42 protein-coding genes (1 of these 42 running past the window's edge) are annotated in these 57,671 nt (G+C 38.9%); 27 read left to right on the forward strand and 15 right to left on the reverse strand.

The features are described from left to right. The first annotated feature begins 373 nt into the window (after window positions 1-373). The 3 genes from B0169_RS19295 to B0169_RS17585 all read left to right on the forward strand — a co-directional run bounded on the left by B0169_RS19295 (window position 374) and on the right by B0169_RS17585 (window position 1,206). Window positions 374-529: a hypothetical protein gene (locus B0169_RS19295; protein ID WP_158077118.1), complete on the forward strand. Its 156-nt coding sequence runs from the start codon at window positions 374-376 to the stop codon at window positions 527-529. Between the two features lie 73 nt (window positions 530-602). Further along, a complete protein-coding gene (locus tag B0169_RS19300) occupies window positions 603-779 on the forward strand; it encodes a hypothetical protein (protein WP_158077119.1) in 177 nt (58 codons plus the stop codon). Next, complete coding sequence (locus tag B0169_RS17585; RefSeq protein ID WP_077288219.1) at window positions 748-1,206, forward strand: N-6 DNA methylase; 459 nt, start codon at window positions 748-750, stop codon at window positions 1,204-1,206. Before B0169_RS19300 ends, B0169_RS17585 begins: the two co-directional genes overlap by 32 nt. A 109-nt stretch (window positions 1,207-1,315) precedes the next feature. On the opposite strand, the gene B0169_RS17590 is transcribed toward B0169_RS17585, so the two are convergent. Further along, entirely contained in the window at window positions 1,316-2,632 is a 1,317-nt protein-coding gene (locus B0169_RS17590; protein ID WP_077288220.1) for a hypothetical protein, read from the reverse strand. 115 nt (window positions 2,633-2,747) lie between these two features. Between B0169_RS17590 and B0169_RS19305 the strand changes: the two genes are divergently transcribed. The 4 genes from B0169_RS19305 (at window position 2,748) to msrA (ending at window position 5,441) form a co-directional block, all read left to right on the forward strand. Further along, the gene (locus tag B0169_RS19305) at window positions 2,748-2,912 is read left to right on the forward strand and encodes a Rieske (2Fe-2S) protein (protein WP_158077120.1); all 165 of its coding nucleotides are present in this window, start codon (window positions 2,748-2,750) and stop codon (window positions 2,910-2,912) included. 85 nt (window positions 2,913-2,997) lie between these two features. Then, a complete protein-coding gene (locus B0169_RS17595) occupies window positions 2,998-3,345 on the forward strand; it encodes a hypothetical protein (RefSeq protein WP_077288221.1) in 348 nt (115 codons plus the stop codon). A 1,151-nt stretch (window positions 3,346-4,496) separates the two neighbouring features. Beyond that, window positions 4,497-4,940 (forward strand): peptide-methionine (R)-S-oxide reductase MsrB, encoded by a 444-nt coding sequence (gene msrB, locus B0169_RS17600; RefSeq protein ID WP_077288222.1) that lies wholly within the window; start codon window positions 4,497-4,499, stop codon window positions 4,938-4,940. A gap of 3 nt (window positions 4,941-4,943) precedes the next feature. Next, complete coding sequence (gene msrA, locus B0169_RS17605; protein ID WP_077288223.1) at window positions 4,944-5,441, forward strand: peptide-methionine (S)-S-oxide reductase MsrA; 498 nt, start codon at window positions 4,944-4,946, stop codon at window positions 5,439-5,441. Between the two features lie 74 nt (window positions 5,442-5,515). On the opposite strand, the gene yihA is transcribed toward msrA, so the two are convergent. Further along, entirely contained in the window at window positions 5,516-6,172 is a 657-nt protein-coding gene (yihA, locus tag B0169_RS17610; protein WP_077288224.1) for a ribosome biogenesis GTP-binding protein YihA/YsxC, read from the reverse strand. A 195-nt stretch (window positions 6,173-6,367) separates the two neighbouring features. Here yihA and B0169_RS19165 point away from each other — a divergent pair, with 195 nt between their 5' ends. Both B0169_RS19165 and B0169_RS17625 read left to right on the forward strand, forming a co-directional pair. Next, window positions 6,368-7,594 carry a c-type cytochrome gene (locus B0169_RS19165; protein WP_143323593.1) on the forward strand — a complete coding sequence of 409 codons (1,227 nt, stop codon included), beginning with the start codon at window positions 6,368-6,370 and terminating at the stop codon, window positions 7,592-7,594. Window positions 7,595-7,830: 236 nt separating this feature from the next. After that, window positions 7,831-8,451, forward strand: coding sequence for a c-type cytochrome (locus B0169_RS17625; RefSeq protein ID WP_077288225.1), 621 nt, complete (start codon window positions 7,831-7,833; stop codon window positions 8,449-8,451). A gap of 107 nt (window positions 8,452-8,558) precedes the next feature. Here the strand turns inward: B0169_RS17625 and B0169_RS17630 are convergent, their stop codons facing one another. Then, on the reverse strand, window positions 8,559-9,065 hold the full coding sequence (locus B0169_RS17630; protein WP_077288226.1) for an outer membrane beta-barrel protein: 507 nt from the start codon (window positions 9,063-9,065) through the stop codon (window positions 8,559-8,561). A 204-nt stretch (window positions 9,066-9,269) separates the two neighbouring features. Between B0169_RS17630 and B0169_RS17635 the strand changes: the two genes are divergently transcribed. Both B0169_RS17635 and B0169_RS17640 read left to right on the forward strand, forming a co-directional pair. Further along, entirely contained in the window at window positions 9,270-9,848 is a 579-nt protein-coding gene (locus B0169_RS17635) for a HutD/Ves family protein (RefSeq protein ID WP_158077121.1), read from the forward strand. A gap of 365 nt (window positions 9,849-10,213) precedes the next feature. Beyond that, window positions 10,214-11,737, forward strand: coding sequence for a S10 family peptidase (locus tag B0169_RS17640; RefSeq protein ID WP_077288228.1), 1,524 nt, complete (start codon window positions 10,214-10,216; stop codon window positions 11,735-11,737). Between the two features lie 175 nt (window positions 11,738-11,912). On the opposite strand, the gene B0169_RS17645 is transcribed toward B0169_RS17640, so the two are convergent. Beyond that, a complete protein-coding gene (locus B0169_RS17645; RefSeq protein ID WP_235838625.1) occupies window positions 11,913-12,485 on the reverse strand; it encodes a TetR/AcrR family transcriptional regulator in 573 nt (190 codons plus the stop codon). A gap of 80 nt (window positions 12,486-12,565) precedes the next feature. Here B0169_RS17645 and B0169_RS17650 point away from each other — a divergent pair, with 80 nt between their 5' ends. Next, window positions 12,566-13,021: an HPP family protein gene (locus tag B0169_RS17650; protein WP_077288230.1), complete on the forward strand. Its 456-nt coding sequence runs from the start codon at window positions 12,566-12,568 to the stop codon at window positions 13,019-13,021. Window positions 13,022-13,229: 208 nt separating this feature from the next. Here the strand turns inward: B0169_RS17650 and B0169_RS17655 are convergent, their stop codons facing one another. From B0169_RS17655 to B0169_RS17695, 9 genes are all read right to left on the reverse strand, one after another. Continuing rightward, window positions 13,230-16,079, reverse strand: coding sequence for a M16 family metallopeptidase (locus B0169_RS17655; RefSeq protein WP_235838626.1), 2,850 nt, complete (start codon window positions 16,077-16,079; stop codon window positions 13,230-13,232). Between the two features lie 1,068 nt (window positions 16,080-17,147). Next, window positions 17,148-19,892, reverse strand: coding sequence for a DNA polymerase I (polA, locus tag B0169_RS17660; RefSeq protein ID WP_077288231.1), 2,745 nt, complete (start codon window positions 19,890-19,892; stop codon window positions 17,148-17,150). A 501-nt stretch (window positions 19,893-20,393) separates the two neighbouring features. Then, window positions 20,394-20,861: a hypothetical protein gene (locus B0169_RS17665; RefSeq protein ID WP_077288232.1), complete on the reverse strand. Its 468-nt coding sequence runs from the start codon at window positions 20,859-20,861 to the stop codon at window positions 20,394-20,396. Between the two features lie 264 nt (window positions 20,862-21,125). Continuing rightward, window positions 21,126-21,743 (reverse strand): TetR/AcrR family transcriptional regulator, encoded by a 618-nt coding sequence (locus tag B0169_RS17670; protein WP_077288233.1) that lies wholly within the window; start codon window positions 21,741-21,743, stop codon window positions 21,126-21,128. A gap of 67 nt (window positions 21,744-21,810) precedes the next feature. After that, window positions 21,811-23,241, reverse strand: coding sequence for an efflux transporter outer membrane subunit (locus tag B0169_RS17675; RefSeq protein WP_077288234.1), 1,431 nt, complete (start codon window positions 23,239-23,241; stop codon window positions 21,811-21,813). Continuing rightward, on the reverse strand, window positions 23,241-26,372 hold the full coding sequence (locus tag B0169_RS17680; protein ID WP_077288235.1) for an efflux RND transporter permease subunit: 3,132 nt from the start codon (window positions 26,370-26,372) through the stop codon (window positions 23,241-23,243). The genes B0169_RS17675 and B0169_RS17680 overlap by 1 nt, the downstream gene beginning before the upstream one ends. A gap of 12 nt (window positions 26,373-26,384) precedes the next feature. Beyond that, window positions 26,385-27,554: an efflux RND transporter periplasmic adaptor subunit gene (locus tag B0169_RS17685; RefSeq protein ID WP_077288236.1), complete on the reverse strand. Its 1,170-nt coding sequence runs from the start codon at window positions 27,552-27,554 to the stop codon at window positions 26,385-26,387. A 333-nt stretch (window positions 27,555-27,887) separates the two neighbouring features. After that, window positions 27,888-29,240: a glutathione-disulfide reductase gene (gene gorA / locus B0169_RS17690; RefSeq protein ID WP_077288237.1), complete on the reverse strand. Its 1,353-nt coding sequence runs from the start codon at window positions 29,238-29,240 to the stop codon at window positions 27,888-27,890. Window positions 29,241-29,337: 97 nt separating this feature from the next. Continuing rightward, window positions 29,338-33,861 (reverse strand): EAL domain-containing protein, encoded by a 4,524-nt coding sequence (locus B0169_RS17695; protein WP_158077122.1) that lies wholly within the window; start codon window positions 33,859-33,861, stop codon window positions 29,338-29,340. A 546-nt stretch (window positions 33,862-34,407) separates the two neighbouring features. On the opposite strand from B0169_RS17695, the gene prlC reads away from it, so the two are divergent. From prlC to ftnA, 12 genes are all read left to right on the forward strand, one after another. After that, entirely contained in the window at window positions 34,408-36,450 is a 2,043-nt protein-coding gene (gene prlC, locus B0169_RS17700) for an oligopeptidase A (RefSeq protein WP_077288257.1), read from the forward strand. Between the two features lie 4 nt (window positions 36,451-36,454). Continuing rightward, window positions 36,455-37,168, forward strand: a complete 714-nt coding sequence (locus B0169_RS17705; RefSeq protein WP_077288239.1) for a DNA-3-methyladenine glycosylase I — start codon at window positions 36,455-36,457, stop codon at window positions 37,166-37,168. Then, a complete protein-coding gene (locus B0169_RS17710) occupies window positions 37,158-37,949 on the forward strand; it encodes a class I SAM-dependent methyltransferase (RefSeq protein ID WP_077288240.1) in 792 nt (263 codons plus the stop codon). Before B0169_RS17705 ends, B0169_RS17710 begins: the two co-directional genes overlap by 11 nt. Window positions 37,950-38,264: 315 nt before the next feature. Next, window positions 38,265-38,951: a response regulator transcription factor gene (locus B0169_RS17715; protein WP_077288241.1), complete on the forward strand. Its 687-nt coding sequence runs from the start codon at window positions 38,265-38,267 to the stop codon at window positions 38,949-38,951. Next, window positions 38,948-40,285, forward strand: coding sequence for a sensor histidine kinase (locus B0169_RS17720; protein WP_077288242.1), 1,338 nt, complete (start codon window positions 38,948-38,950; stop codon window positions 40,283-40,285). Before B0169_RS17715 ends, B0169_RS17720 begins: the two co-directional genes overlap by 4 nt. Window positions 40,286-40,373: 88 nt before the next feature. Next, window positions 40,374-42,515: a TonB-dependent receptor gene (locus B0169_RS17725; protein ID WP_077288243.1), complete on the forward strand. Its 2,142-nt coding sequence runs from the start codon at window positions 40,374-40,376 to the stop codon at window positions 42,513-42,515. A 67-nt stretch (window positions 42,516-42,582) separates the two neighbouring features. Beyond that, window positions 42,583-42,876: a hypothetical protein gene (locus B0169_RS17730; protein ID WP_077288244.1), complete on the forward strand. Its 294-nt coding sequence runs from the start codon at window positions 42,583-42,585 to the stop codon at window positions 42,874-42,876. Continuing rightward, complete coding sequence (locus B0169_RS17735) at window positions 42,876-44,417, forward strand: PepSY-associated TM helix domain-containing protein (protein ID WP_235838627.1); 1,542 nt, start codon at window positions 42,876-42,878, stop codon at window positions 44,415-44,417. Before B0169_RS17730 ends, B0169_RS17735 begins: the two co-directional genes overlap by 1 nt. 89 nt (window positions 44,418-44,506) lie before the next feature. Beyond that, window positions 44,507-44,818: a DUF3325 domain-containing protein gene (locus B0169_RS17740; RefSeq protein ID WP_158077123.1), complete on the forward strand. Its 312-nt coding sequence runs from the start codon at window positions 44,507-44,509 to the stop codon at window positions 44,816-44,818. 380 nt (window positions 44,819-45,198) lie between these two features. Beyond that, window positions 45,199-47,133 carry a methyl-accepting chemotaxis protein gene (locus B0169_RS17745; RefSeq protein WP_158077124.1) on the forward strand — a complete coding sequence of 645 codons (1,935 nt, stop codon included), beginning with the start codon at window positions 45,199-45,201 and terminating at the stop codon, window positions 47,131-47,133. 88 nt (window positions 47,134-47,221) lie between these two features. After that, complete coding sequence (locus B0169_RS17750) at window positions 47,222-47,695, forward strand: peroxiredoxin (protein ID WP_077288248.1); 474 nt, start codon at window positions 47,222-47,224, stop codon at window positions 47,693-47,695. A 245-nt stretch (window positions 47,696-47,940) separates the two neighbouring features. Beyond that, window positions 47,941-48,471, forward strand: a complete 531-nt coding sequence (ftnA, locus tag B0169_RS17755; RefSeq protein WP_077288249.1) for a non-heme ferritin — start codon at window positions 47,941-47,943, stop codon at window positions 48,469-48,471. Between the two features lie 134 nt (window positions 48,472-48,605). Here the strand turns inward: ftnA and B0169_RS17760 are convergent, their stop codons facing one another. Further along, on the reverse strand, window positions 48,606-50,132 hold the full coding sequence (locus B0169_RS17760; RefSeq protein ID WP_077288250.1) for a DUF4397 domain-containing protein: 1,527 nt from the start codon (window positions 50,130-50,132) through the stop codon (window positions 48,606-48,608). Between the two features lie 455 nt (window positions 50,133-50,587). On the opposite strand from B0169_RS17760, the gene B0169_RS17765 reads away from it, so the two are divergent. The 3 genes from B0169_RS17765 to B0169_RS17775 all read left to right on the forward strand — a co-directional run bounded on the left by B0169_RS17765 (window position 50,588) and on the right by B0169_RS17775 (window position 56,477). Further along, complete coding sequence (locus B0169_RS17765; RefSeq protein WP_077288251.1) at window positions 50,588-51,772, forward strand: BaiN/RdsA family NAD(P)/FAD-dependent oxidoreductase; 1,185 nt, start codon at window positions 50,588-50,590, stop codon at window positions 51,770-51,772. Between the two features lie 510 nt (window positions 51,773-52,282). Next, entirely contained in the window at window positions 52,283-55,411 is a 3,129-nt protein-coding gene (locus B0169_RS17770) for an efflux RND transporter permease subunit (protein WP_077288252.1), read from the forward strand. A gap of 10 nt (window positions 55,412-55,421) precedes the next feature. Next, window positions 55,422-56,477, forward strand: coding sequence for an efflux RND transporter periplasmic adaptor subunit (locus B0169_RS17775; protein WP_077288253.1), 1,056 nt, complete (start codon window positions 55,422-55,424; stop codon window positions 56,475-56,477). A 118-nt stretch (window positions 56,478-56,595) separates the two neighbouring features. Here B0169_RS17775 and B0169_RS17780 read toward each other — a convergent pair whose 3' ends face one another. Then, window positions 56,596-57,671, reverse strand: partial view of an Ig-like domain-containing protein gene (locus tag B0169_RS17780; protein ID WP_235838628.1) — the final stretch only. It continues 7,435 nt past the right edge of the window; 1,076 of the gene's 8,511 nt are visible here — the last part of the coding sequence; its start codon lies off the right edge, out of view; the stop codon is at window positions 56,596-56,598.

Below are 57,671 nucleotides of genomic sequence, written 5' to 3' on the forward strand. Positions count from 1 at the left end.
ACGTCACTCGCATACAGGCGGTGTTTCACCTGCTAAGTTTGAGGAAGCGTATTTTTCTGAGTTAGAAACTGTCTAGTGAAAGCTGGGAAGTCCAGTAGCCCTAAACCGATAACTAGCGCCTTAAGTACGCCTAGCTTCATTAACCAATTAACTTTTATATGCATATTCTCCCCTATGAAATATTAGAGCTTCTAAGTTATAAACAGCACAAGATCAGAGCTACTATTTTTAGTATTAACCTTTGGTTTAACTGGAGAAAGCCGACTTTTACCGCTCATCATTTTTTCTAGCCGCTCATCACTTTACACAATTGAATGTCCAAGTCCCCCATTAATATCTGTGCTATCTAAAGGTTTTTCAAAAAAGGCATCTAATGAAAAATATAACAAAATTATTAATCGTTGGTTCATTATTCATCAGCACTTCAGTGTACGCAAAACAAACAGAAGAAAATAAATTAGTATCTCAGGCAAACTTCGGTGGCGTTTACACCAGCATGAATAATTACAGCGGGGGGGGGGGGCTATAAAGCAGCCGTACAAATTAACCTTCTGATAGATATTAATGCTATTACTCCATACAGATATGATATTTCTCTGTGCTTGCTGCAACCTAAAATCGTTACTGATGCAAAAACAGGGCAACTGGTTGAACAAGCGGAGAAGAAAGCAATTACCTACAAAGAGCATTTATACATTGGACATATGCTTGAAAAGCTAAACGACACAGGCAAAGCCTATGCGGTAATTGGCAAAGGTCCACTTTTTAGAAAAGTGTGATGTTGAAGCGATAAAGCGCTTGATTGAGAGTAATGTAGTCGATGCGGTTATTACATTACCAGCAAAAATTATTAATTTTTGCCCATTACCTATGGTGTTGTTAGTGCTAAAAAAAGCTAAATTAACGGATGATGTGCTGTTCATTAATGCCACTGAATTTCAGAAGGAAGAGTCTGGCCGAATAGTAATGGATGATTTAGAGCGATTAGCAGAAGAGTACCGAACAAGGCCAGCGCTAACGCCCTTTAGCTTTACCGTGCCAAATGATGATATTGCTGCAAGCAACCACTCATTGAATGGCCTGAACTACATGACTACTGAAGAGGCAGAACAATATAACTTGGCTGAATTGTCAGTAGGCAGAAAGCAGATCATGAATGCATTGGTGGAAAAACAGGATGAAATCAATAAGCTTTTGAACTCTTAGTTAGCTTAAAATAAGCGCCACAGTTGGATTTCCAACTTTTGAATAGCTCTACCACGGCTTGATTTACTTTATCGCGCAAGTGCATATATCCCTTTAATAATATGAGTAACTAAAAAACGGGTATACAAATATTATCGTCTTGCAAAGTATAACAAAGCTCAGAGTCTGATAATTTTGGAGACTCACCTGTATAGGGATTTTTATACTTCTCAATATTTAGAATTTCAGTCAATAAGTCTTTATTTTCTTGAGTTATTATATTTAAGAGGAGTAAACGAAGGTCTAACTTAAACTTTTCATCATAAAGGTTTAGGATCTTGGGTAAAGCAGTTACTTCTAGATAGGCACCGACAATATTTCGATAATTTTTTATGGTAAACCAAATCAAATTATCCATCTCTTTTCTGGTCTTTTCTGAATGTTTATCTGCTAAATCACTTGCAGCATTAATCCATGCAACCAAGCTTTCTTTCTTCGCATTATCGGGCATCAATTGCAGGCTATAGTAATCAAACATACTATTGAGCGTCATATTTTCTTTATACTTTAACTGGGCCTGAAAGCCATGCAGTGAATAACCTAGATCTTCAGCTCTATCTGCAATGTACTTAAATTGTAATGCCCTTGTTCCTTGTGCAAACATCATTAACCACATCCTATTCATTGATATATCATCATTTGTAAGAGGGCTAAGTGCTTTGTTAAAAATTTCCCAATTAGTGAAACCTTTTTGCTTTAGAGCGATTAATAATGGTTGATAATAAAACTCAAAATTAACAATAGGTATCGCATGAAACACGGCCTCTGAAGCTGTTCTGAGAAATTTTCTATCTAAAGATATTAGTTGTGACAATTGGTTTGCTGCTAACTCCAAGTTGTTGTCTAAGATATGAAAATAAACCTCTATTGCTGCTAATCTTTGAATAGGAACAAGAGAATCCCAGTTAGGCTCAGTTGCTATTGAGTTGAGTGGCATAAAATTAGTAAGCATTGATAAATTACGATATTGCTGAGTCACTGCCGCGAATTGTTCCGTTATTTTTTCAAGTTCTTTTCTATCTTTGGCTGTTTCAGCTAAGCAATTACCTTTATGAAATTCACAAAAAAATTCATCTTCATATACTTCAGGTAACCCTTCAATATCTGGGTATTTTAGTTGCTGAAAGTAATCAAGAGATCCCTTATTAATTTCACCTAATTTTGTTTCGTATATGTCTATAGCTTGTGAAGTAGATATATCGTTAGAAGACGATAAAGCAATTAATCCAATAAATGCATTTTCGTTTAGATCCGTTGGTAATGAATAATATTCTATCCATTTACTAGCCTCAGGGTTCAACTCATCATCACTGTACAAGTGATAAGTGCCAGCAATAATGGCAATTGCTATTAAAAACCCTATTTTAAATTTCTTTATAAAGTCCATTTTAATTAGTGAAAATGTAATAGTAAGTGATAATGACTATACGTTAAATTGCTTAGCAAGCATATATAAAGTAACCTACAACAAGTTGTTTACACTATAAAATTTCAATGGATTTATGAAAATTTTAGTTTTGCTTTTCTTAGTTTTAGGCTTTTCCAGTTACGCTGCCGATGATGATGATGAAATCAGCGTAAATATCGCCAACCTACCCGAAGGCAAACATGTTGTTTTTGAGTGGCAAGGAATGCCTACAATGGTTTTAAAACCAACAAAAGAATGAGCTGATTAATCAATACCCTGTAATCGTTCTACTGGCTGTAAGTCCTATTCGTGGTTGTGCTATAAGGGCAGTTTATGATGACAATGTGCTAGTAGATCCTTGTAGTGGAATTGGCTTTTCATTAGACGGAAAGCCTTTAGATAAAATGAGCGAGTTTTCTTCCCCATTATTTATTCCAAGCTTTGTAATTAAAGATGACTACTTAACCATTAGCACTCCGGAAATTAAGAATGTTATCGACTTTTCTCCAGATATATTGACCTCCAACCAACCTGACAAGCTTAAGCTATTTGATGCCATCTCATGGGACAAACTCGACATAGTAAAAACATTAGTTGAAAAAGATAAAATCCTGCTTTCTGTCAGAGCTAGTGTTGGTTGTAATGTTGTCCACCTAGCAGCGTCTAAATCAAAAGAGTTGTTGTCTTACTAACCTGCGGTAACCTGCGGGGTCAGGTTCGTTGAAATGTCAGCAATGTTTTTTACCTCATTAGCGTCTGATATTTTGAATTCACTTAAGTCTTATTTGTCGGTTCACTTATCGTTAGATAAGACTATGCTAATGTCCGCTAACGTATCTTTGCTGACCTTATTGGATCGTTGATGAGTTACAAATTTTTCTCAGGTGTAACTTAAATATTAAATTTTCTCATCGTGTGATGTATTTCTCATTATGTTTGACGATCCACACAAGCGCTGAGCACTTAACTGAGTTTAAAATTAACGAAACTGTTTACAGCGCAATAAACTGTAGTTAAACCCGGTAAGTCATACAGTTAACCAAAAGTCGATTCTTTGATATAAAAAAAATAATTTAGAGTAAAGGCTTTACTTTTATAGAGTGGTTGCTCTATAATTGCATTGTTCTCTTTAGAACACCTGTTGTATTAATTTTGAATTCTAGCTTCCCCAAGCTAATTATACCGATGACCATTTTTGTCATCGGTTTTTTTCTGCCTAAATTTTGTCTATTTATCTCATTTAATGCCGGAAAATATATTTATTACAATATAATACTCACCTAATAACCTCCATATAAAGCCATAATTTACAATCAGTTATATTGCTAATTTATTTTTTGTTATCGCTATAACTAACCTGAACTCTAAATAATGAGTGCTTGATATTCAGGTGAATCAAAAGCTTAGGTGGCAAGGTAAATGCTTTAGCAAGGTGAACATCACTAATAGACACCATCAATGCTTCATTTTATGCCATTATCTACGTTAAAAGGGAAGATTGAGCTAGTGCTGCTTATCCAGCGTTCAGGTTAACTATTAAGAAACACAAGTAAAATACATTGGTGTTTGCATATTTGGCTTAGTCTGCAAAACTTATCAACAGTAGCCCTTACAACATAAATATTCGCAGTGTCTTTACTCTTTTTTAGTTTTATGAGCTGACTATTTAAGTTGTAAAAATTTATAGTGCGCTTAAATTGACTTCACATCGATACTAATGCGAATTATTTTTTAACTTTCCGGTCTACTCTTAGGCGATGACTTAAAAGGATAGTGTTTGATTGCATGGTTGAATTAAATCATCAAGTTTTCACTACATAACACAAGTTACTAAGGAGATCTTATGTCAAAATATACAAAATCGAGCGACGCTATTGCTGCCTTAACTCCCGAGCAGTATCGTATAACGCAAGAAAATGGTACCGAGCGCCCTTGGACTGGTGAATTACTCGAAAATACCGCCCCTGGTATTTATGTTGATGTAGTTTCTGGAGAGCCTTTGTTTGCTTCAGCTGATAAATTTGATTCCGGTTGCGGTTGGCCAAGTTTTAGTAAACCTATTGAAGCGATCAATGTCAGTGAACTTACCGATGACACCCATGGCATGGTACGTACAGAAGTTCGTTCAGCACATGGTGATAGCCACCTAGGTCATGTATTTCCTGATGGACCTGTGACACAAGGAGGTTTACGTTATTGTATTAACTCTGCTTCACTGAGATTTATTCATCGCGATGATATGATTGCTCAAGGGTATGAAGCGTATTTAGCACAAGTAGAAGGATAAAATATGACCATTGAACGTGCAGTATTAGCTGGTGGTTGCTTTTGGGGTATGCAGGATTTAGTGCGTAGGCTACCCGGTGTAACTGAAACCTCTGCTGGGTATACCGGTGGAAATGTTGAAAATGCGACTTACCGTAATCATGGCGATCACGCAGAAGCGATTGAAATATACTTCGAAAATACTGTGATCGGGTATCGAAAAATTCTCGAATTCTTTTTTCAAATACATGATCCTACTACAGAAAATAGACAAGGTAATGACCAAGGCCGAGAATATCGCTCGGCCATTTATTACACAAGTGCTGAACAAAAAGCGATGGCTGAAAAAACCATTGCTGATGTTAATGCTTCTGGTTTATGGCCCAATGCTGTCGTAACAGAAGTAGATCCTGTTGGTGATTTTTGGCAAGCCGAAGTAGAACATCAAGATTATTTGCAGCGAGTGCCACACGGTTACACTTGTCACTTTCCAAGGCCAGATTGGATATTACCTGAACAGTAGTAGCATAAAAAACGCCTCGATATTTGAGGCGTTTTTTATGAATTTAATTAATCCACTCTAAGGTGATGTAACAACTATTCTTCTGTTAACGGTTCTTCGTCTAATTCATTAAGTGGTTGAATATTTTCATCTTGGAACCATTCGCAAATTACAGCATCAGCTTGAGCTGAACCGGTACGCTTTAATGATGAGAAAGCTTGCACTTTAATATCCGCATTGAGTAGTGCTAATTGTTTTTTAACTGCAAGTACCTGAGCACTAACTTTACCTTGTGACAGTTTATCGCTTTTTGTTAACAAAGCTAAAACCGGTAATTCACCTTCAGCAGCCCATTGAATAAGGTCCATATCAAGATCTTTCAATGGATGTCTAATATCCATTAAGATAACAAGCCCCTTCAAACACTCACGTTTTTCTAAGTATTCGCCTAATGCTTTTTGCCACTTTTTCTTCATTTCCATTGGCACTTTAGCAAAGCCATAACCTGGCAAGTCTACTAAACGCTTGTTTTCGGCTATCTCAAAAATATTAATTAATTGCGTTCGACCCGGTGTTTTACTGGTACGCGCAAGACTTCTTTGATTAGTTAAGGTGTTTAACGCACTTGATTTACCTGCGTTAGAGCGACCCGCAAATGCTACTTCAATACCACTATCTGCGGGTAAACGACGGATATCGGGTGCGCTAATGGTAAAAGTCGCTTTGCTCAGATGAATGGCTGTAGAAGACAAGATTTAGTTCCAACAATATAAATTAAAACCACATTATATCGTTTTTTCACACTAAAGATGCAATTGTATTAGACTTTAGGCAAATTTTTTCGTTAAAAGCCCCTATAAACGACGTTAATAGTGTATCATGTCGCCAATTTTTCGGCTTATTGATAACATTCAATAAAAACACTAAAGCATGTTGAGAGTTTTGTTATGAAACATATTCTAATTTCATTAATTTTAACACTATCAAGTATTAATATTGCTGTGGCTGCATCTGGCGATGCTGATGCAGGTAAAACTAAGGCAGCCACTTGTGCTGCATGTCATGGTTCAAACGGTATTGGTGCTAGTGATAGCTACCCAAATTTGGCTGGCCAACATGCTGACTACATCGTTAAGCAATTAAAAGCTTTTAAAGCTGGCGATCGTAAAGACCCTCTTATGAGTCCAATGGCTGCACCATTATCTGAACAAGATATGGCTGACGTTGCGGCTTATTTTTCTGCTTTACCGCGTGACGGTGGTAGCCAAGATACTGGCTCTGCAGATGCAGGTAGTGCAGTAAGCGCAGCGCCGGTTGCTTATGTGCCTAACCCAGCGGCGGGTAAAAGTTTATATGAATTAGGCGATGCTTCACGAAGCATTGGCGCATGTATTGGTTGTCACGGTAGTGAAGGTAACAGTGAGGTATTAATTTACCCTAACCTAGCTAACCAACACCCAGAATATATTGCTAAGCAATTAATGAACTTTAAAAAGAAAGATCGTGTTAACTACGCAATGAACCAATTTGCTGGTGCAATGACCGAGGATGATATTGCTGACATGCAAGCCTACTTTGCTGACCCAGCCGCTGTAGCCAATGTAGTTTCACGCAAGGTAATGCCGGCAGCACCTGTTACAGCTGAAGTTATTGCTGGTAAAGCTAAAGCTGCTACTTGTGCCGCATGTCATGGCGCTGACGGTAACAGCCCTGTAGCCATTTATCCGAAACTTGCGGGCCAAAGTGCTGACTACATTGTTAAACAATTACAAGAATTTAAAGCCGGTACACGTAAAGACCCAGTTATGGCGCCAATGGCTGCGGCGTTAAGCCAGCAAGACATGGTAGAAATTGCTAGTTACTTTGCTACACAAAAAATTGCTGTAGCTGACTTAGCGGGTTCTGCGGCAGGTAAAAAACTTTATTTTGGTGGTAACGTAAAACGTAAAATCACCGCTTGTGTTGCCTGTCATGGTGTTAACGGGAAAGGCATGAATAAAGCTGGTTTCCCAACTATTGCCGGTCAAAATGAAGCTTACTTAAAAGCCCAATTAATGAAGTTTAAATCAGGTGAGCGTAATAACGATTACAACACTATGATGCAAAGTGTTGCTTCTAAACTTTCAGCAAGCGACATTGATGAGTTAGCTAAATACATGGCATCAATAAAATAAGCTTTGCTAGAAAGCTTAACAAATATGAAGCAGCGTTTATCGCTGCTTTTTTATTGCCTCAAATAAGCTCGATGTTGATCTATTTTACGCTTTAGCAACATTTCGTTGATTTTTTTAACCGCATTATTTCACTCTTATTAAATTCGTGTAGAATGCCAAAGTTATATAGTTAACTATTTTAATAGTAAAAGACTTAACCTATATTCTTATATTAATGACCAGCAGAGACTAAGCTAATGAAAAAAATTATCATGACTGTTTTACTAGGATTAAGTGCAGTAGTTACTGCCAATGCCGCACAAGGTGATGCCGAAGCAGGCAAAGGCAAAACAGCTATGTGTGCTGCTTGTCATGGCCCTGACGGCAATAGTTTAGTTCCTATGTACCCTAAATTAGCGGGACAAAGCGCTAGCTACTTAGTTAAACAGCTTACTGAATTTAAGCTGGGCATGACATCTGCAGGTAAATCAGGCCGTGTCGACCCTGTAATGGGTGGAATGGCAATGGCGCTCAGCGAACAAGATATAGCTGACGTTTCTGCCTTTTATGCTAGCCAAAAAAGCACAGCTGGCAATGGTGTTGCGAATGCTGAAGGTAAAAAACTGTATTTAGGCGGAAATGCCGAAATGGAAGTTACCGCATGTGTAGCTTGTCATGGTATCAACGGTAAAGGCATGCCAAGCGCCGGTTTCCCTGCCCTTGCTAGCCAAAATGCAGAGTACTTAAAAAGTCAGTTAGAGAAATTTCGCAGTGGTGCACGCAACAATGACCTAAATGGCATGATGCAAGGTGTGGCTGCCAATTTAACTGATGAAGAGATTACTGCTTTATCACAATATATGTCGTCGTTAAAGTAATCATGATATAGCTTATTATTAATGAAGCCATTTCATCATTTAATGCCAACAAGTTCGAAGCTAGTTGGCATTAAACATTTAGCAGATGAATTAATTTATCCTAATACTTAAAAGGCGTATTTAAAGCCAACCGTTAATACATCTGTTCCATCATAGCTTTCATACGAGGCTTCAATATTGATGTTGTCATTAATTTTTTTACCAACACCGCCACCAAACCCAAACTCCCAATCATCATCGCTTTTTGAAACACCGTCATAGCTGGTTTTAATATCTAAATTGGCATAAGAAGGCATCGCATATAAGTACACGCCATTATCATAATTGTATTGTGCACGTACTGACAAGGCAGTAAAACGCTTAACGTCTATTTTAACACCGTATAGCTTGTCGTCAGAAACACCAGTACCAAGGCGCAGTTCCGGCATAAAAGAAAATTTACTGCCTTCTTTGGCAAAGTCATATGCAATAGAACCATAAACAACGCCGAGTGAAATTGAATCTCCGTCTTCGCTGTCGGATAAGTTGGCGTAACCTGCACCTGCCAACCAATCAGCAGAGGCAGTTAAAGGTAAAACAAGAACAGAAAGTGCAATAAGTGATTTTTTAAGCACAGTTAACTCCTTTTATTTATTAAAATAGGTTATAAGCCGCGCATGCTAACAAAGGCCATTTTGTTAATCAATTGTTAAAATGTATAATCACTCTATAAAAGGTAACAAAGCATGACTTGGCCAACAAAAAGCTAAAATAAGCACAGACACAGTACAAACTTTCAAGCTATGATCTACACACTTTGCAAATCACAGGCTGATATCATGATAAAAATTATTCCCCCATCACAATTTAAAACCGTGCCATGGAAAAATGGCCAAGGGGAAACTATCGAATTGATCATCAATCCTGGTGGCACTTTAGATAACTTTGATTGGCGTTTAAGTATGGCAAGCGTAGTCGAAGATGGCATTTTTTCGAACTTCCAAGGCTACACCCGTAACTTAATTCTTATTGACGGCGATGGCATAAATTTACAACACAATGACAACAAAATTGATCGTTTAACTAATTTGCTAGACATAGCAACTTTTGATGGTGGCAATAAAACTGTCGGCAATTTACACAGCAATGAAATAACCGATTTCAATGTTATTACGCGTACTTCGCGATGTAACGTTAAGGTGAGTTGTCAGTTGAAAGCGGTTGATTATATGTTGGAAAAAAGCGATTTATGTTTTATTTATAGCTTATTCAATACGGCTGAGTTAACGGTAAGCACAACACAAGAAGTGATCACCTTACCTGCACAGCATTTAATGAAAATAACAGATTTACCCGAAAATTATACTCAGCTCAATGGTCAGTACCTGATTATTGTTTATTTAAGCTATCGCACTTAATACGCAAGTGACATAGCCGGTTGTTAATCGCTATAAATATACTATCTAACTTTTAACTATGATTTTTTCTTTTGTGTGCAGTAATCTGATGGCAGAAAATAAAAATCATACTTACGGCATTACATTGCTCCCCATAACAGTATCTTGGTTTTAGGGAGTAATATAATACTGACAGTATCGGCCTTTACACTAAGGTTTGTTGCACTTTTATTGTCGCCTCTGCCATAGCCTATTGGCTTATATTGAGAAAGCTAACTCCATGTTGTTTAAGTACATTTGGTATATCTAATATTATATAGCAACTCAATTATGAGCTTTCGCGGGTAGTAGAATATTAAAATTCAACACAGCCTAAGGACATTAATATGACATTTAGACACTTTATAACGTTAACGACGCTGCTATTGGTTTTATCGCCATTAGCCAATGCAGAATTTGAGCGCAAAATTGCTATTGATGAAAGCAGTACAAGTAGCCATAGCACTAAAGTTAACGGTAAGTCATTCGACTACACCGCAACTACAGGTACTCAACCGGTTTGGGATGAAGAAGGTAACCCAACGGCTAGCCTATTTTATACTTATTACCAACGCTCAAAAGTAAAAAACAGAGCGGCTCGTCCATTATTGATCTCATTCAATGGCGGTCCTGGCTCTGCGTCAGTTTGGATGCATGTTGCTTATACTGGCCCTAAAGTACTCAATGTTGATAGTGAAGGTTTTCCATTACAGCCTTATGGCGTAAAAACTAATGAGTTTTCTATTTTAGATACTGCTGATATTGTTTTTGTTAACCCAGTTAACACTGGCTATTCTCGTGTTTTACCTAATAAAGACGGCAAGATGCCATCCAAAGCAGAACAAAAGAAAATGTTCTTTGGTGTTAACGCTGATGTTAAATACCTAGCCGACTGGATTAATACTTTTGTCACTCGTCACAACCGCTGGCAGTCACCTAAATACTTGATCGGAGAAAGCTACGGCACCACTCGCGTTTCAGGCTTAGCATTAGAGCTACAATCACGTCAGTGGATGTACCTTAATGGCGTAATTTTAGTATCACCAACGGATATTGGTATCAAACGTGACGGTCCAGTAAAAGCAGCAAACCGCTTACCTTATTTTGCCGCTACCGCTTGGTATCACAAAGCCTTAACTGCTGACTTACAAAGCCGTGACTTATTAGAAATATTACCCGAAATTGAACAGTTCACCCTTAATGAATACTTACCTGCACTGGCTAAAGGTGGCTTTATTGCTGCTGACGAAAAACAGCGAATTGCAGAGCAAGTTTCTCGGTATTCTGGCTTATCAGTACAGGAAGTATTAAGAAATAATTTGGATATTGAAGCGTCTTATTTTTGGAAAGAAATACTACGTAATCGTGAACAAACAGTTGGCCGTTTAGACTCTCGTTATTTAGGTATTGATGAAAAAGTTAGCGGTAGTCGCCCTGATTACAATGCCGAGCTGACCTCATGGTTACACAGCTTTACACCAGCTATTAACTATTACTTACGCGAAGAGCTTAATTACAAAACCGACATTAAATACAATATGTTTGGTAATGTGCACCCTTGGGATAGAAGCAACAACAAAACAGGTGAAAACTTACGTTTAGCTATGGCGCAAAATCCTTATTTGAACGTGATGATCCAATCAGGCTATTACGATGGGGCAACGAATTACTTTGACGCAAAATATACCTTATCACAGCTTGATCCCAGTGGAAAAATGCGTGATAGATTATCGTTTAAAGGCTATAAAAGTGGCCATATGATGTACTTACGTTATCAAGATTTAGAAGCATCTAATCAAGATATTCGTCAGTTTATGAAAGCAACATTACCCAATAAAACTACGCCTGCAAAGTATCACAGCAAGCCGTAAGTTAATGGCTAATACACGTTAGATAAAATATTCATCATGATACGCAAATTATATTAACTGACGAGCGTATCATGACAACTACATTACTCTAACAACTAAACAAGATTATGATTTAAATATAACTTTACAACAAATATAAACTTACACTTACACATATAGGTATGATAAAAACTTTTTAACATACAATTTTGTGTAACACATTTTTACTACTCTGAATTGCTTCTATACTTTCTCCAGTCAAATATGCCGTAGTAATGGCTCCTTCTTTTAATAAACAGATAGCATTTAACAGATCAGGTGATTTAAAATTGAGTTTACTTTGAATAAGCTGGCGAACTTGTTCTTTGTGGTAGCGACAATAATGAGAGATATCACTTTCTTGATTGCTAAATTCTGCTGAAGTATTTATGAAGAAGCATCCTCCAAAGCTACCTAAAGCCTGCTCATTACCATCAAACCAACTTTGTAACGATTCAAATAAACAGTCAATTAACTCATGGTCGCTACCCGGTCTGCTTAGCTTATCTTCCAGCCATTTAATGAAAACTTGGTGCCTTTGGTTTAACACCGCCATAATTAAATCATTTTTTCCATTAAAGTGACTATATAACGTTTTTTTTGCTACTCCCGATACTTTGATAATCTCATTAATACCAATTGAGTTAATGCCTTTGTAGTAAAATAGATCAAGTGCTGTGTTTAGCAGTAATTCTCGCTTCTGATTCATCATAGAGTCCCAAATGGTCATTTTATCTATATATTGACAAAAGTAGAACAACTTGTCTATCATTGACAGTAGACAAGTTGTTCTACTTATTAAGGGTGTATATGAATCGTTATTGGTTATCCATCGTCGCTGGTGTTGGTGCAGCATTCACTATTGGTTTGTTATTGTTAATTGAAGCTAAAATGGCAAATATAGTACTGGTTATGGCTCCATTTGGAGCCAGCGCTGTACTGGTATTTGGTGTAGCAAGTAGCCCTTTGGCTCAACCTAAAAATGTCATTTTGGGGCATTTAATCACTGCATTTATTGGCGTGTTTTTTTACCAATATATAGGCGTAACTCCAGTGACACTCGCAATAGCGACAGGACTAGGCGTTACTAGTATGCTGGTTTCAAAAACAACACACCCACCTGCCGGTGCTAACCCTATTTTGATTATGCTTTCAGGCCAGGGCTGGTTATTTTTGGTGACGCCAGTATTGATCGGCTCTATCATTATTGTCTTCATGGGGAAGGGATTTGAAAAGTTACAACAGCACCACCCTAGCAAAGCGTAATATGAGATAGGTATTTAGATTTAATATCAATATTTTACACAATTATTTACAGACACTTACTACTAAGCCCTATGTAGATAAAAAGAAACGTTTATACGTTCCTTTTTATCTTCAGCCCATTTATATCTCCCTGCTAAAGGGGGTTATAGCGCTAAACTTAACAATAAGGTGATAATGAGCTTTTCAGAAAGCTCATTATCTACTGTTGCTATATTTCGTAGTCAATCACTTCATAACCTAGGGCTTCTAGTTGTGGTTTTAAGGTTTTAGTATCGCCAACCACCACCATTAACATCTCTTTTATATTTAAATGCTTTTGCGCTAAAGCATTAATTTCTTCTTTGCTAATGTTCTTAACAATTTCATTGCGCTGCTTAACAAAGTCAGCGCTAAGATTATGCTCTAAAATTTGCGCTAAGAAACTGAGCTTACTGCCCGGTGTTTCATACTTCAAAGCATCTTTCTGGTTAATTGCGTTGCGCATAAAGGCCAATTCTTCATCACTGATACCCTTATCAGCATAGTGTTGAATTTCTTTCACAAATTCAACAATTGACTTATCCGTAACATCAGCGCGTACTTCAGCACTGGCAGTATATACGCCTGAAAACTTATCACCGTAGAAATAAGAACGTGCACCGTAGGTATAGCCTTTGTCCTCACGTAAATTTAAATTAATGCGACTATTAAATGCGCCACCCAATGGAAAATTCATTAAATAAGCACGATAGTACTCACCCGTCACATCTTGGGTTAATGAACGCTTACCGATGCGAATAGCTGATTGCGCTGCATTATCCTTGTTCACTAAATAAATAACCCCTGTTTTAGCCTTTGACGCAGGTAGATCAAGTGACAGTTTTTTACCTGCACCAGTTAGCGGCTTAAATATCGCTAACGATTGTAAAACACGTGCTTTGGCGAGATCAGATACTAATATTATTTCACTGTCTTTTGGCTTAACTTGTTGCTCATAAAGTGCTTTTACATCAGCCAATTGAATATTATTCAATGACGCTTGCGAACCAGCGCTAGAAATGGCTGCAATGTTATCAGCATGCAGTAATTGACGATAAGCCGTTGATGCTAAATAGCCAGCGTCTTTTTTACCATTAATAGCATCTTGTATTGCGTTGCTTTTATTACGCTGAAATTCATTGCTTAAAAATGCTGGTGCGGTGAGTTTTTCATAAACTAATGCAAGTGTTGCATCCAAGTGCTTGGTTAAGGTGTTTACATTAATCGCTAAATAACTATTACCAGCAGAGATACCCACTGAAGCGCCTAGCTTTTGTAGTTCCTTACTCATATCCTCAGCACTGCGTTTAGTTGTCGACTCATTCAACATGGCAGCCAATAATGATGCGGTTCCCGCTTTATCTTTACTTTCGTAATAGTGACCTGCAGGGATTTTGATCAATATTGAAGTGGTTGGTGTTTCCTTGCTCTGAGTCGCTAAGATTTTAATACCATTAGCAAAGGTTTCTTGCCACATTTTTGGCACATCAACAGCTTTATTCGCCCCTGCTGTTGGCACTATACTGCGATCAAAATCATCTATCGCTTTACGTACTTTTAAGTCGCTATCGGTTGTTTGAACTTGCTCAGGAATAACGCGTGTTGGAGGCGTAAAATTATCTTCAGCGGCAACCAAATGCTTTTGTCCTTTTGGTACCACACTCATGATAACGCCATGCTTATCTTTGATATACTTTTTATAAACACGCATAACATCGGCTTTAGTTACTTCGGCATAACGGGCAATGTCTTGTTCAATATAGTTAGGATCGCCCTTAAAAGTTTCATTGGCCGCTAATTGGCTCACTTTACCTGCCACACTTTGTAAACCAAACACAAAATTAGCTTCCATAGAGGCTTTGGCTTTTATTAAATCATCATCTTCAACACCGCGAGTTTCAAACTCAATTAAGCTGTCGCGAATAACTTTTTCCATATCCGCTAAGGTTTTACCTGAAGCAGGATGCGGTAACGCTAAAAGGTTAAAGCTACAAGCGAGCTCAGCACATGGATGATTGACTGAGGCTTGTACCGCTAATTGATTTTTTACCAAATTTTTATAAAGTAATGATGTTTTACCACCACCTAAAATACTCGACAATAAATCTAAGGGCGCTTCATCTTCATGTCGAACACTTACTGTCGGATAAGACATATAAATTAACGGTAAATGTACATTGTCTTCCATCGAGATATAGCGATCAGCATCGATAGTAAAACTTGGTTTTTCTGGCATTTCCACTTTTGGCCCACGTGGAATACTACCGAAGTACTTATTTACCATGGCTAATGTTTTTTCTACATCAACATCACCACCTATAGTTAAAGTCGCGTTATTTGGACCATACCAGCGTAAAAAAAACGCTTTTAGGTCATTAACATTTACACGATTAAGATCTTCAATATAGCCTATAGTTTGCCATGAATATGGATGGCCTGCGGGGTACATGGCTTCTGCAACGCGCTCACGCAATAAGCCGTAAGGGCGATTGTCGTAGCTTTGGCCACGCTCATTCTTTACCGTCTCACGCTGTATTTCAAACTTCTCTTGAGTTACCGCATCCACTAAGAAGCCCATACGGTCAGCTTCTAACCAGAGCATTTTTTCTAATTGGTTAGCTGGTACGGTTTGAAAATAATTAGTACGATCACTGTTTGTTGTACCATTCATGGTACCACCAGACTCTGTCACTATTTTAAAGTGCTCTTCATCAGCAACATGCTCAGAGCCTTGAAACATCATATGCTCGAAAAAGTGTGCAAATCCTGATTTACCGACTTCTTCACGTCCCGAGCCAACATGATAAGTCATATCAACATGAACTAAGGGATCTGAATTGTCTTGATGCAAAATTAACGTTAGGCCGTTATCAAGCACATACTTTTGATATGGAATAACGGTCTTTCCCTCTTCAGCTTCAACCTGCTCAATAAAAGTCATTCCAGCAACTGTAGACGCTGAAGCGACACTGTCAACCGTATTGGTATTTTCACAAGCCACTAAAAAACTTAGTAATAATGGTAAGGTCCATTTCTTCAAAATATTTTCCTCTATTCAATCATAGGTAATCGTGAACTGAGGGTAATATATCGTTATTAGCCGCAAGTACAATAGCTTAGCGCTTTTCAATGAAAAAATTGTGTAATTAACAGCATTAATAGCCCACACGAACCGTGTAAAGGTTAAGGTGTGTTGAGTTGAGTTGAGTTGAGTAAAGCCATTGTGCGATATAATGGCAAGCAAACTAAAAGTGCGCGACACTCGTTAGTGATTATTTTCTAATTTTCATCATATTATTTATGCGAACCAAATGTATCAATTTTAATTCAAGTAAATTTTAGACAATAAAAAAGCAGCTTTCGCTGCTTCTTAACGTAGTAAGCAAATTACTCTTCTTCAGTTGTTTCAACTGACTCTTCAGCTTGTTCTTGCTCTGCTACTGGTTCGTGACCTTCACCACCACATTGACCACAACATCCCATAATAATTCTCCGCTGTTTAAAGATGCCCTGATCATACGCAATAGAGATAATTCATTATTGATCAAAATCAGTTAAAACTAATTTACTTAAGCTGAATTTATTATTAAAACATGATGGTTGAAGTTTATATTTTTACCGAACACTCATCGCGAGAAACAAGCTCACCATTGCAACACTCAATTTAGCCAATACTGAATCAAATAAATTCGCAGCATCATGTAATAAAATTACATAATTGCGGTTTATAAGAAATTTATATCATATTATTTTCGATGTTTTTTTAAAAGCAAAAAAAAGCCGACAACTAAGTTATCGGCCCATAAGCTATGAGGAAAGCTAGAATGTTCAAATTATTACAACAAGTGTTCGCGTTAGGAACAAAACAATTATAGAGTAATCATTCTAAGTCTGTAAAGCACATCATGTAATTTTTTTACATTTTTTTGTTTTTTAACCTAAAAATCAGCTAAAAACCAAATATAACAATAAAAAAAAGGCCTCTAAAAAGAGGCCTAAAAAAACACATATTATGAAGGGATCACTCAGTGCTATTGAATAAGAGCGGGTGACCGGTGAATAAATTTCATTCAACGACCAAATACTATCCTTTCATTGGTTTTAATCATTAATGCGCTTGTTCCCAGTTATCACCAATGCCTGCCTCAGCAATCAAAGGTACACTCATGGTAATCGCATTATTCATAATATTGACCAAGCTCTCAGTTGTTGCTTCAACAATATCTTGGTGAATTTCAAATATTAATTCATCATGCACTTGCATAGTCATTTTTATTCTCGGATCGTTTTGCTCTAATATCCAAGCGTCTACCGCTAACATGGCTTTTTTAATGATATCTGCTGCTGTACCTTGCATAGGTGCGTTAATTGCAGCTCGTTCAGCTGCTTTTTTTCGCATGGCATTTTTAGCTTTGATATCAGGTAAATAAAGTCGACGACCAAATAAAGTCTCAACATAACCCTTTTCCGTCGCTTTTTGACGGGTGTCTTCCATGTATTGAGACACATTAGGGTAACGTTCAAAGTACTTGTCCATATAAGCTTGTGCTGTATGGCGAGGTACATTCAACTGTTTCGCTAAGCCAAATGCTGACATGCCATAAATTAAGCCAAAGTTAACCGCTTTTGCACTACGGCGCTGATCGCTAGTAACTTCATCAAGCGGTACTGCAAATATCTCTGCCGCTGTGGCTTTATGGACATCTTTGCCTTCTGAGAAAGCCTTAACAAGACCTGGGTCATCGGATAAATGAGCCATGATCCGTAACTCTATTTGCGAGTAGTCAATAGCAACAATTTTATGCTTAGGTGGAGCAATAAAGGCCAAACGAATTTTACGCCCTTCTTCACTACGAATAGGTATATTTTGTAAGTTTGGATCGGTTGAAGATAAACGCCCTGTTGCCGTAACGGCTTGATGATAGGACGTATGAACTCGGTTTGTTTTCGGCACTATCAACAAAGGTAGTTTATCAGTATAAGTAGACTTTAATTTACTTAAACCTCTATTTTCCAGAATAACTTTAGGTAATGGATAGTCTAAAGCCAATTCTTGCAGCACTTCTTCTGCTGTTGAAGGTGCACCTTTTGGCGTTTTCTTGATTACTGGGATCTTTAGCTCTTCAAACAGTATTGTTTGTAATTGCTTAGGTGAGCTTAAATTAAAGCTTTTACCTGCTAAGTTATGTGCCTCTATTTCTAATTCAGATAAACGGGCACCGATTGACTGACTTTGTTGGTCCAACATATCACAATCAATCAGCACACCATGTTGCTCCATCCGAGCTAATACCGGCAGTAATGGCATTTCAATTTCGTTGAATACGGAAAGTTGCGACGCAACTTTAGCAAGCTGAGGGTAAATTGCTTGATGCAACCGCAAAGTAATATCAGCATCTTCAGCAGCATAATGTCCGGCCTTCTCAATCTCAATTTGATTGAAAGTTAATTGCTTAGCGCCCTTACCTGCAATATCTTCAAAATGAACAGTTTTGTAGCCTAAATATTTTTCAGCCAGCGCGTCCATATTGTGGCGCGTCGCAACACTATTAAAACAGTAGGATTCAAGCATGGTATCAAAAGTAATACCTTGCATAACAATGCCATAGTGCGATAGCACATTGGCATCATATTTTAAGTTTTGCCCAACTTTAACCACAGTTTTACTTTCTAATAACGGTTTAAGTTGCTCAAGCACCCAGTTAAGCTCAAGTTGTTCAGGTGCATCAATATAATCATGGCTTAAAGGCACATAAGCGGCTTTGCCTACCTCGATACAAAATGACAAGCCAACTAGCTCAGCTTTCATATAATTAACGCTTGTGGTTTCTGTATCAAAAGCAAACAGTTCAGCGTTTTGCAGCTTTTCAAACCAAGTCATAAAGCTTGCTTTGTCGAGTATGATGTCGTATTCAGCGTCAACAGCAGCAGGTAATTCAGCTACAGCGTCATCACTTTCAGCAACCGTTGCTTCTGCTTTATCACCACCAGTATTTAAGTCTGCTAATAAACGTTTGAGTTCGAATTGTTGATACAGCGATTTGAGTTTTTCAACATCAGCAGCTATCGGCTGTAACTCTGTTACCGTTTTTTCAAGTTCAACATCAAGTCGAATCGTAGCCAGTTCATAAGAAAGCGGTAATTGGGGTAAAGCAGTACGCAAGTTTTCGCCAACCTTACCTTTTACTTCATCGGCATGGGCCATCACTTCCTTTAAACTCGGATGTGCTGTTAACCATTTTACTGCCGTTTTCGGACCACATTTTTCAACACCAGGAATGTTATCGACTTTATCGCCCATTAAGGCAAGATAGTCGATAATCTGGTCAGGGCGAACACCAAACTTTTCGATAACACCCGCTTCATTCATTTCAACATTCGTCATGGTATTAATTAAGCGGACATGTTGATTAACCAACTGCGCCATATCCTTATCACCAGTAGAAATCACTGTTTCCATGCCTAAGGCTGTAGCTTGATGCGATAAGGTACCAATAACATCATCAGCCTCAACCCCTTCAATAACCAGTAAAGGTAAACCCATAGCCGCAATTATTTCATGTAGTGGCGCTATTTGTGAGCGTAAATCATCCGGCATTGGCGGTCGATTAGCTTTATATTCAGGGTACATGTCATTGCGAAAAGTTTTGCCTTTGGCATCAAATACCACAACCACATTACCATTTGGGTAATCTTTTTTCAGGCTTCTGATCATATTCAACACACCGGTAATTGCTCCGGTAGGTTGACCGTCTGATGTCGACAAAGCTTGTAAATAGGGTACGTGATATGCGCGGAATAAATAAGATGAACCATCGACTAAAATTAGCGGTGATTGGTCAGAAGTTGGCATGGTAATTTTTTAACTGGGAGAAAGATTTGCTAAGCATGCCATAATCAGCAAATTCTCTCTAGCAATTCATTTAAATTAGTCCCATCAATTAATCACAACTGTGGATAAGTATGTTGAAAAACATGGTAAAAAACCATAAAGATCTGGCGAACTTTACGGCAAGAGTTGATTAAGTAATTGTAATCACTAAAAAAAGGTAAGACTAAAATCCTTTTCACATATTTATTATTATTTTTTTATTATGTGGATAAATAAATACACATGCTCAAACTTTGCTGCTCAATTAACGAGCAACTTAAATAAGCGAGCTAAGAGATTACCAGAAAATCACATCATTACCAGACAATTGTTAAACTATTTTTACCGTTTTATGATGCCTAGAAATAACAAAAAAACATAAGCTACATTTGGTAAGGGCTAGCTTAATTTTGCCATGGCATTTTTATTAAATTTAAATTTTTTATTGGCAGTGAATTGAATAAAAATGAATACTCATGAAGCCTAATGTACGATATTTTGCCAATTGCTATCATTAAAGTATCTTGGGTATTCTTGCAGTGCTTGCAGCACGATAACAGCACCCGACTTTTTGTTCTCGCCACTTTTCATTAAGTCATTACCTTGCATTATTTTTGCAAGCAACAAGTGCAGCTGCGCATCTGCTTGAGGCGCTAGTTGGCAGTTTTCGAATATAAAGTTCAGCTGTTTATCGACCGCTGATGCTAGAACGGCAAATTGATCATGAGAAAATTTATTATAATGAATAGCATCAAGGTTTAGCAGTAATTGCTGTTGAATGTTGACCATACCCGTGTGCAAACTCTGATCAATTTGCCATTTGGCACCTTGGTTTAACTGTAATACTTGTGGGCTATTATGATGGTGTTGATGTTCTTCGGCAGCGGTTGAATAACTTAATAAACAATTAAAAACTATCGCGGTAATTGGTAAATAACGTGAAAACTGCATTTTTTACACTCGTATATTGTGCTTAGCTAGTTTTATTTATTCTACAAGCTAGCACTAGAGTCACAAGCGTAACAAACAGAAAAGTGCCTGAAAGCAAGTTTAGATCAATTAATCGCTTTCCTCCTCCCCTCAATATGCGAGTTCGCTGCACTATGCTGGTTGAAATCGCATAGACATCAATACATGTGGCTGACTTAATCAACAGCGATAAAACAACTGCTGCCGACATTTTTCTTGCCAGCTAACACTTGTCTTAAATAATGGTTATTCGAATGGCATAAGTAAGGTTTTTATTGCTGGTCGAAGCGCAATCAATACCGTTTCTTCTGTTAATTCAGGATAAAGTACTTTTCTTAACAATAAACCCGCCATCACCGAAAAAATGACATTAATTCGACTTTCTAACTCGATAGCAGAAATTTCTTTAATGACACTTCGCTCGCTCATCAATAACTGACGCATTCTATTACGTGCTTTTGTGTCAGCATCTCGTAACAAGGTCGCAACTTTATTATTGCGCCCTGCCTCTGCTAACATTTCTAAATCAACCGCACACTCTCCTGTGTCCATATGTCGTTGCACGCCAACATTCAACCCATTAAGCAGAACCGTTAAAATATCACCTGGCTGCTCTTCAAACTCTTGAAATATTGAGAACATTTCTTCCATGTCTTTCTCAATAATGCTTTCTATAATCGCTTCTTTGCTGTCAAAGTAGTTATAAATATGCCCGGCACTCATCCCAGCTGTTTTTGATATTTCAGCCATACCAGCACCATGAAAGCCTTTACGACGAAAACACTCTGCTGCTGCAGTAAGCACTTGATTACGTCGTGCTTCAGCTAATGCTGGATCTATATGTCTTTTATTTTTTGGTTTCATCTTTAACTCCACTACTAGGCCTTTTACTTAGATAAGTACGGTGAATTTCTACACCGTACTTGCTATGTTATTTAGGCTCTTGAGTCGGTTGTTCGGTCGTGCTACTCCAGCCACCACCGAGCACTTTATATAAATTAATTTGGCTAGCAAGATATGCCTGCTGGCCACTAATTAACTCTTGCTGTGCGCCATACCAAGTTCGTTGTGCATCCAATACTTGTAGATAACTGTCAGCACCTTTTTTGTAACGCATGCTTGATAACTCAAAGGTTTTTTTCCGGCTATTTATCAACAGTTCAAGCGCGCTAAGTTGCTCTTGATAGCCTTCTCTATCAGCAAGTGCGTCAGCGACTTCTCGAAAGGCACCTTGAATTTTTTGTTGATAAGTTGCCACAGCAATTTCTTGCTCTGCTTCAGCAACGTCAAGGTTCGCCTGGTTACGCCCCATGTTAAAAATAGGTAAGTTAATTGACGGCACAAAACTCCATGAACCTGAACCTGAATCAAACAGTCCGCTTAAATCACTAGACGCAGATCCTGCATTAGCCGTTAAACTAATACTGGGATAAAATGCCGCACGAGCAATACCAATGTTCGCATTTGCAGCCAGTAATAGGTGCTCAGCGGCTTTGATATCAGGGCGTTGCGACAATAGATCAGAAGGTAAACCAACCGGCACTTCTGGCATAGTAAGCAGGCTCTCTAAGTCTGCGCTTGGCAGCAAGTTCGCTGGAACAGGCTTACCGACTAATAAATCAAGCGCGTTTTTATCGCGTTTCAGTAGCCGCTTATACCTTGCAATATCAACTTTCGCAGTAGCCACTGTACTTTTAAGTTGCTCAAGTGTAATTAAAGACGCTGCGCCTAAATCAAAGCTTTTCTGTGTAAGCGAAAGTGAGGTTTGTTGTGAGGCCAGTGTTTCATTTGCTAATGCCAGAAGTTGTAGGTCTGTTGCATAATTAAGCCATGCATTGGCAAGCTCCGAAACTAACGAAACTTGTGTGCTATATTGACTAAGCTCAGTCGAGTACAAATTTTGCAGTGCCTGCGCTGACTGATTACGTACCTTGCCCCAAATATCTAACTCGTATGAGGTAATACCAACTGTGGCGCCATATTGTGAACTAATAGCCGCACTACCAGTGCTTGATAAGTCAGCAGGTAAACGCTGGCGTGTACCGCTGGCATTCAAATCCAGTGACGGATATAACGCTGAATCTTCAATCTGATACATACCACGTACTCGTTGAACATTAAGCACGGCAATTTGCAGATCCTTATTGTGCTCAAGACTTTGTGCTATTAAGGTTTGTAATTTGTCATCATTAAAAAATTGCTGCCAATTTAGCTGGGCTGCACTGGTTTTCACCTCGGTTGAGCTATATGCATCAGGAACAGGTAACGTTAACGTTGGTTGTGTGGGGGCTAACTGACAACCACTTAAAATAACTAAAGTGATGGCACTTAAGCTTAATGATTTTAAACTCGTTATGTTCATTATTCAGCGCCCTCAACAGCAGTCTTAGCTTTACCTGGAAAGATTCTACGCACAATCACGAAAAACATTGGCACGAAAACGACCACTAAAATAGATGACGCAAGTGTGCCACCAATAATTGAGATACCTAGTGCATTTTGTGCGCCAGAGCCTGCACTTGAAGCAATAGCTAACGGTAAAACACCACAAATAAAGGCCATTGACGTCATTAATATTGGTCGTAAGCGTAAACGCACAGCGGCTATTGCTGCATCAACTAATGCTAAACCCTCGTCCATTTTATGAATAGCAAACTCAACAATTAATATCGCATTTTTCGATGCAAGCCCTATGGTCGTTAATAAACCTACTTGTAAGTAAATATCATTCGATAAACCACCACCAAGTGCTGCCATAATGGCACCAAAGATACCTAATGGCACAATGAGCATAACCGCAAATGGCACAGACCAACTTTCATATAGCGCAGCTAAACATAAAAATACAAACAGTAATGACAATCCATACAGCAGTGGTGCTTGGCCACTACTTGAGCGTTCTTGAAACGAAATACCGGTCCATTCTGAAGCAATACCATTTGGCAACTGCTTAACTAAACGCTCCATTTCATCCATTGCTTGACCAGTACTGTATCCAGGCGCTGCACTGCCTTGAATTTCCATTGCTGAAAAGCCATTATAGCGCTCTAAGCGTGGTGAACCGTAGGTCCAGAATGAACTAGCAAAAGCTGAAAAAGGTACCATGTCACCGTTAACATTGCGTACATACCATTTATTAAGATCTTCAGGCACCATACGTGATTGCGCATCACCTTGCAGGTACACTTTTTTCACACGACCACGGTCAATAAAGTCATTAACATAACTACTCCCCCAAGCCGTAGCGAGTGTACTATTAATGTCGCTCTGCGAAACCCCGAGTGCCTCAGCCTTAGCCAAATCGATATCCAATTGTAGTTCCGGCATATCTTCTTGGCCGTTTGGACGTACACCTGCCAAAATTGGGCTTTGGCTCGCCATACCCAATAGCTGATTTCGTGCTGCTAACAATGCATCATGACCTAAGCCAACACGGTCTTGTAGAAACACGTTAAAACCATTCGCCGTGCCTAACTCAACAATTGCCGGTGGTGGAAAAGCAAATACAAATGCTTCTTTAATAGTAGAGAAATACCCCATTGCTTTACCAGCGACTGCCTGCACGGATAAATCATCGCGCTGACGTTCATCCCAATGCTTAAAATTAACAAAACCAATGGCAGAGTTCTGACCTGAGCCAGCAAAACTAAAACCAGTAACAGTGAAAATACCGTTAACCGCCTCCGATTGATCGTTTAAGTAATGGTGTTCAACTTTTTTAACCACCTCTAATGTTTCTTGTGTTGTTGAACCCGCTGGCAACGATATTTGGTTAAATAAAATTCCTTGGTCTTCGTCAGGCAAGAATGCTGCTGGCAAGCTCGAAAATACATACACCATGCCGCCAACAATAACGCCATAAATAAGCAAGTAGCGTTTTGAATGAGTGATCATGCGACTAACAAAACTTTGAGCGCCCGCGTTAGTTTTATCAAAACCTCGGTTAAAGCCAGAAAAAAACTTACCTATTAGCGAACTATCAGTATGCACATGGCTAGGCTTTAACAAAGTAGCACACAATGCTGGCGTTAAAATAAGCGCCACCAAAACAGACAAGCCCATTGCAGATACCAGTGTTATCGAAAATTGACGATAAATAATGCCGGTTGAACCGCTGAAAAAGGCCATTGGTATAAATACCGCTGACAGCACCATCGCAATGCCCACTAAAGCACCTTTAATTTCATCCATTGATTTACGCGTTGCGGCAAGTGCTGAGAGCTTTTCTTCGGTCATCAAACGCTCAACGTTTTCTACCACAACAATAGCATCATCAACCAATAAACCAATAGCTAATACCATGGCAAACATAGTTAAAGTATTAATTGAGTAACCAAAAGCAAACAAAATACCAAAGGTACCTAGCAACACCACGGGTACGGCAATAGTGGGTATAAGCGTTGCTCTAAAGTTTTGTAAAAACAGATACATAACTACAAAAACTAAAATAACTGCTTCAATTAACGTATGTACTACCTTTTCAATAGATAACGATACAAACGGTGTTGTGTCGTAAGGCACTACAACATCTAAACCTTCAGGAAAAAACGGTTTTAACTCTTCAATTGCCGCCTTAACCCCTGCAGCTGCGTCTAATGCGTTAGCACCACTGGCAAGTTTAATACCAAGCCCTGAAGCGGGTTTACCATCATAACGGGCAACAACGCGATAGCTTTCGCCACCAAGTTCAACACGAGCAACATCTGCAAGGCGAACAAATGAACCATCTGTATTAGTTTTTACTAAAATTTGCTCAAACTGCTCAGCTGTTTGCAAGCGACTTTGTGCAGTTACCGTTGCATTTAATTGCTGACCTGCGATTGCTGGCATACCGCCTAACTGACCAGCCGAAACTTGCGCGTTTTGCGCGCTAATTGCCGCACTAATATCTGCAGGTGTTAACTTATAATTTTGTAATTTTGCAGGGTCTAACCAAACTCGCATAGCGTATTGTGAGCCAAATAACTGCACTTCACCTATGCCTTCAACACGCGAAACAATATCTTGCACATTCGATGAGACATAATCGCCAATGTCGATATTTGTCATGCTGCCATCTTTTGACACAAAACCTAATACCATTAAAAAGTTACGCGCTGACTTTGCAACCGTAACACCTTGTCTTTGTACTTCTTCAGGCAACAGTGGCGTTGCAGTTGCCAGCTTATTTTGTACTTGTACCTGCGCTATATCAGGGTCTGTTTCAGCACTAAATGAAAGCGTCAGCGTAGCAGAGCCGCTCGACTCAGATGTTGACGACATATAAAGTAAGCCGTCAAGGCCTTTCATTTTTTGCTCTATGACCTGAGTAACCGTATCTTCAAGCGTACGGGCTGAGGCACCTGGATATGTTGCAGTAATACTAATTGCAGGTGGCGCAATTGACGGGTACTGAGCAATAGGTAAGCTTTGAATCGCTAAAATACCTGCTAGCATCACTACTATTGCCAATACCCAGGCAAAAATGGGTCTGTCGATAAAAAATCGTGACATTAAAACTCTCCGTTATTGCGCTTGATCAGCAGTGGCAGACGATTGAATTTCAGCCGGCGCAACTAGCGCACCAGGACGAATCTTTTGTAAACCTTCGATAATTAATTTATCGCCATCGCTTAAACCATCAGTGACGAGCCAATCAGAACCAATGGTTCTATCAACAGTTAGGACTCTGCTTTGTACTTTGTTATCTTTACCAACAACCATAGCCGTAGGCTGACCTTTATTGTTACGACTTACACCGCGCTGTGGTACTAAAATAGCATTCGCTTTAACACCCTCAACAATAGTCGCTCGTGTGTACATGCCAGGCAGTAAAAGTTGGTCGGGGTTAGGGAACTTAGCACGTAAAGTAACTGAACCTGTACTCGGATCAACGGTAACTTCAGAAAATTGTAGTGTCCCTTTAAAGGCATATGCAGAACCATCTTCCAACGTTAATTCAACGTCGGTTTGCTTAGCAGAATCAATTGTCAATTGTCCTGAAGCCAAGGCCATTTTAAGCTGAGTAAGCTCGTTGCTTGACTGTGTTAAATCGATGTATATAGGATCTAGTTGAGTAACAGTGGCAAGGGCACTACTTTGATTTGCACTGACTAACGCACCAACGGTGACGCTTGATTTACTGATTTGGCCACTTATAGGTGATGATACATGGCTATATTCAATATTAATTTTTGCCGATTGCAGCTGCGCTTTAGCTGTCAGTAATTCAGCACGTGCCTGTTTATATGCAGCATCAGCTTCATCGAAGTCTTGCTGACTTACCGCGTTAATTTTTAACAGTTCACTATAGCGAGTTGCCTTAGATTTACTACTAGCAATGCTGGCTTCTGCTCTGGCAACAGCTGCTTCACTGGCAGCAAGCTCAGCTTCAAATACTGCTGGATTGATTTGATAAAGCGCTTGGCCTTGCTCAACCTCTTTACCTTCAACAAATAAGCGTGATTGCACAATGCCGCTAACTTGAGGACGAATTTCAGCAATTTGAAATGCATTTACACGCCCAGGTAATTCTTTCTTAAGGGTGATCGATTGGCTTTTTAACGTAAGTACACCAACGGGTGTCGCTTGGGGAGCTGAAGGTTTAGCCTGCTCAGCCACAACATCACATCCAGTTAAAACAACAGAACCAACGATGGCCGATAAAATTAATAGACCGATACGGTAAAACTGCATAAATAAATACTCTCTATATTAGAATGAACGATCATTCTAACTTAAGAAAAGCTAATTTAAAATTTTTCAGACGTTAAAAAATGTAATGAATTGTACAGCCATAACTTAGGTTAACCCTGTACAATTGATTACACTTTTAAAAGCCAATTTCCACATTCAGGTTAAATAAAAAGAGCCGCTTAAAGTAATTAAGCAGCTCTTAAATTATATTTTACTTCTCTTTAACCAGCTAAGCTAGGCGGCATACAAAACGCTTTGACAACACTTAGTGGTGAGTAACTAAAGTGCTAAACATAGATTCATATGCTCAATAAGAGTGAATAGCACCAATGCTTACATAGTAACAAACTCTTCCGCCGATGTAGGATGAATAGCAACGGTGTTATCAAAATCAGCTTTAGTTGCGCCCATTTTCATCGCCACAGCAAAACCTTGTAATAACTCATCACTACCAAAACCAATACTGTGAATACCCACTATTTTTTCTTCTTTACCGATACATACCAACTTCATACGAGTGGGGTCACGATAATCTTCCGTTATCGCTTGATATAAAGCCGTAAATTGAGAGTTATAGACTTTAACGTTATCAACACCGTACTCTTCAATTGCTTCTTGTTCTGACATGCCAACAGTACCAATTACCGGATGACTAAAGACGACAGTCGCTATATTTGAGTAATCTAAATGCTCGTTAGGTTTGTTGTTAAATAAGCGCTCACATAAACGGCGACCAGCAGCAACAGCTACCGGTGTTAACTGTGCGCGACCTGTATTGTCGCCTACGGCATAAATGCCGGCAACGTCAGTATTTTGAAACTTGTCTGTTGGAATAAAACCACGTTTGTCGAGCTTAATACCTGTCGATTCAATGTTAATGTTATCAGTGGCAGGCTCTCGGCCAATCGCCCAGATCACGGTATTAACAGGCCCAACCGTTTTACCGTTGTCTAAATGAATCGTTAAGGTATTATCGCTATGCTTTTCAACACGCGTTGGCACACTCATGGTATGTAGTGTTGGGCCATGTTTAGCCATCTGTTCCACTAAAGTGTCACTGAGCATGTCATCAAAACCGCGTAATGGTTTTTCTTTTCGTACTAATAAGTGTGATTCGCTACCCAGCGCATGTAAAACACCGGCAAGTTCAACTGCAATATAACCCGCACCAACAACCGCTACTTTTTCTGGCTGTTCAGTTAAGGCAAAAAAACCATCAGAATCAATACCGTGCTCTGCACCTTCAATACTTGGACGACTTGGACGCCCACCTGTAGCAATAGTGATGTGATCTGCGGTATACAAAACACCATCAACATCTACGGTATTTTTATCAACAAACTTAGCAAATCCGTTGATAACAGTAACATCATTACTAGCAAAACCACGTGCATAAGCAGCATGAATGCGTTCAATATATGCTTCTCTATTTTTTACAAGCGTTGACCAATCAAAGCTTTGTAGTGGCGCTTTAAAACCATAATCATTAGCATAATGTAGGGCGTCAGCAATTTGACCAGCGTACCACATGGCTTTTTTTGGTACACAACCGACATTCACACAAGTACCACCAATATGTTTGGCTTCAATAACTGCCGCTTTTTTACCTAAACGCGCAGCTCGGTTTGCTGAGGCAATACCGCCACTGCCAGCGCCAATTGAAATGTAGTCGAAATGTTGTGTCATGGTTGTTACCTTATTTTCTATTAATATAGATGTATTGCATCAGATATAGGTGAATGATAAATATAAAAAGCTCAGTGCTTAACTGATAAGAATATTATTATAAATTACCATCAGAAGCAGACCTAACTGAAAGCACTTTAATTTCATCACGGTTTTCCTTCAAGAGCTTTATCAGTTCATTGGCCGAGATAGGCTTACAATATAAGTAGCCTTGAATATAGTGACATTGGCGTTCAGCCAAGTATTTAAGCTGTGCTTCGGTTTCAACACCTTCAGCAATACAGTACATATTTAAATTGTTCGCTAAGACTAATGTGGCCTCAACAATGGCCTCATCAGTTTTTTCAACGCCAATGCCATTAACAAAGCTGCGATCGATTTTAATGATGTCCAGCGGCAATTGCTTTAAGTACGCTAAAGATGAAAAACCAGTGCCAAAATCATCAAGCGCCAGTAAAACCCCCATGTCACTCAGTTCATTCATTGTTTGAATTGCCTTTTCGGGTTCAAAAATAAAAGCACTTTCTGTAATTTCTATTTTCAATGCATTTGCGGGTAAATCAAACTTTTGTAGCTGCCTTTTTATAGAGGCAATTAAATTATTATCACTAAAATGTTTTGCAGAGAAATTTACTGAAAGATAAAAATCAGGCCTTTCCTCTCGCCATAATTTCAATTGTGCAAAGCCTCGTGTAATGGCTTGTTCTGTCATCGCAACAATCAGCCCTAACTCTTCTGCAAGACTAATAAACTCGACTGGCGGCACAACATTACCTTTATGTAGCCAGCGCATTAACAGCTCTGCCCCTACCGACTTGCCAGTGTAGGCATCAATTATAGGTTGGTAGGCATTAAAAAATTCTTCATTAGCGAACGCCAACTTTAAATTAGTTTCCTTCTCAAGACGTTGTTTAGCTTCTTCATTCATATGCTCAGTAAAAAATTGATAATTATTACGGCCTAATTGTTTAGCATGATACATAGCAACATCAGCATTTCTAAATAGCTCTTCAGAGCTCTCCGCATCATCTGGGAAAAGTGAAATGCCAATGCTGGCCCCAATACTGACAACATTATTATTGAGGGTAAAGGGTTGTTGAACTAAATTAATAAACTTTTGCGCTATGCCTGCAAGCTCGTTAGCACTGCGAAAACGTTCAAGTAAAGCAACAAACTCGTCTCCGCCAATTCTCGCTAGTGTATCGTCAGCACGCATCGACGTGACTAAACGTTTAGATACTTCTTTTAGGAGTAAATCGCCACATTCATGCCCTAGCGAATCATTAATTTGCTTAAAGCGATCAAGGTCTATAAAAAATAACGCAATAGGTTCTTTACTTCGCCTTGAAGAAGCGGTGGCATGAGCAATACGATCAAGGAGCAGTGTTCGGTTAGGTAAGCCCGTTAAGTGATCGTAATTCGCCATGATACGTAATTCATCTTCGGCTGACTTTTGTGCGGTAATATCGGTATACACGCAAATAAAATGAGTTTTTTGATGCTCTATATTAACGCTAACGCTGATATTTATTATCACATGATATTTTTTTCCGTTGGGGGTGGTAATAAGTTCTTCACCACGCCAATGACCTTTACGTAAAATAATAGGTAATAACTTACGATAATACTCAGTGCGCGCACGGGTGATACCAGGAATGCAGTTAGCTAAGGCTAATTCTTCATTTTCCCAACCAAAAACATCCGACATTGATTTGTTTGCTCGCCCTACTTCAAACGCTTCATCAAAAATTAGCACCCAATCACGTGTTTGCTCAAACGCAGCTCCATAGTATTGCGCTCGTTCCTGCATAACCTTCGACTCAGTAACGTTGCTATATGAACCTGTCACCCGAGAGGGGCGGTTATCATGATCAAAGGCAACAATTTTACCTACGTCTCGATACCACATCCAATTATCATTAGCGCACTTTAAACGGTAGGTGCACTCAAAAAGAGCCTCAGGGTCTGCATTTGCTAGAAAATTTTGCCACTTATTAAAAAACTCACTTTGATCTTCCTTGTGAATAAATTCGACATGCTTTGATAAACTTATTGCTAGGTCTTGGTTTTGATAACCAAGTTCATGAGAAAAGCGCTTAGCAAAAATAACGTCACTATCTGCCTGCCAATCCCACACTTCACTATTACTTGCTGATAAGGCTAGCTGTAAGCGATTTTCTCGATATGTTACCTCTTTGTGGGCCTCAATCAGAACTTTTTGTCTTAATTGTCGACGTCTATACCATAGTGCTAGCATCATAATAAAAGTGATGGCATAAAGGCTATACGCCAGTGGTGATTTCCAAGGAGCATAGTTCACGTTTATACGAATAAAAGAAGGTGCTGAAAACTCTCCAGTAAGCACTGACTTTATTTGTACTTTAAAAATATAATTGCCGGGGTCTAAGCGTGGAAAAGTTACAAAGTTTTGTTGGGTTTCAGGAAATGAAACGCCATCAACAAAGCCAAATTTAAATATTGGATTTTCAGTATGGCCGTAAGAAAAATCGCTAAAATCGATTCGGATACCAAAGTCGTCATACGCTAAATCGACTTGGTCATTATTAGATAAAAAAAGTGGCAAATTAAGCGGTCTCGATAAGGTGTCTACCTTAACAATCCTGACAGTGTTATTAATATTCTTGTTTTTATTTTCCAGTAATATTGGGTCAAAGAGGCTCACCCCAGAGATACCACCGTACGCAAATCGCCCGTCTGCCAAAGGGTAAAAAGATCCCGCATTAAATTCTGAGCTAGCTAAACCATCGAGTTTATTAAAACGACGTATATGTTGATCGGCTATTCGTATTCGGAATAAACCACCATGGCTTGAAACCCATATATTATCCGCACTATCAACCTGAACGCCATAAACATTAATGTCTAATATACTGTTGTGCTCATCGAAAAAATATTGCACCTGATAATCATCAGGGTTTATCGCAAAGACTCCAACTTGAGAGAAAGAAAACCAAATTAAACCATTGCTATCACGAACCCAGTGGTCAATATAGCTATTGCCTTCTTTTGACAACTCTTCTTGATGATATATTTTAGTTAATTGCTGAGTAAGCTGATTATATTGCCACAGCGTGTCCGTTGTTGAGATTAAAATATCGTTCGGATCAGCAGAGAAGGACTTCATGATATTCGAGGCATATCGACTATTAAAATAATCAGGTAAATTTTCTAACTTAGTCACCTCACCTGTCTGAGCATGAATTTTATGTATACCCGAGTCAGAGATCATCCAGATATATTCACCTAAGCTTTTGATTGTGGCCCAGCCATTTTTTATTTTCAGCAACTGGTGGGTTTTTTCAGGGAATTTTGCTTGAATAATTTCTTTCTCAATCTCATCAAATAAAATGACACCGTCAGCGGTTAACAACCATAACCGGCCTAAGTAATCCTTCTCAATACCTGAAATATTACTGTGAGTGAAAGAGGTTTTGTCATTCTTGTTGAGCAAGTAGCGTTTGATGCTATTTTTTTCGAGATTAACAAGGTTCAATCCATCATCTGTGCCAATCCACAATTGCTTATTTGGCGCTGGCGCCATGACATTAACACTGCCATTAGATAAACTATTTAGATTATGACTATCATAGGTATACGTGGTAATAATTTCAGTGCTTGGATCCCACCTATATGCCCCAGAACTTTTAGAACCCATCCATAACTGGCCATTATAATCTATCAGTAAATCGAGCACATTAGCATCAGCAACTGTTTGAAAATATTCACCAAACTTTAATAAAAACTCACTATATTTAGTATTATTATCAATACGGTAAAGACCTGTGGTGGTTGCAACATAAACCGTATTTTCAAACGCGACTAACTCCCAAACTGCAACATTTTCTATCATGCTTTGGTAGGCTAATTCCTTAACACCTTTTTGTAAAAGAGCGACTAGATTTTGTTCTGAAAAGCTAAAAACACCATCATTGGTACCAACGTAATAATGCTTATCGACAAGCGTGACACCAAAAACCTTTGCGGCTTCTTTTAGATCAAAGTTTATTCCCGCGGTATCACTATGTTGCACATGAGGTAGTTTAGTTAAACGTTCTGATTCGAGCTCATACACAAACAGCCCAGCTCGACTAGCAAAAAATACTCTGCCATTTAAGACATTAACATTAAATAGTGTGCCTATAGTCGTAAAGTGTTCAGTAAAGTCAATACGTTGTGTTACAGCGCCTGAAGCTACCTGATATTGAAATGCCATTTTCTCGGTGATAAACCAAATATGGTTATTTTTTAAATCTTCAGTAATTTTCCACACATTGAGCTGTTGACCATTTAAACCTTTAACGCTAATCAAGCGATACTCATTACTTATGGGGTTATAGGTGTATAAGCCCTTATCAAATAGCGATATCCAAATTAAACCATCACTAGCCACAAAAATGTGATTAACACTAAACTTATGAAAGTCATTATCAGGACCCGCCAGAGAGGAGATGGTGTAACCATCATAAATATTGATACCGTTTTCGGTACCAAACCAAATATAGCCCTGTTTGTCTTGAGCGATCGCCATAACACTCGCTTGAGACAAGCCGTCTTCAACCGTAAGTCGTTCTAAAACAATATTATTAATTTTTGCATCCACGGGCACAACAGCACAGCATAAGCAGCAAATAATAATAGACATTAGTCGATGAGTAATGGTCATATTTTTCAAAAACTCAATTCAATAGAAAACATAATATGAATAATATATACGAGTATAGATAGATAAATAATTAATCAACTTTTCGTTGCTGGCTTATCCAACACTTTAGTTAATGTAAAGTCACGTTGCCAGTCACTAGCTGATCATATTTTTCATAATGGGTAACGAGTAAAATCATTTTAAATAAATCAAGTATCGCATTTAATATCATCTATCCATTTGATACGAAACAAGGCCTTTTATCGCTAACACTTTCCCTCTAATTATCGACTTATATTTACTCAATAAGCGCTAATTAAATTACAAATATCAACCTACTACTAAAATTCAGTATGACACTTAATATTATTAATAAAAATCTAATTTGATGATAAATTTTTAATAAAGACACACCCCAAACAATAGATATCAATGACATCACTTGAATTTAACAATTCTGCCCTTACCTTTATTAACAATATTTATCGACAAGTTGTGCCTGCTATGACCAATCCATTATTACAAAATACGCCATTACCGCAATTTTCTAAAATTAAGCCTGAGCATATTAAACCTGCTGTTGAGCAAGCTATTGCTGACTGTAAAAGTACTATTGCCGATGTGTTAGCTAATAATACACAATTTACATGGGCTAATTTAGTTGCGCCTATTGATGAAGTTGATGACGTATTAGGTAAGTTATGGTCGCCTATCTCACATATGAACTCAGTGGTTAACAACGATGAACTTCGTGAAGCATATGAGTCATGTTTGCCACTTTTATCTGAATATGGCACCTTTGTTGGTCAACATGCCGGCCTATTTACCGCTTATCAGCAATTAAGTGAAAGTGATGAATTTAAACAATTAGATACCGCACAACAAAAAGTTATCACTAATGCGCTACGTGATTTCACCTTGTCAGGTATTGCTCTGAACGATAACGACAAAAAGCGCTACGGCGAAATTGCTACACGCTTATCAGAACTTAGTTCAACTTTTGGTAATAATATTCTCGATGCTACCCATGCATTTAGCGTGAATATTACCGATGAAAACGAATTATCTGGATTACCAGAAAGCGCGAAAGAGGCAGCAAAAGCCTTAGCCGAAGCACAAGAAAAGTCAGGTTGGTTATTTACCTTAGACATACCAAGTTATTTACCGGTCATGACCTACTGTGATAACCAAGCATTACGCGAAAAAATGTATCGTGCTTACGTTACCCGTGCCTCTGAAATTGGCCCAAATGCTGGTGAATATGACAACAGCCCGATCATGAGTGAATTACTCGCTTTACGTCATGAGCTTGCCAACTTACTCGGTTTTGATAGCTTTGCAGAAAAGTCTCTCGCAACCAAAATGGCAAATAATAGCAATGAAGTAATCGGCTTCTTAGAAGATTTAGCCGTAAAATCAAAAGCTCAAGGTGAGCAAGACTTAGTTGAAGTTACGGCATTTGCTAAACAAAACTTTGCCCAAAGCAACTTGCAAGCTTGGGATTTACCTTATTACAGTGAAAAACTAAAACAAGAACGCTACGCTATTTCTGACGAAGAGCTACGCCCTTACTTCCCTGAAAAGAAAGTCGTTGCCGGCTTATTCGAAGTAGTACATCGCTTATTTGGTTTAACGATTAGCGAACGTCAAGGTGTTGATACTTGGCATAAAGATGTTAAGTTTTTCGATGTTTTTGATAACAATCAACAGCTACGTGGTAGCTTCTACTTTGATTTATATGCGCGTGCTCACAAACGTGGCGGCGCTTGGATGGACGATTGTGTCGGCCGACGAGAATTAGCTAATGGCGATATTCAGTACCCCGTAGCCTACCTCACTTGTAACTTTAACGGTCCTGTGGGCGACAAACCGGCTTTATTCACTCATGACGAAGTGGTTACCTTGTTCCATGAGTTTGGTCATGGCATTCATCATATGCTGACACAAATTAACGCAGCAGGCGTTTCTGGTATTAACGGTGTGCCATGGGATGCGGTTGAATTACCAAGCCAATTTTTAGAAAACTGGTGTTGGCAACCTGAAGCACTTGCTTTTATTTCTGGTCATTACCAAACTGATGAACCGTTACCACAAGATATGCTAGACAAAATGTTAGCGGCGAAAAACTTTCAATCGGCAATGCAAATGATCCGTCAGCTAGAATTTAGCTTATTCGATTTTAAAATGCATGCCCAGTATTCACCAGAAAAAGGTGATGAAATTCAACAGGTATTGAACCAAGTTCGAGATGATTACGCGGTAATAAAAGCACCTGAGTTCAATCGTTTTCAGCACAGCTTTGGCCATATTTTTGGTGGCGGATATGCTGCAGGCTATTACAGCTATAAGTGGGCTGAAGTACTATCAGCAGACGCCTTTTCTCGCTTTGAAGAAGAAGGCATTTTTAACCAAACAGTCGGCCATGACTTTTTAACCAATGTTTTAGAAATGGGTGGTTCAAAAGAGCCTAGCGAACTATTTAAAGCCTTTCGTGGACGAGAGCCTAATATAGACGCTTTGTTACGTCATAGCGGCATCACAGGTTAATAACATGGCATTAGAAAAATTTGACGATATATATCAACGCGCCGCTGAACGCAAAGGTGGTGCTGCTAAGCTAAATATTTTATTAGGCACTGGTCAGCAAGATCAATTGCTAACCCAAATAGGCGACGATAGATTTTTAGCCGAGTTCAGCAAAAAAGTATTTCAATCAGGTTTTGTGTGGCGCGTGGTAGAAAATAAATGGCCTAACTTTGAAGAAAGCTTTTTTAATTTTAATATCGAAAAGGTTTTGATGATGCCAGAAGAAATGATGGAGCGAAAAGCCAGCGATCCAAAAATCATTCGTAACTTTAATAAAGTCAAAACCATTAAAGCTAACGGGCAAATGATTTTTGAAGAGCAACAAAAAGGCCACAGTTTTGCTGAGTTTATTGCAAACTGGCCCAGTAACGACATTATTGGTTTATGGGCTTATTTGAAAAAGCACGGCCAACGCCTTGGTGGTAACACCGGACCTTATGCCCTGCGTGCTTTAGGCAAAGACACTTTTATTTTAAGCCGAGATGTTGAAGCTTATTTTCGTGCTCATGACATTATTACGGGTGGCATTCAAACTAAATCTAGCTTAAATGCTATCCAAGCAAGCTTTAATCACTGGCAACAACAAAGTAACTTATCGCTAAGTCAACTAAGCCGCCTAATTGCTTATGCAACGGGCGACAATCATATACATTTAGAAGAAGTTGCAGATGTTGAATAAAGTTGCCGTTGCTTATGTTGATGCTGTTGATACAGAAAAAGCAAAACGCATTGCAAAAAAATGGCAGCTTGATTATATCGGCGATATTGCTGCGGTAAAAAATCATCCTAAGTTATTGTTTGCTTTGCAAGTTAACTTACAACGCTTAGAACTGAGTAAACTTGATGAGCCAAAACTTGGTGCTATTTGCGTTGACTTTGTTGATGGAGCGACAGCCCATCGTCGTAAGTTTGGTGGTGGTCGAGGTCAAGACATTGCTAAAGCAGTTGGTTTAAAACATGGCTTTACCCCGAATGTATTAGACGCTACTGCAGGTTTGGGCCGTGATGCTTTTGTATTAGCCACCTTAGGTTGTAATGTCACTATGATGGAGCGTATGCCCATTGTTGCCGCTTTACTAGAAGATGGTTTAGAACGCGCGAAGTTAAGCACTGAAATTAATGACATTACCGAGCGAATGCGCTTAATTAATGCTTCATCGATTGAAAATATGACCTTAGCCGAGCCACCAGATGTAATTTATCTTGATCCTATGTATCCACATCGTGAAAAGTCTGCCGCGGTTAAAAAAGAAATGCGCGTATTTCAGTCGCTCGTGGGTGAAGATCTTGATGCTGACAACTTACTTGCGCCAGCCATTGCCTTAGCCAAGTATCGTGTTGTCGTTAAACGACCAAGTTATGCGCCACCACTGGCAGGTAAGGCGCCTTCAACGAGCATAAATATGAAGAAAAATCGTTTTGATGTTTATGTTAATCAAGCGATTCCTAAAAATAACTAAACGCTGTTTTGAGCTAAGTTGCATTGAATCACTAAAACCATCCTTTGATTTTAGCGACAACTTGGCAGTGATGAACATCAGATTATTTCAGATAAACATCTGATGTTCACTTTACTAAATAAGTGCAGCTACCTGTATCAACATGACCCTATTTAACTGCATCTGAAACTTTCAGTTTATCGCTCCCCTGCATTGCTATGAGACTCAATAAAAAACAAGACTCATACTAAGACGACATCAAGTGTTTACTTCAAGTACCAATGTGACTATCATCTAAACGATAATAATTATCATTTGTATCGATTTGGATGGCTTATGTCAAAAATTAGTATTTTATTAATTGAAGACGATAGTACGTTAAATAATTACCTCTCCGATCTACTCGTCAAACTAGGCTATTGCGTAGAGCAATGCTTTGATGGTATTAGCGGCTTAAAGTCAGCTCTATCGCAACAGCACCATCTTATTTTACTCGATAAAGTGCTACCGAAATTAGATGGTGTTTCATTATTAAAAACCCTTCGAGAGACAAGCCAACAACCGGTGATTATGATTTCGGCTAAAGGTGCTGAAGAAGAGCGTATTTTGGGTTTAAGTCATGGGGCAGATGATTATGTCGCTAAGCCATTTAACACCCAAGAATTATTGCTGAGAATTGAAAGTATCCTCAGGCGCAGTCAACCTAATGCTAAACCTAAAAGTAGAACAGAAATAACTATCGATGGCCTAACACTTAATGCCGATAAACAAGTCATTTATGTCAATCAACAAGAAATAGAGTTTACCACTATTCAATTTAAACTGCTTTGGCAGCTTGTTTCACAAAAAAATATAATCGTCAGTAAAGCCGATTTATACCAAGCCGTACTCAATAAAAAACTAGGTGCTTATGATCGCAGTTTAGATATGCATTTAAGTCGTGTGAGGAGAAAACTTAATGAAGCAAATTGGCTAGGTGAACGACTACAAACAGTACATGGCAAAGGATATTGCTTTAAATGAACCGAAAAATACTGTGGAAATTATGCCTTATCCTTGCGACTGGTTTAGTCGCTTTTTTTTATGCACTCAATGCTCTAACCACCCAAACAGAAGAAAGTATGAGTTTTATCGCTGAAAAAGACCGTATGCAGCTAAAAGCCTGGGGCAAAGAAGCGGAGCGCTTATATTTATCAGGCCAGCAGCAGCAACTTGAAAACTTACTTAATACTATTAAACGTGAAGAGAACACTCGGGTTGCTGTTGCAGGCTTTAAAGCTATACATATTGCTGGTGAGCAGCCCAAAAATAGTAACGGGGGTAATTATCATTATGGTCGTAGTATTGATTGGAAAATCCATTTATATTTTAAAAACAACCCAATCATGGAGTTACCTTTTTCACAAGGCGATGTGAGTTTTTTGATTAAATTGCCTGAACGGATGCGCCCTGGCACTTATTGGCTGACCACACGTATGGCGATGCAAATTTTTATGCCACTAGCAATTTTGATTTTACTGTCAGTATTACTCTATCGACATATCATTACACCGTTACGTCGCCTTGATAAAGCAACAACCGCGTTTAGCGAAGGCGACTATAATGTTCGCGTTAAAAAGCATTTAGGTAATCGCAACGATGAATTATCGCATCTAGCCTCAACCTTTGATCAAATGGCTAGTCGTATTGGTGAGCTGATATTAAACCAACGAGAGCTTATTTCAGACTTATCACATGAACTAAGAACCCCTTTAACTCGCTTAGATATAGCGGTAAATAGTTTTGAAATTCAAGAGAGCAAATATCATTTAGAACGAATTAGTCGAGAGTCTCAGCACATTAGAAAATTAGTAGAAGAGACGCTTACCTTAGCGTGGTTAGAAAATGAAAAACCTATTATTCAACAAGAAGATGTCGATTTAGTCGACTTGCTTGATGTGTTGATTGACGATGCAAAATTTGAATACCCTGACAGAAAGCTCACATTCGATGGTCCAAGCAATGCAATTATCTGTAACAGTAGCCATAAAGCGTTAGGCTCAGCGATAGAAAATGTTATTCGTAATGCTTTACGTTATACGCCACTTGGTAAATCGGTACAGGTAGAATTAAAGCCGTGTGAGCAACATTATTGCCTCAAGATTATCGACCAAGGACCGGGAATTCCAGACCAGTATTTAGCACGTATCTTCAACCCCTTCTTTCGGGTGGATAATGCTCACATAGCTGAAGGTGATAGCTTTGGGCTTGGGCTGGCTCTGGCGAAACGCCACCTGAACAGTGTGCGAGCAAAAATAAGTGCTGATAATCACCCAAAAAGTGGCTTAGTGGTTGTGATTATAATCCCTATGACTTAAATGTAACAAATGTAAAAGTCGTATCTTTATTTGTTACAAATAGTAATAATTCTCATTTAGATATTTAACAGTCACTTGAGATATACCCATGTCATCTTTACTCACTAGAAAAAATTTTTTAAAGAATAGTATAACCAGCGCTATTATAGCTGTTTGCTGTGGTACCAATGTATATGCTGAGCAAACTGAAACCGAACCGAAAAACAAAGAAATTGAAAGAATCACCATTGTAGGTGCAACGACCAATTCAGAAATTACTCCAGAAGAATTAGAAAATTATCAAGCAAACGACTTAGAAGATATCTTTCGTCATACCCCTTCAGTTACCGTAGGCGGTTCATTAGGTATTGCGCAAAAAATCTTTGTACGCGGCATGGAAGACTCAATGGTCAATGTCACCGTTGATGGTGCACCGCAAACCAGTACGCTATTTCATCATATTGGCCGTGTAGCCATAGAGCCTGAACTTTTACAAAGTATTGAAGTACAAGCAGGTGCTGGTGAGGCAACATCAGGTACGGGTGCCGTAGGTGGCGCTATTCGATTCAAAACCAAAAGTGCTGACGATTTACTGAGCAAAGATGAACAATTTGGCGGTATAGCAAAAGCAAGTTATTTCACCAATGATGGTCACAAAGAGAGTATTTCTCTATATGGCAAGCTAACTGATGATGTCGGTGTGCTTGCTTCATACGTGAATGTTAGCCGCAACAATATGGATGACGGAGATGGCAACGAAATACCAGGGACTGCTGCTGATCAGACACTTGGTTTTATTAAGGTAGATGTAGCACTTACCGAAAACCAAGCGCTCTCATTAAGTTATGAAAACCGCAAAGAAGAAGGCGAATTTGGCAAGCAAACTAACTGGGCTCCACTAGCTGATGACCCCCTATTTGCATCATGGGGCAAGCGCGAAACCATGGTCTTAAATCATGCTTGGTACCTTAATGATTTAGTAAACCTTGAAACAACACTTTACAGTACTGAGTCATCGTTTAAGCGTGAACTTTATACCTGGGATGCTGCAATTAAAACTACCGGTTTTGATATTCGAAATACTAGTGATATAGACATGCATAGCCTGACCTACGGCATTGAGCAAAAAGTAGATAAAGTACATTCTCAATCTTATGAAGATTTTGGTGGTATTTTTGATGAAAAAGGCACGGTAACGGGTGTCTATGTGCAAGACCACTGGCAATTGACTGATGAGTTATTATTAAGCTTTGGTGTTCGTTATGATGCTTATGATCTTGAACACAGTGGTGTCGAAGCAAACTGGATAAAGGTTGATGGTGTGTGGATTGTTGAAACCGATGCCAGTGGTGATCCAATCACATCGACAGATGAATTTTCTACGGATAAACAAGATGGTTTTAGCGGTAATATTGGCTTTGAATATAGCTTTACAGAAACAGTAAAACTGTCAGCAGGTTACGCCCAAGCGTTACGAGGCAGACAAGTTGCCGATGCTTTTACCGTTGGCGAGTTAACACCGAATAAAAACCTTGCGCCTGAAGAAGTTGATAACACTGAGTTGGGTCTAATTTATAACGATGGCACTTGGTTATTTGAAGCATCGGCCTATTTAAGCGTTATCAACGATGTCGTTTTTGACAAATTTAAAGGCGGCGAAGGGGTGTATTATGAAAATATCGGCGATTTAGAAACCAAAGGTGTTGAACTTGTTGCTGGCTATCAAGGTGATAAATTTGATGTGATTTTCAGTTATAACCACAATAATGTTGAGCTAAATAATGCTGCATTTATTTGGCCAGATGCAGATGACGCATCAGGCTACAGTACGGTCATACTCGATGGTGTTGATATGGCTGCCTATGAATATGGCGGCTTAGGTAATGCCATAGGTGACTCATTTAATATTCATTTTAATTACCAAGTTAATGACCAAATCAAGCTAGGTATGAACTATAACCATGTTGCAAACTTAAATAACATTGACGTATTTCATCGCTCTATCGAGCTAGGCTGGGTAACTGAATTAGAAACAATAGACAAGCCTGGTTATGATTTATTTGATGCTTATGTAACTTATGAGCCTATTGATAACCTTAGGTTTGATTTATCCGTACAAAACTTATTTGATGAGACATATCGCAGCCATGGCAGTATTGCCGACTATGGGCATATACCCGGTTACGAAAGTGTTGTGGGTATTAAAGAACCCGGCAGAGATATTCGTCTAACGGCTTCATATCAATTTTAATCACTTTGGCATTAGGTGTTCGTAAAGCATGATTTTATGAACACCTACTGTAGGTATGAGCCAGTTTATGAACTTCACAACAAAACATTTAATTACCTTTAATGTCACCTGCCGTGTGCTGATTGCCTTGGTTGGTGGCTACCTATTATCAGCGTTAAGTGCGGTATTAATTGCAACGCACTTACCTGGCGATAAAATTAATAGCATTATCACCGGATTAATGTGCACTTTTATTATCTATACCCTAACCGTGATATTTGTCTTTGCTGCTAAAACAACACTTCGCGCTGGTATTGGCGTGCTTGTTCCCTGCTTATTAGTGTACTGCTTTAATCATTACTTTAATGGAATTTCTGTTTAATGAAACCTAGATTCAGACAGTCTATGGGCTGGTTGCATACGTGGGCAGGGTTTGCCTTTGCTTGGCTATTATTTTTCATTTTTGTTACCGGTAGTGCCGGTTATTTTGAGAATGAAATCGATCGTTGGATGATGCCTGAAATAGCGGTTGTTAACAAACCAATAGATGATTTTTCAGTATTAACTAGCGCCGAGCAACAACTCGATACTTTAGCTGCTGATGCCACACAATGGTATATAAGTTATCCGACTGGCCGTGATCCCTATATTGGTATTTCGTGGTTGCAGCCCGCCAACGCTGAATTAGGTACGGCTCGACAATGGCATAAAAAATTCCTGTCTCCTGATACGGGCAACACTATTACCGCCCGTAAAACCAGTGGTGGTGAAACCTTGTACCGCCTGCATTATAACTTACATTATGTGCCCGTTCTCATCGGTTATCTCGTGACCAGTTTAGCAACATTATTTATGTTAATCGGCTTAGTGACTGGGGTGATTATTCACAAAAAGATTTTCATTGAGTTTTTTACTTTTCGAAAAGGTAAAGGGCTTCGTTCTTGGCTAGATATTCATAATGTTTTTAGCGTACTGCCATTGCCTTTTCATTTAATGATCACCTACAGCGGCCTTATTTTATTGATGGGTGTATCATTTTTTCCCGTCATTGATAATACCTACGGCGTAAGTAAAAAAATGCATCGACAGTTTTACGATGAATCGCAAGTAGAGGATAAGCAGCAACAAATTATTGATTTAAATACTACAGAACTATCCCTTAAAGCCATATTAACCGATGCGAAAGCGCGCTATGAGAATCAAAACGTCAGTTATCTTGGCTTAATTGACCGTAATACCGAACAGCCCGGTTTTGAAGTTTGGTTTGAAGGTGATGAAGGTCTAGAGTTTGCAACACTGATGACTTATCGCATGGTAAATGGTCAAGTTCAACTAGAAAAATCATTGGGTAAAGCCCACAGCGCAGCAAAAGTATACGACATATTAGAACACTTACATGAAGGCTTATTTGCAGATATTTACTTACGTTGGCTTTATTTTATCTCAGGATTACTCGGTGCAGCGATGATAGCTTCAGGCATGATTATCTGGGTGAAAAAACGCCAAAAACAACAGACAATATTTATCAACTTAATCGACAGATTAAATGCGGCAGTGATCGTGGGTTTACCTATTGCCATTGCGGGTTATTTTTGGAGTAATCGCTTATTACCATTAGCAATGGTAAATCGTGCCGCATGGGAGGTACATTCTCTCTTTATAGTATTCGCGGCATGTATCTGTTTTTGTGCGGTAAGTTCAACGGATAAAGTCTGGAAAAGCATGCTCTGGATCGCGGCAATTGCTTACGCACTGTTGCCCCTCGGTAATATATTAACCACTGAGCATAGCTTGCTTGCCAGTGCGCAAAACAGTGATTGGTTGATGTTAGGATTTGACCTAATCATGTTGTTATTTGCCGCTTGCTTTGCGCTTGCAGCTGCTTTAATAAAAAACAAAGACAATAAAACAGTACAAGCCTAACAACGTTTTATTAATAAAATGCTGCATACGAATAATATGCAGCAAAAGCTAAACAAGATGAGAGACCTTATTCTACTATGTTAATTTTAATGCAAATATTACTGCAACTGCTTGCTTTTACCTTGTTAAGCCTCTCTCTTACTCGTCATTACAGTCAAGTAATGAGTCAAGCTCAACGACTGGCTAAAAGTACCGTTTTAACTTTTAGAATCAGTGGTTATTTATTACTGACGACTGCCATTATTTACGCGGTATATAGTTGGGGGTGGGCATTAGGTTTGGTTTATAGTTTAGCAACAGCCACCCTAGTATCGACATTTTTAGCTGTATTATTAACATACAAACCACACTATTTAGCGTTTGTAATTATCCCCTTCAAACCTAAAGATTTAACACTTTAGCAAAACAACATGAGATGAAATAAATGTGCTGGAAAGTGGCATAATTTGTCGGTATAAACTTGAAATGAACAGCATAAAATATGAATTGCTAAACCATAGTTATAGTTAGGGTCAGTGCATGGGGTTATGGCTTTAAGTCTCAAATGACCACTACTGCTATAAGCTTAAACCACTCCTTTAAACTCAAATGTTATATATAGTCACTCAGCACTTAAATGCGCCTTTTTATGGTACCTCGACGCATCTAAGTTGTTTTGAAACGTCATAGTCGATAGATTTGTCACACGAGTGTCATCTAACCGTAACCAAACCGTCATATTAAAACGTGAAAATTCGGCATCGTTCAGAAACGTTAACGTTAGTTACAGGGTTGGATGCCAGTGCGAGTTTCAAGTTTTTCAAAAGTATCAGTGATCGCTGTCAGTTTATTTGCGGCCGTTTTTTTAACCACCATGTATCATGTTGGCAATTCACTTACTACCAGTCGCGCACAACTCGCCGACTACCAAGCTCTAAAGTCAGCAACTACAGTTAGCTTTTATCGCACCATTGCACAGTATTTACAATCTGGCGATGCTGCTTTACTGACTGAAGCACAACAGCAATTGGCATTAATCAACGAACAGAGCAAAAAACTGAATTTACCCGATTTAACCAAGCACCTTGAAGAAAAAACGGCCCAACTTGATCATGATATAACAACTAAGTATCGTGCTTTAGGCAAGCTAAGTGGTGATCCCCTAGCGTTACTTCGCAATGCCGAACAAAACATGTTGTCGTTAACCTTTGCTCTTGCTGAATATTCGCAACAAAGCCAAAAGTTGAGCACGCAACAACGTATCGATTACTTAGCTAATAATCAACTAATCGCCAAAAGCTTAAATGAGCTAATCCACAGTCGAGAGAAGTTTTTCACCTCCGATGCCAAACGTGCTGACCATCTGAATATTATTGTTGATGAATTAAAGAATTTAATACAAAAATTAGAAAAAATGCCTGCTTTAGCCATATATGATGAAGTGGATGAAGATGATTTTTTTGCTGATGAAGAAGATAATGAAGACTTAGCCGACGAAGCAATAAATGAGCTAAGATCGCTTAGCAATAGGTACCTTAATGAGTTTAACAATACCTTAACTCTCAAGCTGAGCAGCCAAGCAGGCCTTCAACAACTCGTTACGGATGTAGAAACATTAGAGCAAATAATTCTGACCGGCGAAACAACCATCGTTGATGAACAAAAAGAGTTAAATCAACAATTAATGTTGATTGTTATCGGTTTAACGACATTTTTAATATTTTTCTTAGTGGCTAACTATGCCTTACAGCGTACGGTTATTTTAAATCCATTACGCAAATTACGCGATAGCTTTGTCGCCTTAGTTGAACAAGGTAAAGTTGATAACATTGAAGGGATTTCGGTTAAAACTGAACTGGGTGAAATATCATCTAGCTTTAATGAAATGGTCAATAAACTCGCCAATGATGATCGGCAAAAAGCCCACCAACTTGACCTAGTAGCTAACGCGCTAAAAGCGATGGAAAGCCAAGTTCACAATATTTATCAGTCTTCCGCCAGCACCAGTGAACATGTACAAGGCGCACGTCAAATTATGGCTGCACTGGGGCAAGCAACGGAAACAGTGAATGATTTATCTGGTCAAGTGGTCGGCAATGCCCAAGCCACACAACAAGCAATGGAAGCAAGTCAAGCGCGAGTCGGGCAAGTATTAAAAGCCAGTGAATCAACCAATATTGCCGCGCAACAAAGCAAAACCGCCATTACCTCACTATCACAATCAGTTAACAGCGTAACCTCTATTGTGGATGTTATCGCCGCCATTGCTGACCAAACCAACTTACTCGCATTAAATGCTGCTATTGAAGCCGCTAGAGCCGGTGAACATGGCAGAGGCTTCTCTGTAGTAGCTGATGAAGTCAGACAATTAGCCGGTAAAACCCAAGAGTCATTGCAACAAATTTCAGCCAAGCTTGAGCAATTACAAAGTGCAACTAACTCAATTCAATCCACCATTGTTGACATAGAAACCGCGTCAGCTAACCAGAAAAATATTGCTGATGAATTACAAAAAACCGCGATTGAGGTCACTGACCAAGCTAAAGTTTCGGCTGAAGTTGCCTTAAACACTTTAGAGCAAATTACCTTACAACGAGAGCATTTTATAACCTTTGAAACGGCAATGAGCAATGTTGATCAAGAAGTCGGTCAATCACAAGAGTTAGCTGAAAATATTGCGAAAGACGTGAGTAGCCATGTTTCAGGTATCAGCGAAACTTTGCAGCAGGCAAGCTAAAGTTAATAATTTTGATGGCTATCAAAGCCGTTTTATGAAGTAATAGCCACTTAGCTATTATTCATTCTAACTTTATACGGGACACACTATGATACAAGTCAATGCGACTATGCCAAGTGGGCAATTACAAGAATTAAAAAATGGTGAGATGATCAGCCATGATACTTCAGAACTTTTTGCTAATAAAAAAGTTGTCATGTTTGCTGTGCCGGGTGCATTTACCCCAACGTGTTCGGCAGCACATTTACCAGGTTATGTGGTTTCAGCTGATGAATTAAAGGCTAAAGGCGTTGATGCCATTATTTGTTTATCTGTTAATGACGCTTTTGTTATGGCCGCATGGGGAACAGCGCAAAATGCTGAAAACCTGATGATGTTAGCGGATGGCGATGGCAGTTACACAAAAGCGCTAGGTCTAGAAATGGAAACTGCAGCATTTGGTGGCTTACGTTCTCAACGTTATTCAATGATCATCGACAACGGCGTAGTTACAAGCTTAAACATTGAAAAACCGAAAGAATTTGAAATTAGTAACGCCGAAACCATTTTAAGCCAGCTATAAACTGCTGTTTCAGCAAACTACTAGGGAGCCATGCTCCCTTTTTTAATCGCCCCACGGTTTTTATTACTATGTTTAACGAACTATTTTATTTGAAACGTTAAAGTAAGATAAATAAAAACCATTATCATTGCCTGTACCCCTTGATTTATAAGGGATTTAGTGAATATATCACTTGAATTTATTTACATATTCACGCACACTGCCGAACATAATTTATGTGATAAAACGCACAACGAGGTAGCACAATGTTAAAACCTGAAATGGTTAAGCAGTTAAACAAACAAATCAACTTAGAATTTTATTCTTCTAATCTGTACTTACAAATGAGCGCCTGGTGTGAAGAAAAAGGTTTTGAAGGTGCTGCAATGTTTATGCGTAAACATGCTGCTGAAGAAATGGACCACATGACTCGCTTATTCACTTATGTCAGTGAAACAGGCGCCTTACCAATTTTAGGTACCATTGATGCGCCACCACATGAATTTGAATCATTAGCCGATGTTTTTGAAAAAACCTATCAGCACGAATGTGAAATTACTGAACACATTAACACCTTGGCGCACCAAGCATTTAGTAACCAAGATTATTCTACTTTTAACTTTCTACAATGGTATGTTGCCGAGCAGCACGAAGAAGAAACTTTATTTAAAAGCGTTTTAGACAAAATCAATTTGGTAGGTCACGACGGCCATGCATTATTTTTTGTTGATAAAGACTTAGCTGAAATGGCAAAAACTGGCGGCGGCAGTATTATGACCACGGCATCTGGCCAGTAGATACAAAATATTAACGTTACGAAAAACATAGTAGCGAAAAACATACAAAAAAAGGCTTACTTAAATAATTAAGTAAGCCTTTTTATTGTTTTCTATTGATGACAAGCTACAAGGCTATTTTTCAGTAATAAGCATTATTCTTCTTCGTCATCGGTTTGTTTTAGTATTTCTGTACGATAACCTGTAGGCTCATTAATATCGGCTTCAACGATTAAAAATAATTCTTCTGATTCTTCATTAAGCACCAGTTCAAAGCTTGAAAGAATTACATCGCTACTATCAACTTTAGCTACGGCAAACACTTGATAAGTATTGTTCTGTAGGTAAACAGATTCAGGTTGAGTATAAGCTGCACTGCGATTATACAGCGCTGTTTCTATAGTTTCGTCACTACGGACAAAATAGAAATTAACTAAGCTAAAATCATCGCTATCAACCAAGTTTATCATGGTAATTTGGTGATCGTAGATACTTTCTCGTGTGCTGTTATTAACCACAAGAGAACGAATTTTCACTTCAATTTCATCGACAATACCATCATTATCTTCATCAACATTACCGTCACCATCAAGGTCAACATCTTCTTCATTTAAATAGAAGAAAATAGTTTTATTGGTATTTTCAGCTAAACCTAACAAATGGTTACTCAACAAAGATTCTGTGGTATTTGGAATTAACAAATCTAAGCTGTAATCACCTTTATTTTGAATTTTTGTTTCACTAAAATCACCACGCTCAAGTGCCTTTATCTCGGCTTCATCGTCAACACCATTAATGTAAACGTCGAATGTTCCTGTGTAGTTTGGAATCAAATCATGCTCTGTAATGGCATTATAAGCTCTGAATCTTGCCTCTGAATCAGTATCTAAATATTCAGTTATTGAGGAGTTAGATACACGATCTAGTGCGTAAGGTGAATTACCTGAACCACTGTTCTCACGTACTATCATCACATATTGTGCGGGGTAAGCGTAATCAATATCACTTGACGTAAATAATACCTCTTCAGTGCCTGACTTGGTGACATAGAAAATATATTCGTCTTGCTCAAATTTTTGGTTGTCTGATAATTGCTTATAATTATATTGCCCTACCAATGTTGCTTCATTGAAAGTTTCATCAGACTCTGACATGTAGACATCAACACCTGAAGAGTCAGGGTGTAAGTTTAATATTCGTAAGTTAAATAGATCATTATCTTCGTCTTCATCATCATCAACGAGGGCAATATTATATGTTTCAACTTGTGCTGAGGTAATGTCACCGGTTAATACTAATAGCTGTATATTATCTTTAGTTACTGTTACTTGACCCTCTGCTATTAATGCTAAATCATCACGGTCATTACTGTCTTCGTCTTGCCAACCCATTTCATAAAAATAAGTATGTGGTTCTACCTCGAAGTTACTCAGTGCTTCGGTATATTCAACGCCATTAAAGGTAACTTCATAATTATCATCATCATCGTCATCATCTGACTCAAGATCTTGGTCAATAGTCAGCAGGACTGCTGGTGCATTTTTCGAACTATTATAAAACTTCACATAACCAACGTCAGAGTCGTCATCACCGCCGCCACAACCAGCAAGCACGAACACAGAGGCAAACAGTAGTATTGTTGAAGATGAAATAGTTGAAAACAGGTGGGATTTAGAACTCATATATTTTTCCAATAAAGTTAATGGCCATTACTGCACAGAACTACCGGCAGATCATTAATGCTCTCACCTGAAAACAGCTGAAGAAGCATGTTGTAGAGCCATATTTTAGGAGTTAGTTCTCAAGATCACATCATCTTTGCATTTCTTTACTTAACCATACTTTTCTTTACACACCAGAAAAATAAAGGGCTGCAGAATAGCGCTATAAAATCAAAATAAACAAGTATAAAAGCAAACCACAACAAAGAGCTATTGAGATAAATCAGCAGTAATGATGTGCGGCTTAATGACATGAAAAAATAAGTTTTGGCTATTTAAAAACACATAACTTTATTACGGACATCATAATGGCTTCAAACAGCTCTTAAAAATAATACCTAGCATTTTATCTTATCGCTCTACTGAATCATCTCAAGTATAATAATGTTATCTAAAACATAGACTGGGTTGTTTCGTTGATATTTTCTGATGTAATTATTATTGGTGCGGGTGCAGCAGGCTTAATGGCTGCCGCTACCGCAGGCTATCGTGGCCGTAGTGTTACCGTACTAGACATGGGGAAAAAACCAGGCAGAAAAATATTAATTTCTGGCGGCGGTCGCTGTAACTTTACTAACGAAAACGCTAGCCCTGAAAACTATCTTTGCCAGAACCCACACTTTACTAAATCAGCGCTTAGCCGCTATAGCGCACAAGATTTTATTGAGCTTGTTGATCGTCATGGCCTAAATTATCATCATAAAACCTTAGGGCAATTATTTTGTGATAACAGCGCTCAAGACATTGTCGATATATTGATGACCGAATGTGAATGGGCAGGTGTAGAAGTGGCTTTGCGTAGCGAAGTAATTTCAGTTAACAAAAGCGACACCGGTTATGAAATTGTTACAACAAACGAAAGCTACCAATGTGAATCTTTAGTGATCGCCTCTGGTGGTCTAACTATGCCGAAATTAGGGGCGAGCCCTATTGCTTATAAAGTTGCGGAGCAATTTGGCCTCAATGTTTTACCTACCACGCCAGCATTAGTTCCTTTTACTTTGCATGATCATGATAAACAAAAGTTTGACGGCCTGTCAGGTATTAGCCTGCCAACTGAAGTTAGCAGCGAAGATGGCACCAAATTCAAAGAGAACATCTTGTTCACTCATCGTGGTTTATCTGGTCCTGCCATTTTGCAAATATCATCATTTTGGCGTGCTGGGCAAGCGGTAACCATCAACTTGCTACCTGAGTCTCCAGTTGAAGAATTAATAAGTGATTGGCGTGAAACCAGTGGCCAAAAATCACTAAAAAATATGTTAGCCACTGTTTTACCCAAACGCTTTGTCGAGGCCTTAGTCAAACAAAAAGACATCACAGACAAAGTTATCAATCAAATCAGTAATGACGAAATTACCTATCTAGAACAATATTTACATCAATGGCAAATCAAACCTAACGGCACTGAAGGTTACCGTACAGCAGAAGTTACCTTAGGTGGTGTCGATACCGATGAACTATCATCAAAAACTTTTGAAGCAAAAAAAGCAAAAGGCTTATTTTTTATTGGTGAAGCCATCGACGTAACCGGCTGGTTAGGCGGCTACAACTTTCAGTTTGCGTGGAGCAGCGGTGTTGCGTGTGGGCAAGCGGTTTAGTGTAGTAGTTCAGAATGAAAACAGCTACGTTCAGATCTAACTAGATACAAATAGATGGTTCGTTACCATCTATTTGTAGGTTAAAGACTGCTTTATTCGATTATAAACGTAAACAATATTGAGCAAACTAAGCTTGATATGCATTAGCTCAAGCCTGAATAGACACTTTTGGTAAATAGATTTTTCCCAAGCCTGACAGCCTCAAAAACCACCACAGCAGTCATTCGTCATAAATGAGTTTTAAAAAGGCAAACACATAGAGAGGCTCTCATATTGTGACCTCATCACTGCCTACTCTATCTATCCATATGTTAAGAATGCAAAGTCCAAAAAGTTGTTCGACGAATTTTACGGATATAATTTCCGAATAATACACCGATGTATATAAATGTAATCAAATGTATCCAAAGTGCTTTTTATCGCAAGATTCTGGCACTTTACCCTAAGCTTGCGCGCACTGAATAGCTGAACAATTTATACTAGTGTCAGTATAATTTTTGAGATAATTGAATGAACTTAACGCGCAATGCTTTAAAAAATCCGGCCGCTGTCATTGTCATTGTTGCTTTAGTCATGGTGTTTGGCTTAATGAGCGTATTTAAACTACCGATTCAATTAACCCCTGATATTGAGCAACCACAAATTACTATCTCTACCGGCTGGCGTAGTGCTGCACCTGCCGAAATGGAGTCGGTAATTATTGAACCCATTGAAAATGTTGTAAAAAACACTCAAGGTGTAACAAAGGTAACCACGAGTATTCAACGTGGTTTTGGTAACATAACGCTAGCTTTTGACGTAGGTGCTGATATGCAACAAGCGATGCTTGATGTAATTAATAACCTGAATCAAGCACCACCATTACCTTTAGACGCTATAGAGCCCGTAGTGTCGTCCGGTGGTGGTCGTGGCGGACCAAATACGGCTTCTTTGATGATTAAAACCTTGCCTGATAATAGCAATACTGATTTAGGCTTATATCAGAAATTAATTGAAGATGTCGTTGAACCACGCTTTGCCCGTATTCCGGGAATGGGACAAGTTAACTTAAATAGTTCACGCCCGCGCGAATTACGCATTACTTTTGACCCTATGCGAGCAGCAGCACTTGGTTTATCAATAGCAGATATCAGTGCCACCATTGCGCGCGCTAGTGATGTATCTGCAGGGGTAGCTAATGTTGGTCGTCGACAATATACCGTGCGCTTTTCTGGGCAGTATAGTGTCGAGAATCTCACCGAAATGATTATTAGCTTCAGTGGTGATAGACCCATTTATTTAAAAGACGTTGCCACCGTAGAAAACACCTTAGTCGACCGCTTTGGCTTCAACTTACGTAGTGGTCAACCATCTTATTATTTTACCTTAAAGCGACAAAATGACGCTAACACTGTTGCGCTACTCGATGAAATTAATATTGCGGTTAAAGAGCTTAACGCTGGGCCTATGAAAGCGGCAGGCTTAATAATCGAGTTAAGTTTTGACTCTTCTGTACATATTCGCAACGCCATAAAACTTGTCCAAAACAATCTAGGTTTAGGGGTGCTGTTAGCATTAATTATTCTTTGGCTGTTTTTAAGAGGTGTACGCAACACCTTAATTATTGCAGCCACTATTCCGGTGTCATTAATGGTGTCGTTTATTGCACTTGCTGCTTTTGATCGTAGTTTAAATGTTATCTCATTAGCTGGTTTAGCCTTTTCTGTTGGTTTAGTGTTAGACGCCGCTATTATCGTACAAGAAAATATTGTTAGACTGCGCAGTTTAGGCATGGACAGTAAGAAAGCAGTAATGCGTGGAGCTTTACAAGTGACAGGAGCATTATTTGCATCAACCGCAACCAGTGTCGCGATATTTTTACCTATTTTATTTATGAAAGGTATTGAGGGACAATTGTTTTCTGATCTGGCGTTAACCCTTTCTATTGCCGTTATTGCTTCTTTGGTATCAGCTATTACTATTATTCCCATTGCCAGTAAGTACTGGTTAAAAGCCGATGAAACTCCAGATCCTTTTGCGCATTATTGGCAAAAGTTAACTCACTTAGTCATGCGATTAACCCAGTCATCAACTCAACGGCTGACTTGGATTGCTACCCTACTCGGCGGCTCAATACTCGTTACTGTATTGATGATGCCTAAAACTGATTTTATGCCACGCGCACCAACCGATGGTTTCTTCTATAGTTTGAATATGCCGCCTGGCGGCAATGTCGACTTTATTGAGCATGAGTTTGCCAGTTTGGTAAAAGAGCGTTTAGCACCTTATTTGAGCGGTGAAAAAATGCCGAAAATTAAAAGCTATAACTTTTACTCTTTTGGCTCAGGCTCAACTGGCGGGTTTATTTATTCTGACGATCCCACACGCGTTGAAGAGTTGATGCAAGAAATACAAACTAAAGTTTTCTCTAACTTACCCGACACACAGGTTTTTATATTCCGGGGATCAATGATTAATGTTTCCGGAGGCGGCAATGGTCGCACTATAGATATTGACATTAAAGGCCCTGACATTGAACGGTTAATGGCTGTTGCGCAAGCAGGCATTGACGCTATTAATGACAACATGGTTGGTACAACCGCTTTTCCTAATCCAGGGTTGAGCTTATCTGAACCAGAACTAAAACTTGTACCTAATGATCAACGAATCTCACAAGCCGGTTTAACTCGCCGTGATGTTGCTAATGCTGTTAGGGCATACACCAGTGGGCTGTTTGTCAGTGAATATTTTGATGGTAACGACCGTGTGAATGTTATTTTACGGGGTAAACAGTGGAATACACCTGATGAACTTGCCTCTTTGCCCATTCATTCTCCATTAGCCGGTGTTCAAACCATTGGTGAGCTAACCGAGATCACTCGCACAGCAGGCCCGACACAGCTACGCCGCGTTGACGGTAAACGTACTATCAGTTTGCAAGTTTCACCGCCAGCAGATATGTCACTTGAAGAAGCACTCAGCTCAATTGAAGCCAGTGTTTTACCTTCTATGAAAGCTCTACTACCTGCAGACTCTTCTATTCTACTCAGTGGTAATGCCAATGAAATGGCTGCAGCTATCAACGATATGTTGAAGAACTTTGTCTTAGCGCTACTCATTTTATTTTTATTAATGACGGCACTATTTAAGTCTGCCAAAGATAGCTTACTTGTGTTGTTAGTTATGCCGATGGCTGTGGCGGGTGGTGTATTAGCATTAAATTTATTAAATGTATTTACTTTTCAATCACTTGATTTGATGACTATGATAGGTTTTATCATTCTACTCGGTTTAGTGGTTAACAATGCTATTTTATTGGTTGATCAAACGAGAGAAGGTGAACGCGCAGGCTTATCTACACACAATGCGGTTGCTCAAGCCGTTCGCATTCGTGCTCGTCCTGTTTACATGAGTACCTTAACCAGTTTATTCGGTATGCTGCCACTCATGTTGATGCCGGGAGTTGGCAGTGAAATTTATCGAGGTTTAGCGGCTGTAATTGTCGGAGGTATGTCCATCAGTGCTATTTTTACTTTGGTATTATTTCCGAGTTTATTACGACTTAATGAAAAAAATTCAGCAAACAATACTCCTGATCATAAACCAAATAATACTGCCGAGCTAAATACCAAGCCAGCACCATTAGCAAGTAATCACTAAAGGAAGCACCATGTTTACAATGAAAAAAATTATTAGCGCCATATTTAGTGCCAGTATATTACTTGCAAATAATGCCATAGCGGCCAATAGCCCTGCACCTAAACCGGTTAAAGTGGATCAAGTAAAAGCAATGAGTTTAAGCGCTACCACTGACTTAATGGCAACAATACACAGTCGCTCACATGTGCCAGTAACAGCTGGAGTTAATGGTCGTATTGAGTGGCTTGCTGAACCCGGTAGTATGGTACAAGCAGGTGATGTATTGGTAAAAATGGATTTATTACCTTTAAAACTCATGCAGCTGGAGCAACAAGCGCAATTAAAACGTGCAAAAATTAATGTTAACTATTTACAGAATGAAGTTCAGCGCCTAGAGAAGCTTAAACAAAGCAATTCTGCATCACAGTTCCAGCTTGATCAAACCCAGTCACAGTATGATTTAGCTAAAACGGATATTGAAATTGCGGACTTAAAGTTACAGCAAATTAATGACCAGATACTACGCGCCAATGTCACCGCGCCATTCTCAGGCGTTATTACTGAGCGCATCGTACGTGCTGGTACTGACGTTAATCGCAGCGATACTTTACTAAAATTACTCGATACAGAGCATTTAGAAGTACGTCTGTACGTGCCAATCAAATATTTGGCTTTTATTCGTAAAGGTCAAAGTTTAAATGTCAGCGCTAGCGGTCAATTAGTTAGTGCTGAGATTAGTGCGTTAATCCCAAGTGCTGATGCTAAGTCACAAACCTTTGAAGTACGAATTAATATTCCTGCACATTTAAATGAGTCATGGGCTGCCGGTCAACTTGTTAAAGTAACCGTACCAATTCAAGCCTCTAAAAACACCTTAACCGTACACCGTGATGCCTTAATTTTGCGTAAAGACGGTACTTATGTCGTGAAAATAGGTGTTGATAATAAAGTACATCGTTTACCGGTAATTGTGCGCAATGGCACTTTTGATCGAGTGAGTATTGAAGGTGAACTGCAAGACGGAGACAACGTGGCTATTCGCGGCGCTGAGCGTTTGAATGAAGGGCAACAAGTTGTTGTGCAATAACTAATATTAGAAAGCTTGGCTTGTGGAGCGTTTTTTGTGAATGTGGTTTGAAATTGTACGCTATTGCTTAAACCATCAAGCAATAGCGTACTATATCTACATGTGACTTACCTACAAATTAAAAATGATAAGTAACACCTATGGCGATATTGTTAACATCATTAACCGATAAGTTATAGCGACTCACTTTTAGGCTCACATCAATTTGCTCTGTTAAGGTATAGCCGAGTGCTAGGTTATAGAACAAATCAATATCATCTTCGTCCATTTCAATCACACTGTCATTAAGCTTACTGGTGTAATCAAGCTCCCAAGCCAATACGCCTAGACCTACAGATGCATGCATCGCATCGCTTTGCCAAAAAGTATATTGTCCCTGCAAGCTTATACCATCAACCAGTTTAGGTGCACTCTCTGCGAGTGTTTGATGAAAAGAACTCGCGGTAAGTGTGTCACCACTAAAATTCGCGGAGGCTTCCCCTAATTGCTCATAGCTCACCATGAAGGCGAAGGCGTCATACTTCACGCCACCACCCACACTATAACTAGCATCCGACTTATCGATATCACGGCTAGTAATACCAATATCACTTGGAGTGTTTATACTCTCACTGACTTGACTTTTACCTATGCTGCCAGTTAAGAACCACTGGGGTTCAGCTGCGGCAGCATTCATACTTGCTGCAACAACAAGCGCGACAGCCCCGTGTAAGACTTGCTTATTTACTAACTGGCGTTTACGACATGAACGATATAAAACCAAGCCTGTTAAAGCAATAATAACCCCTCCCATGCTGCCACCTTTTGATTTATTTTTCACTGTAACACTTTGGTAAGCCTTCACAACTACACTCACCTGTGCAGTTGCTTGATCACCTTGTCCATCATCAACTATATAAGTTATCACAGCAGTTCCATCAAAACCGCTTATCGGTGTATAAGTTAAGGTGTTGTTTTCATTTATCACAACCTCACCATTATCAACCGTCGCGTTAATAAGCACTAAACTATCGCCATCAGCATCAGTGTCATTAGCTAAAACATCAATCACAATTGCAGTGCGGTCATCTGTACTTGTTGTATCATCAAGTGCAATAGGGGCGTCATTAACATAAACCGTCACATCTACCATACTACTTGCGGTGCCACCGTTGCCATCTGATAAGCTATAAGCCACGGTATCCTGACCAACAA

It is taken from the genome of Cognaticolwellia aestuarii, from assembly GCF_002000025.1.
In the GTDB taxonomy this organism is placed as follows: domain Bacteria; phylum Pseudomonadota; class Gammaproteobacteria; order Enterobacterales; family Alteromonadaceae; genus Cognaticolwellia; species Cognaticolwellia aestuarii.

Bases quoted from the DNA above. Each gene is read 5' to 3' on its own strand.
- B0169_RS17730 (WP_077288244.1), top strand. From the start codon at position 42,583: ATGAACTTCACAACAAAACATTTAATTACCTTTAATGTCACCTGCCGT.
- B0169_RS17670 (WP_077288233.1), bottom strand. From the start codon at position 21,743: ATGAAACCAAAAAATAAAAGACATATAGATCCAGCATTAGCTGAAGCA.
- B0169_RS17770 (WP_077288252.1), top strand. From the start codon at position 52,283: ATGAACTTAACGCGCAATGCTTTAAAAAATCCGGCCGCTGTCATTGTC.
- B0169_RS17680 (WP_077288235.1), bottom strand. From the start codon at position 26,372: ATGTCACGATTTTTTATCGACAGACCCATTTTTGCCTGGGTATTGGCA.
- B0169_RS17685 (WP_077288236.1), bottom strand. From the start codon at position 27,554: ATGCAGTTTTACCGTATCGGTCTATTAATTTTATCGGCCATCGTTGGT.
- B0169_RS17735 (WP_235838627.1), top strand. From the start codon at position 42,876: ATGAAACCTAGATTCAGACAGTCTATGGGCTGGTTGCATACGTGGGCA.
- polA (WP_077288231.1), bottom strand. From the start codon at position 19,892: ATGCCAACTTCTGACCAATCACCGCTAATTTTAGTCGATGGTTCATCT.
- B0169_RS17760 (WP_077288250.1), bottom strand. From the start codon at position 50,132: ATGAGTTCTAAATCCCACCTGTTTTCAACTATTTCATCTTCAACAATA.
- prlC (WP_077288257.1), top strand. From the start codon at position 34,408: ATGACCAATCCATTATTACAAAATACGCCATTACCGCAATTTTCTAAA.
- B0169_RS19305 (WP_158077120.1), top strand. From the start codon at position 2,748: ATGAAAATTTTAGTTTTGCTTTTCTTAGTTTTAGGCTTTTCCAGTTAC.
- msrB (WP_077288222.1), top strand. From the start codon at position 4,497: ATGTCAAAATATACAAAATCGAGCGACGCTATTGCTGCCTTAACTCCC.
- B0169_RS17650 (WP_077288230.1), top strand. From the start codon at position 12,566: ATGAATCGTTATTGGTTATCCATCGTCGCTGGTGTTGGTGCAGCATTC.
- B0169_RS17645 (WP_235838625.1), bottom strand. From the start codon at position 12,485: ATGACCATTTGGGACTCTATGATGAATCAGAAGCGAGAATTACTGCTA.
- B0169_RS19295 (WP_158077118.1), top strand. From the start codon at position 374: ATGAAAAATATAACAAAATTATTAATCGTTGGTTCATTATTCATCAGC.
- B0169_RS17775 (WP_077288253.1), top strand. From the start codon at position 55,422: ATGTTTACAATGAAAAAAATTATTAGCGCCATATTTAGTGCCAGTATA.
- gorA (WP_077288237.1), bottom strand. From the start codon at position 29,240: ATGACACAACATTTCGACTACATTTCAATTGGCGCTGGCAGTGGCGGT.
- B0169_RS17705 (WP_077288239.1), top strand. From the start codon at position 36,455: ATGGCATTAGAAAAATTTGACGATATATATCAACGCGCCGCTGAACGC.
- B0169_RS17665 (WP_077288232.1), bottom strand. From the start codon at position 20,861: ATGCAGTTTTCACGTTATTTACCAATTACCGCGATAGTTTTTAATTGT.
- ftnA (WP_077288249.1), top strand. From the start codon at position 47,941: ATGTTAAAACCTGAAATGGTTAAGCAGTTAAACAAACAAATCAACTTA.
- B0169_RS17635 (WP_158077121.1), top strand. From the start codon at position 9,270: ATGATAAAAATTATTCCCCCATCACAATTTAAAACCGTGCCATGGAAA.
- B0169_RS17720 (WP_077288242.1), top strand. From the start codon at position 38,948: ATGAACCGAAAAATACTGTGGAAATTATGCCTTATCCTTGCGACTGGT.
- B0169_RS17740 (WP_158077123.1), top strand. From the start codon at position 44,507: ATGCAAATATTACTGCAACTGCTTGCTTTTACCTTGTTAAGCCTCTCT.
- B0169_RS17625 (WP_077288225.1), top strand. From the start codon at position 7,831: ATGAAAAAAATTATCATGACTGTTTTACTAGGATTAAGTGCAGTAGTT.
- B0169_RS17710 (WP_077288240.1), top strand. From the start codon at position 37,158: ATGTTGAATAAAGTTGCCGTTGCTTATGTTGATGCTGTTGATACAGAA.
- B0169_RS17715 (WP_077288241.1), top strand. From the start codon at position 38,265: ATGTCAAAAATTAGTATTTTATTAATTGAAGACGATAGTACGTTAAAT.
- B0169_RS17750 (WP_077288248.1), top strand. From the start codon at position 47,222: ATGATACAAGTCAATGCGACTATGCCAAGTGGGCAATTACAAGAATTA.
- B0169_RS17725 (WP_077288243.1), top strand. From the start codon at position 40,374: ATGTCATCTTTACTCACTAGAAAAAATTTTTTAAAGAATAGTATAACC.
- B0169_RS19165 (WP_143323593.1), top strand. From the start codon at position 6,368: ATGAAACATATTCTAATTTCATTAATTTTAACACTATCAAGTATTAAT.
- B0169_RS17675 (WP_077288234.1), bottom strand. From the start codon at position 23,241: ATGAACATAACGAGTTTAAAATCATTAAGCTTAAGTGCCATCACTTTA.
- B0169_RS17590 (WP_077288220.1), bottom strand. From the start codon at position 2,632: ATGGACTTTATAAAGAAATTTAAAATAGGGTTTTTAATAGCAATTGCC.
- B0169_RS17640 (WP_077288228.1), top strand. From the start codon at position 10,214: ATGACATTTAGACACTTTATAACGTTAACGACGCTGCTATTGGTTTTA.
- msrA (WP_077288223.1), top strand. From the start codon at position 4,944: ATGACCATTGAACGTGCAGTATTAGCTGGTGGTTGCTTTTGGGGTATG.